The sequence below is a fragment of the Streptomyces carminius genome (assembly GCF_002794255.1).
GTDB classification, from domain to species: domain Bacteria; phylum Actinomycetota; class Actinomycetes; order Streptomycetales; family Streptomycetaceae; genus Streptomyces; species Streptomyces carminius.
Genome location: NZ_PGGW01000009.1, coordinates 1 through 57092, shown reverse-complemented (window position 1 = coordinate 57092; position 57092 = coordinate 1). Strand labels below are relative to the sequence as shown.

Sequence of the window (57092 nt, the reverse complement as noted above, 5' to 3'; positions counted from 1 at the left end):
ACCTACCGCCAGGCCATCACCGCCGCCGGCACCGGCTGCTCCGCCGCCCTGGACGCCGAACGCTACCTCGCCGCCCTGGTCGACGCCCCCGAGAAGCACGTCGCCGAACCGGAGAAGACCGACGAGGCAGCAGCAGCCGCCGCACTCTGAACCGTCTCCAACGATCGCCGTCCGTTCCCATCCACCGCAGAACACCAGAGAAGCAAGGAGATCACCATGGCCACCGTGACCGCCACTGACGCCGACTTCGAGGATGTCGTCCTCAAGAGCGACAAGCCCGTCCTGGTCGACTTCTGGGCGGCCTGGTGCGGTCCGTGCCGGCAGATCGCTCCCTCGCTGGAAGCGATCTCGGAGGAGCAGGCCGACAGGATCACTGTCGTCAAGCTCAACATCGACGAGAACCCGGCCACCGCCGCCAAGTACGGGATCATGTCCATCCCGACCATGAACATCTACAAGGGCGGCGAAGTCGTCAAGACCATCGTCGGGGCCAAGCCCAAGGCCGCCATCGAGCGCGACCTGGCCGACTTCATCGGCTGACGTTTCACGTGAAACAGGCCCGCCTCCACCCGGAGGCGGGCCTGTTGTCATGTCGTCGTGGCGGGCCGTATGCCCAACACGGAGACATGGCCCATGGAGACATGCTCAAGAAGACGGTTACAACGGCCTGAGCGCGGGCTCCTTGTGTACCGCTCCCAACAGCCGGTCGATCGCCAGCTCGACATCCTGCTTCCAGGACAGAGTCGTCCGCAGCTCCAGCCTCAGCCGGGGATGGGCATGGTGCGGTCGCACCGTCTTGAAGCCGACCGCGAGAAGATGATCCGCAGGGAGCACACATGCGGGTTCCTTCCAGCGCGCGTCTCCGAACGCCTCGATCGCCTTGAACCCTCGCCGCAGCACATCCTTCGCCACCGCCTGCACCATCACCCGGCCCAGCCCCTGTCCCTGGTAGCCCGGCATCAGCCAGGCAGTGATCAGTTGCACCGCGTCCGAGGACACCGGGCTGGTGGGGAAAGCCGCCGAGCGCGGCACATAGGCGGGTGGGGCGTACAGCACGAAGCCCACCGGCACATTGTCGACGTAGACCACCCGTCCGCAGGAGCCCCACTCCAGCAGCACCGCCGATATCCAGGCTTCCTTCTCCAGTTCCGGGCGTCCCGCCTGCACCGCGGCGTCACCGCTGACAGGATCGAGTTCCCAGAAGACACACCTGCGGCAGCGCTTGGGAAGATCCGGCAGGTTGTCCAGCGTGAGAGGAACGAGTCGGCGCCCCATGGAGACATCGTATCCATGGGGCGCCGCTTGTCCCTGTCTTGGATCTACTCGTCGCTGTCGTCGTCTCCCCGGGAGAGCTGCTGTTCCAGTAGTTGGTCCTCGCCGGGCGCGAACTGGCTCAGAATCCTCTCCAGATCCTCCATCGAGGCGAACTCGACGACGATCTTGCCCTTCCTCTGTCCCAGATCCACCTTCACTCTGGTTTCGAAACGGTCCGAGAGTCGAGTCGCCAAATGGTCGAGCGCGGGGGAGACCCGCTTACCGGCCCGCGGCTTGGGCTTGTTCCGGCTCTTGGGCTTCGTGTCCATCAGGGTCACGATCTCCTCGACCGCCCGCACCGACAGCCCCTCGGCCACGATGCGGTGCGCGAGCCGGTCCTGCTCCTCGGAGTCCTCCACCGACAGCAGCGCACGCGCATGCCCTGCGGACAGCACACCGGCCGCCACCCGTCGCTGCACCGATGGCGAGAGCTTCAGCAGCCGCAGTGTGTTCGACACCTGAGGACGCGAGCGGCCGATACGGTCGGCCAACTGGTCATGCGTGCAGTTGAAGTCCTTCAGCAGCTGGTCGTACGCCGCCGCCTCCTCCAGAGGATTCAACTGGGCCCGGTGAAGGTTCTCCAGCAGGGCGTCCAGCAGAAGCTTCTCGTCCTCCGTGGCCCGGATGATCGCCGGGATTCTCTCCAGCCCCGCCTCCCGGCAGGCCCGCCAGCGCCGCTCCCCCATGACGAGCTCATAGCGCTCCGGGCCCAGTCGGCGTACAACGACCGGCTGGAGCAGACCGACCTCCTGAATGGAGGTGACCAGTTCCGCCAGGGCGTCCTCGTCGAACACCTCCCGCGGCTGCCGAGGGTTGGGAGTGATGGCATCGATCGGCACCTCGGCGAAGTGGGCTCCCGCCGGTTCAGCGTCCACAGCGGACTCGGTTTCACGTGAAACGGCACTCCCGTACCGATCCTCGTTCTCCGCCGGCGAGGCCACCCTGGAAGTCGACAGCCCACGTCCGGGTGTCAGCACCGGGACCGCGGTCGGCGACAGCGCACCGTTCTCTCCCACCACCGGACTGATCTGGTCGTCCGCTCCCGTTGGCGCCGCGGGAATCAGCGCGCCGAGTCCTCGACCCAGCCCTCTACGTCGTTCCGTCACTGAGTCCCCTCCACCGTGTGCTGTCCCTGCTGCTTGCCCGCGCCGCGCAGCGCGATCTCCCGGGCTGCCTCCAGATAGGAGAGCGAACCACTGGAACCCGGGTCGTAAGTGAGAACCGTCTGCCCGTAACTGGGCGCCTCGGAGATGCGCACCGATCGCGGAATATTGGTCCGCAGGACCTCCTTGCCGAAGTGCCCGCGTACCTCCTCCGCCACCTGGGAGGCGAGCCGGGTCCGGCCGTCGTACATCGTCAGCAGAATCGTCGAGACATGAAGCTCGGGGTTGAGATGCCCCCTCACCAGTTCGACGTTCCGCAGCAGCTGTCCCAGCCCTTCCAAGGCGTAGTACTCACATTGGATCGGAATGACCACCTCGGCACCGGCGACCAGTGCATTGACGGTCAGCAGACCGAGCGAGGGCGGGCAGTCGATGAAGATGTAGTCCAGCGGCTGCTCATAGGCGACGATCGCCTTCTGCAGCCGGCTCTCCCGGGCCACCAGGGACACCAGCTCGATCTCGGCACCGGCGAGATCGATCGTGGCCGGAGCACAGAAGAGGCCCTCCACGTCCCGTACGGGTTGCACCACGTCCGACAGCGGCTTTCCGTCCACCAGGACGTTGTAGATCGAGGGCACCTCGGCATGGTGGTCTATCCCCAGGGCCGTGGACGCGTTCCCCTGCGGATCGAGGTCGATCACCAGCACCCGGGCCCCGTGCAGTGCCAGCGAAGCGGCCAGATTGACCGTGGTCGTGGTCTTGCCGACCCCGCCCTTCTGATTGGCGACCACCATCACCCGGGTCTCATCGGGCCTGGGAAGACCCTCACCGGTACGGTTCATCGCCTCGACCGCCTGTTGGGCAGCGCGGCCGACCGGCGCGGAGACATCCCCGTCATACCTGGGGGAAGCGTCCATCGGGGGCGGAGTCTCACTCATCGTTTCACGTGAAACATCCGCCGTTTCAGAACGGGGACCCGGGACCGGGTCGGTCATCGGTCCCGCAATATGGCCGTCGGACCGCAACGGTTCACTCTCCTCGACGTCAGGCTCGCGATGAGGAGAGCCTGCCATGTCACCGGGGTCGGGAACCAGCGAACCCCGCTCACCTGTGGATGAATCCACCTCCGAGCGGGGTTCTGATGAACGCGGTGTAGTCGAACGCCCACGATGGATGAAGCCGGACAGCAGAAAGCGACGTTTCACGTGAAGCACGATGCATCCATACGTACCGCCGGACACGGCGACACTCCGCAAGCAGCCTCTATGGCGGCTTTACGGAGTAACCGGCAACCCCGCTCGGGGAGTAGGCACGCGGGGAGTAGGCACGGTCAGCGCCTGCGCCGCGCTCCCCGGGGACGCCCGCTCCGTGCGGCCTTCGCTTTCTTCGCGGCGAAACGCACTCCGCCGGGGCTCTCCCCGACCTCGGCCCGCACCACGGTGGCCGACGGCTCCACCAGCCCCTGGCCAACCCGGAGCACTGAGGACTCCACCACCCCGAGCTTCTGGAGCGCGGCACGCGCACTCCTCAGCTCTTCCTCGGCGGTGTCGCCCTTGAGAGCGAGCATCTCGCCGTACGGCCGCAGCAGCGGGATGCCCCATCCGGCCAACCGGTCCAGAGGGGCCACCGCCCGGGCCGTCACCACGTGCACCGGCGGCAGCGAGCCGAGCACTTCCTCGGCCCGGCCCCGCACCACGGACACATGGTCCAGCCCCAGCGTCTCGACGACTTCCTGAAGGAAGTTCGTCCGCCGCAGCAGCGGCTCCAGCAGGGTGATCCGCAGATCGGGACGTACCAGCGCCAGCGGAACTCCCGGCAGCCCGGCTCCCGACCCCACATCGCAGACCGTCACGCCCTCGGGAACGACCTCCGAGAGCACCGCGCAGTTCAGCAGATGGCGCTCCCACAGCCGCGGCACCTCACGCGGTCCGATCAGTCCGCGTCTGACGCCCACCTCCGCCAGCAGCTCCGCATAGCGGACCGCGTCGGCGAAGCGAGCACCGAAAACCTCCCGCGCCACCTCGGGCGCGGGAGGAAGGACGGACGACGCGGGCTCCGTCACGGCAGTACGACCACGCAGCGCTGTGGTTCCTCGCCCTCGGACTCGCTGCGCAGGCCGGCCGCAGCCACCGCGTCGTGCACCACCTTGCGCTCGAAGGGCGTCATCGGCCTGAGCTTCACCGGCTCGCCGGTGCGCTTCACCTCTTCGGCCGTCCTGTCGCCCAGCTCGGTCAGCTCATCACGCTTGCGGGCCCGGTAGCCGGCGATGTCCAGCATCAGCCGGCTGCGGTCTCCGGTCTCCCGGTGCACCGCGAGCCGGGTCAGCTCCTGCAGTGCCTCCAGCACCTCGCCGTCCCGGCCGACCAGCTTCTGCAGATCACGGCTCTCGACATCGCTGACGATCGACACGGCTGCGCGGTCGGCCTCGACGTCCATGTCGATATCACCGTCGAGATCGGCGATGTCGAGGAGCCCCTCGAGATAGTCGGCCGCGATCTCACCCTCCTGCTCAAGGCGGGTCAGGGTGTCGGCGCCCTCTGCGGTCGTGTCCGTCACGAGTGGACTCCTTCTTTACTTCTTGGACGGGTGCTTGGGGCGCTGCGAGCCCTTGCGCTGTCCGGGCTTCTTCTTCGACTGTTGTCCGGTACGCGCCGGCCGCCCGCCCTCGGGGGTCTCCTTGGTCATCGACGGCTTCTGGCCGGCCGCCTTCTCCGTCTCGGCCCCGGCCTCGGTCCGCGCCTCGTTCGCCTCGGCCTCGGCCTCGGCCTGCTTCGCCTCGGCCTGTGCCGCGGCGGCCTGGCGCTGTGCCTTGGTCATACGCCTGGGCTGCTGCCGGTTGGCACGGGCGGTCTCGACGGCCTTCTTCGTCTCGACCTCCGCCGGGTCCTCCTTGAGCTTGCCCTTGGCACGCAGCTTCTCCTGGCGCTGCTTGTAGGCCAGCGAGCCCGGCGTCGGGTTGCGCTTGATGATGTACATCTGCTGGCCGAGGGTCCACACGTTGGTGGTCAGCCAGTAGACGAGGACACCGACGGGGAAGTTGATACCGAAGACGGCGAAGATGATCGGGAAGACGTACATCAGCATCTTCTGCTGCTGCATGAACGGTGTCTTCACCGTCAGGTCGACGTTCTTCGTCATCAGCTGGCGCTGCGTGTAGAACTGCGAGGCGGACATCAGCAGGATCATGATGACCGTGACCACGCGGACGTTGACCAGCGTGGCGCCCAGCGCCTCCACCTTGTCCGCGCTGTCCATGAACCGGGCGGCGATCGGAGCGCCGAAGATGTGCGCGTTACGGGCGCTGTCCACCAGTCCCTGGTCGAGGACACCGACCTCGCGGCCCATGGCGATCTTGTTCAGCACCTGGTAGAGCGCCAGGAAGAACGGTGACTGCGCCAGAATCGGAAGGCAGCTGGAGAGCGGGTTGGTACCCGTCTCCTTGTACAGCTTCATCATCTCTTCCGACTGGCGCTGCCGGTCGTTCTTGTAGCGCTCCTGGATCTTCTTCATCCTCGGCTGGAGCGCCTGCATGTTCCGCGTCGCCTTGATCTGCTTCACGAAGAGCGGGATCAGGGCGATACGGAGGACGATCACCAGCGAGACGATGGACAGACCCCAAGCCCAGCCGCTGTCCTCGTCGAACACGAGGCTGTACAGCTTGTGGAACTGGACGATGATCCAGGAAACAGCGGTATAGAGAGGACCGAAGATCGTGTCGATCGTGTCCACGAGTCAGGCTCCTTGGGCATTGGACTGGGTCCGGTGCTGCCAGCGGCTGCGCAGTCGCTGATGCCAGACCGGGTGCTTCCGGGCAGGAACGTGATCCACCCCACCGGGCGACCATGGGTTGCAGCGCAGAATGCGCCAGGCGGTCAGTGCCGTCCCTTTCACCGCGCCGTGCCGGTTGACGGCCTCATAGCCGTAGTGCGAACACGACGGGTAGTACCTGCACACCGGACCGAGCATGGGGCTGATGGTCCACTGGTACAGCTTGATCAACCACAGCAGCGGGTACTTCACGACGGCCCTCCAAGCAGCCGCTGCAGTGCGGTGTCCAGATCCCGGGCCAACTTCTCGTGGTCCGCCTCACCCGCACCGGGCAGCGCCCGTATGACCATCAGGCTACCGGGCGGCAGTTCGGTAATCCTCTCCCGGACCAGATGGCGAAGCCGCCGCTTCACACGGTTACGGACCACCGCGTTGCCGACGGCCTTGCTCACGACGAAACCCGCACGCGCCGGGAGAGCGCCTCCCTCGGCGGCGTGCGGGTCCGAATGTCCCCCGGCACCGGAGTGGGGGGACCCCCTGCGCAGATGGACGACGAGAAGCGGACGCCCGGCCCGGCGTCCCCGTCGTACCGCGGCCGCGAAGTCCTCGCGCCGCCTCAGCCGGTTCTCGGTGGGCAGCACGACACGGACCCGCGGGCTGAACTGGTCAGGCCGACAGACGGGCGCGGCCCTTGCCGCGGCGGGCCGCGACGATCGCACGGCCCGCACGGGTCCGCATACGCAGCCGGAAACCGTGGGTCTTCGCGCGGCGGCGGTTGTTCGGCTGGAAGGTGCGCTTGCTCACTCGAGGGCTCCAGGGATGTTCGTGTCTCGAAGAGACGTGTGGGGTGCCTGCTGGCTGTCACCGTGCGCCCACGAGTAGCTCGCAACGCCCGAGTGCACCGCTTCTGTGATCGCCAGGATCTTGCCCATCGGAGGCAGGCGGCAGCAGCCATCGACAACTCGACCTGGTTACGGTACGCGCGCCCGAGCCGTCCGGTCAAACCAGGGCCGGCCGGGGGGTTCTGTACACAGCCTGTGGACAACGACTTGAACCGCGCACACCGCGCTGACTACCGTGGCCGAACTTCCGTTTCCTCCCAGCCGTCCCGAGAAGCACACCCGGGCGGAACCGGACCACCGACGCGGACCGGCCGCCCGACCGGTCCCGCACCCCCCGAAAACGCCCCCCAGCGAGTGAGAGAGCGTGTCCTGTGGCCGACCTGCCTGCCGATCTTGCCGCAGTGTGGCCACGCGTGCTGGAACAGCTCCTCGCCGACGGCCAGGGCGTCGAGGCCAAGGACCAGCGGTGGCTCAGAGACTGCCAGCCCCTGGTACTGGTGTCCGGCACCGCGCTGCTCGGCGTGCCCAACGAGTACGCCAAAGGTGTACTGGAGGGGCGGCTCTCCCCGCTGATCACCGACACGCTCAGCCGTGAGTGCCAGCAGCCCATCCGTCTGGCGATCACCGTCACCGGCCCGGTGCCCGATCCCTCCCCGCCGGCCCCGCCGCCCCCCGCGCCCGCGGCCCCGGAGCCTCCGCAGCACCACCAGTCCCCTCCGCACCAGCAGTCTCTCCGCTTCGACGAGCCGCGCTACGACGCGCACCACCGGCAGCACGGCGACCGGCACGGTTCCCAGCACGGTGCGCGCCATGACGAACGGCCCGAGCTGCCGAACGCACGCCCCGCGTACCCGGACTACCCGCACAGCCAGCAGCACCAGCAGCACCAGCAGCCGGGCGCCTGGCCCCGGCCGCAGGAGCCCGAGGCCTGGCAGCCGTCCCGCGATCCGTACCCGCCGCAGGCCCCGCCGTACGAGCCCCCCTCCTACGACCGGCGCCGGGCCTCCCCCTACGACCAGCCCCCGAGGCCGCGCTACGACGGCCCCGGCGCCATGGGACGGGGCGACTCCCCGCAGCTGCCGGCGCCCAGCGGCGCGCCCGGCCCGCTCGCCGCACAGCCGGCGCCCGCGACCGGTCCCGGCGAGCCGACGGCCCGGCTGAACCCGAAGTACCTCTTCGACACCTTCGTCATCGGCGCCTCCAACCGCTTCGCGCACGCCGCCGCGGTCGCCGTCGCCGAGGCGCCGGCCAAGGCATACAACCCGCTGTTCATCTACGGCGAGTCCGGGCTGGGCAAGACGCACCTGCTGCACGCCATCGGCCACTACGCCCGCAGCCTCTACCCGGGCACCCGGGTGCGGTACGTGAGCTCGGAGGAGTTCACCAACGAGTTCATCAACTCCATCCGCGACGGCAAGGCGGACGCGTTCCGCAAGCGCTACCGCGACATGGACATCCTGCTGGTCGACGACATCCAGTTCCTGGCGAGCAAGGAGTCGACGCAGGAGGAGTTCTTCCACACCTTCAACACACTCCACAACGCCAACAAGCAGATCGTGCTCTCCTCCGACCGGCCGCCCAAGCAGCTGGTCACCCTGGAGGACCGGCTGCGCAACCGCTTCGAGTGGGGGCTGATCACCGACGTCCAGCCGCCCGAGCTGGAGACGCGCATCGCGATCCTGCGGAAGAAGGCGGTGCAGGAGCAGCTGAACGCGCCTCCGGAGGTGCTGGAGTTCATCGCCTCGCGGATCTCGCGCAACATCCGCGAGCTGGAGGGGGCGCTGATCCGGGTCACCGCCTTCGCCAGCCTCAACCGGCAGCCCGTCGACCTGGGCCTGACGGAGATCGTCCTGAAGGACCTCATCCCCGGCGGCGAGAACGCCGCCCCGGAGATCACCGCGGCCAACATCATGGCGTCCACGGCCGACTACTTCGGGCTGACGGTGGACGACCTGTGCGGCTCCTCGCGCAGCCGGGTCCTGGTCACCGCGCGGCAGATCGCCATGTACCTGTGCCGGGAGCTGACCGATCTGTCGCTGCCGAAGATCGGCGCCCAGTTCGGCGGCCGGGACCACACCACCGTGATGCACGCCGATCGCAAGATCCGCGCGCTGATGGCCGAGCGCCGGTCCATCTACAACCAGGTCACCGAGCTGACCAACCGCATCAAGAACGCCTGACGGGCGACGGACGGCTCCGGGAGGGCGGACGGAGCCCGTCCGCCCTCCCGGAGCCGTCTCCTCACCCCGCCCGCATCACGCCGCCCGCATCACGCCGCCCGCCTCACGCCGCCCGCCTCACCGCGCGGCCGCGCACACGCGTCCACACGCACTCACGCCGAGCCCCCGGGACCTCCGGGGGGCTTCTCGCTGTTCGATTCCACGGGCCGGAACGGTGCCCGGTCCACAGCTGTGCCGCCTCCCCGCCGTCCACACGCTGGGGACCGCCGAGTTTTCCCGAGTGTGTCCACAGGAACGCCCGGCTGTGATCGGATGGAGCAGGTCAGGACCCTGGGGATCTGTTGTCAACAGTTGTCCACAGGGTGTGGACGACCGATGGGGCCGCGGCGGACGAGTCGAGTTGTCCACCGCCCGCCCACAGGCGGAGCCGTGTTGTGCACAGCTTCTCCACAGCGTTGTCCACTGTTCGGCAACGTGACGCGCCATGTCACCGATCCGTGTGAAAGGCGTCACACCGGCAGGCCCGGTTGGCCTGTTGAGAAGTCGGGTAAAACTGTGGGCGACCCTGGGGAGAACTCCGGGATCCCTGTGCATCGGGTGTGCAGAACTTTCCGGTGTCCACAGCCACCCCCTCTCCGTCCACCGCTCCGCCCACAGGGCCGGTGGACAAAATATCCGCCGTGACCTGCGTGAACCGGGTTATCCACGGTTTCCACAGGCCCTACTACTACGACCACGGATATAAAGCGGGAACTTCGCTCGGAAACGGGCCCTGTGCACAACTCGGCCCGGACGCCGCGCACGCCGCTCCGCCCGACTTGACCCCGACCCGCCCCGGCTGTCAGCCGGGTGCGTCAGACTGGTCTCCGGCGACAAGCCGACAACGAAGATCAGCAGGGCGAGCAGCCAGCAACAGCAGGAGGCGGCTGAAGTGAAGATCCGGGTGGAGCGCGATGTCCTCGCGGAGGCGGTGGCCTGGGCGGCCCGCAGCCTCCCGGCCCGGCCCCCGGTGCCGGTCCTCGCGGGGCTGCTGCTGAAGGCCGAGGAGGGCTCACTGAGCCTGTCCGGCTTCGACTACGAGGTCTCGGCACGGGTCTCGGTGGAGGCCGATGTGGAGGAGAGCGGGACGGTCCTCGTCTCCGGCCGCCTCCTGGCGGACATCTCCCGCGCGCTCCCCAACCGTCCCGTGGAGATCTCCACAGACGGTGTACGGGTGACCGTCGTCTGCGGCTCCTCGCGGTTCACACTCCACACACTGCCTGTGGAGGAGTACCCGGCGCTGCCCCAGATGCCGAGCGCGACCGGCACGGTCCCGGGCGAGGTCTTCGCCGCCGCCGCCGCCCAGGTCGCCATCGCCGCCGGCCGCGACGACACACTGCCGGTGCTCACCGGTGTGCGCATCGAGATCGAGGGCGACACGGTCACCCTGGCGTCCACCGACCGCTACCGCTTCGCGGTCCGGGAGTTCCTGTGGAAGCCGGAGACACCGGACGCCTCCGCGGTGGCCCTGGTGCCCGCCAAGACGCTGCTGGACACCGCCAAGTCGCTCAACGGCGGGGACGACGTGACGCTGGCGCTGTCGGGCTCGGGCGCGGGCGAGGGCCTGATCGGCTTCGAGGGCAACGGCCGGCGGACCACGACGCGTCTGCTGGAGGGCGATCTGCCGAAGTACCGGACGCTCTTCCCGACGGAGTTCAACTCGGTGGCGGTGATCGAGACGGCGCCCTTCGTGGAGGCGGTCAAGCGCGTGTCGCTGGTGGCCGAGCGGAACACCCCGGTACGGCTCACCTTCGAGCAGGGCGTGCTGATCCTGGAGGCGGGCTCCAGCGACGACGCACAGGCTGTGGAGCGGGTGGACGCGCAGCTGGAGGGCGACGACATCTCGATCGCCTTCAACCCCGGCTTCCTGCTGGAGGGCCTGAGCGCCATCGACTCCCCGGTGGCCCAGCTGTCCTTCACCACCTCCACCAAGCCGGCGCTGCTGAGCGGCAGGCCCGCGGTGGACGCGGAGGCGGACGAGTCGTACAAGTACCTGATCATGCCGGTGCGGCTGTCGGGCTGAGCCGGGGCACGGGCGGTCCGGCGCGGGCGGGAGCGCGAGGGTCGTCCCTCGCACGGACCGCAGCATGCCGGTGCGGCTGTCGGGCTGAGCCGGGACGCGGGCCCTGCCGGGCCCCTCGGTCCGGTGTGGCCCGCCGGGGCGGCCGGGTCCGCCGCGCATTCGAGCGGGGTGTGCCCACAGCTGTGCGTCACCTCCCCGGCGTAGGCTCGTCACCGGGTACGAACGCTGGAAAACCGAAGGAAAGGCCTCTGATGGAGCTCGGTCTCGTCGGTCTCGGCAAGATGGGCGGCAACATGCGCGAGCGCATCCGCCGCGCCGGCCACACCGTCGTCGGATACGACCGCAACCCGGACCTCGCCGACGTCCACAGCCTTGAGGAGCTCGTGGACTCGCTGAAGGCCCCGCGGGTGGTGTGGGTCATGGTCCCGGCCGGCGGCCCGACGCAGGCGACCGTCGACGCGCTGGCCGAGCTGCTCTCCCCCGGCGACGTGGTCGTGGACGGCGGCAACTCCCGCTGGACCGACGACGAGAAGCACGCCGAGCAGCTGGCCGCCCGGGGCATCGGCTTCGTGGACTGCGGCGTCTCCGGCGGCGTGTGGGGTCTGGAGAACGGCTACGCGCTGATGTACGGCGGCGAGGCCGAGCACGTCGCGAAGGTGCAGCCGGTCTTCGACGCGCTCAAGCCGGAGGGCGAGTTCGGCTCCGTGCACGCCGGGAAGGTGGGCGCGGGCCACTTCGCGAAGATGGTCCACAACGGCATCGAGTACGCGATGATGCAGGCCTTCGCCGAGGGCTGGGAGCTGCTGGAGGCTGCCGAGGCGGTCACCGACGTCCGCGAGATCTTCCGCTCCTGGCGCGAGGGCACGGTCATCCGCTCCTGGCTGCTGGACCTGGCCGTCCGCGCGCTGGACGACGACGAGCACCTGGGGGCGCTGCGCGGCTACGCGGCCGACTCCGGCGAGGGCCGCTGGACGGTGGAGGCGGCGATCGACCACGCGGTGCCGCTGCCCGCGATCACCGCGTCGCTGTTCGCCCGGTTCTCCTCCCGGCAGGACGACTCCCCGCAGATGAAGATGATCGCCGCGCTGCGCAACCAGTTCGGCGGCCACGCGGTGACCGCCGCGGCCGGCGGCGAGAAGGGCGCCGACGCGCCGGGCGCGGACGTCACCCCGCCGGCCGGCGGCTGACCGGTCGCGGCGGATCGGGTCCGATGCACGTCACGCATCTGTCGCTCGCCGACTTCCGGTCGTATACCCGGGTCGAGGTCCCGCTCGATCCGGGCGTCACCGCCTTCGTCGGACCGAACGGCCAGGGCAAGACGAACCTGGTGGAGGCCGTCGGCTATCTGGCGACGCTGGGCAGCCACCGGGTGGCCTCCGACGCCCCGCTGGTGCGCTCGGGCGCCGACCGGGCGGTGATACGCGCGGCGGTGCGGCAGGGGGACCGGCAGCAGCTGGTGGAGCTCGAGCTGAATCCGGGCCGGGCCAACCGCGCCCGGATCAACCGCTCCTCGCAGGTCAGGCCGAGGGACGTGCTGGGCATCGTGCGCACGGTGCTGTTCGCGCCGGAGGACCTGGCGCTGGTGAAGGGCGATCCGGGGGAGCGGCGGCGCTTCCTGGACGAGCTGGTCACCGCGCGCGCGCCGCGGATGGCAGGGGTGCGGGCGGACTACGAGCGGGTGCTCAAGCAGCGCAACACCCTGCTGAAGACGGCGGCGATGGCCCGCCGCCACGGCTCCGGTTCCGGTGGCGGTTCCGGTGGCTCAGGCTCCGGCGGGGGCGGGGCGCTGTCCACCCTGGACGTGTGGGACCAGCATCTGGCCCGGGCCGGCGCGGAGCTCCTGGCCCAGCGGATGGCGCTGGTGGCCGCGCTGGGCCCGCTGACGGACAAGGCGTACGAGCGGCTGGCGCCCGGCGGGGGCCCGGTGGTGCTGGAGTACCGCTCGCCGGTGGCGGCCGGCAGCCGGGAGGAACTGCACCAGCGGCTGCTGGCGGAGCTGGCCGCCGCGCGCCGCCAGGAGATCGAGCGGGGCGTGACGCTGGTGGGTCCGCACCGGGACGATCTGGTGCTGCGGCTGGGGGAGTTGCCCGCGAAGGGGTACGCGAGCCACGGCGAGTCCTGGTCGTACGCCCTGGCGCTGCGGCTGGCCTCGTACGACCTGCTGCGGAGCGAGGGCAACGAGCCGGTGCTGGTGCTCGACGACGTCTTCGCCGAGCTGGACGTGCGGCGGCGGGAGCGGCTGGCCGAGCTGGTGGCACCCGGTGAGCAGGTGCTGGTGACGGCGGCGGTCGAGGAGGACGTGCCGAAGGCGCTGGCGGGGACGCGGTACACGGTCGGCGGCGGGGAGGTGACCCGGCTGTGAGCGGGGGGCGGAACGCGAAGCCGGGCGCCGGGCCGGACAGGGAACGGGACCTCGGCGGCGTCCCCGGGCCGGCCCCGGGAGAGGGCGCGGGGGAGGGCGCCGAGGTGCGGATCCCGGCTCCTTCGGCGGAACCGACGGGGGTGGACCTGGCGCGGGTGGCGCTGCGGGCGGCCCGGGAGCAGGCGCGGGCCCGCGGTGCGCTGACGCGGCAGAAGCGCCGTTCCCGGACCACGGGGACGCTGTCGGGCGCGCGGCGGGACGGCCGTGATCCGCTGCCGCTGGGTGCGGCGATCGAGCGGCTGAAGACCGAGCGCGGCTGGGAGATGCCGATGGCGGTGGGCGGCGTGATGGGCCGCTGGCCGGAGTTGGTGGGTCCGGACCTGGCGCGGCACTGCGTACCGGGGTCGTACGACGAGCAGGAGCGGGTGCTGTCGGTGCGGTGCGACTCCACCGCGTGGGCGACGCAGGTACGGCTGCTGGCGCCGCAGCTGGTGGCGCGGCTGAACGCGGACCTGGGGCAGGGGACGGTGAAGGTGATCAGGGTCCGCGGGCCGGAGGCGCCGGACACCCGGCACGGCCGGCTGCGCGCCCCGGGGAGCCGGGGCCCGGGGGACACCTACGGGTGACGTCCCGGGCCTCGCGGCCCGGCTCCCGGCACCGCCCCGGGCCCCGCCGAGAGCACTGCCGGAAGCCCCGCCGGAAGCCCGGGGCGAAGGGCCCGGGGAAGGCCCGGGGAGGCGATGTGGACCTTCTCATTCCGTATGAGCGCTCACAGTGATGAGGCCTTGACATCCCGAAGCGCTGAGTGCCCTTGTGAGCGCCCTGAGGGCCCGGGCCGCATATGGGGAGTCGGATGAGGCCGGTTCAGGGCGGCACATGCGGTCTCAGGTACCGGCAAACCCCCATCGTTGTCAGTGATGCCGGTAGACTGGAGCCACATCCGCCTCACTGCGGAAAAAGTCGAACGACGCAGCCGCTCCTGCCCGCCCGGACGGGGTTCTCCATCCGATCGCAGGGGAAGGCTTGTGCTGTGCCAGAAAGGGCGCTTCGTGGCCGATTCCGGCAACTCCAACGAAACCTTCCCTGCCACCGGCGGGGAGTCCCCCGAGCCGTCCGCGACCCCGCCCGCTCCGGGTGCCGGCGTCGGCGAGCCGTCGTACGACGCCAGTGCGATCACGGTCCTGGAGGGACTGGACGCGGTCCGCAAGCGGCCCGGCATGTACATCGGCTCCACCGGTGAGCGCGGCCTCCACCACCTCGTGCAGGAAGTGGTGGACAACTCCGTCGACGAGGCGCTGGCCGGCCACGCGGACACCATCGACGTGACGCTGCTGGCCGACGGCGGTGTCCGGGTCGTCGACAACGGCCGCGGCATCCCGGTCGGCATCGTGCCCTCGGAGGGCAGGCCCGCGGTCGAGGTCGTGCTGACGGTGCTGCACGCGGGCGGCAAGTTCGGCGGGGGCGGCTACGCCGTCTCCGGCGGTCTGCACGGTGTGGGCGTCTCGGTGGTCAACGCGCTGTCGACCAAGGTCTCGGTCGAGGTCAAGCGGGACGGCTACCGCTGGACGCAGGAGTACAAGATGGGTGCGCCCACCGCGCCCCTCCAGCGCAACGAGGCCACCGACGAGACCGGTACGACGGTCACCTTCTGGGCCGACGGCGACATCTTCGACACGACCGACTACTCCTTCGAGACGCTCTCGCGCCGCTTCCAGGAGATGGCGTTCCTCAACCGCGGTCTGACGATCACTCTGACCGACGAGCGGGAGGCGGCCAAGCAGACGGCGGGCGCCGACACCACGGACACGGCGGAGGACGACAAGCCGCGTTTCGTGCGCTACCACTACGAGGGCGGCATCTCGGACTTCGTCCGCCACCTCAACTCCCGCAAGGGCGAGCCCGTCCACCCCTCGGTGATCGACATCGAGGCGGAGGACAAGGAGCGGAAGATCTCGGTGGAGATCGCGATGCAGTGGAACACCCAGTACACCGAGGGTGTCTACAGCTTCGCCAACACCATCCACACCCACGAGGGCGGCACCCACGAGGAGGGTTTCCGGGCGGCGCTGACCGGTCTGGTCAACCGCTACGCCCGGGACAAGAAGCTGCTGCGGGAGAAGGACGACAACCTCACGGGCGAGGACATCCGCGAGGGCCTGACGGCGATCATCTCGGTGAAGCTGGGCGAGCCGCAGTTCGAGGGCCAGACGAAGACGAAGCTGGGCAACACCGAGGCGAAGACCTTCGTCCAGAAGATCGTGCACGAGCACCTCGGCGACTGGCTGGACCGCAACCCCAACGAGGCCGCCGACATCATCCGCAAGGGCATCCAGGCGGCCACCGCGCGCGTGGCGGCCCGCAAGGCGCGGGACCTGACCCGGCGCAAGGGTCTGCTGGAGACGGCCTCGCTGCCGGGCAAGCTGAGCGACTGCCAGTCCAACGACCCGGTCAAGTGCGAGATCTTCATCGTCGAGGGCGACTCCGCGGGCGGCAGCGCCAAGTCCGGCCGCAACCCGCAGTACCAGGCCATCCTGCCGATCCGCGGCAAGATCCTGAACGTGGAGAAGGCACGGATCGACAAGGTCCTGCAGAACCAGGAGGTCCAGGCGCTGATCTCGGCGTTCGGCACCGGGATCCACGAGGACTTCGACATCGCCAGGCTCCGCTATCACAAGATCATCCTGATGGCGGACGCCGACGTCGACGGCCAGCACATCAACACCCTGCTGCTGACGCTGCTGTTCCGCTTCATGCGGCCGCTGGTGGAGGCCGGTCACGTCTTCCTGTCCCAGCCGCCGCTCTACAAGATCAAGTGGTCGCGGGACGAGTTCGAGTACGCGTACTCCGACCGGGAGCGCGACAGCCTGATCCGGCTCGGCCGCGAGCAGGGCAAGCGGATCAGGGACGACTCGGTGCAGCGCTTCAAGGGTCTGGGCGAGATGAACGCCGAGGAGCTGCGCATCACCACCATGGACCCGGCCCACCGGGTGCTGCGCCAGGTGACGCTGGACGACGCGGCCGCCGCCGACGACCTGTTCTCGATCCTGATGGGCGAGGACGTCGAGGCGCGGCGCTCCTTCATCCAGCGCAACGCCAAGGACGTCCGCTTCCTCGACATCTGACCGGAGTCGGCCGTACGCCGCACGCCGCACGACGACGACCACAAGGACTGACCACACCCATGGCCGACGAGATTTCCCCCACCCCCATCGAGGGGGGCGCCCCCGGGCCCCTCTCCCCCGCCCCGGGCATCCCCGTGGTGGACGAGAGCGCCGGGAACCGCGTGGAACCGGTGAGCCTCGAGACCGAGATGCAGCGCTCGTACCTCGACTACGCGATGAGCGTGATCGTCTCGCGTGCGCTGCCCGACGTCCGCGACGGGCTCAAGCCGGTGCACCGCCGGGTGCTGTACGCGATGTACGACGGCGGCTACCGGCCCGAGAAGGGCTTCTACAAGTGCGCCCGCGTCGTCGGCGACGTGATGGGCACCTACCACCCGCACGGTGACACCTCCATCTACGACGCCCTGGTCCGCCTCGCCCAGCCGTGGTCGATGCGGATGCCGCTGGTGGACTCCAACGGGAACTTCGGCTCGCCGGGCAACGACCCGGCGGCGGCCATGCGGTACACCGAGTGCAAGATGGCGCCGCTGGCCATGGAGATGCTCCGGGACATCGACGAGGAGACCGTCGACTTCCAGGACAACTACGACGGCCGCAACCAGGAGCCGACGGTCCTGCCGTCGCGCATCCCCAACCTGCTGGTCAACGGCTCGGCGGGCATCGCGGTCGGTATGGCCACCAACATCCCGCCGCACAACCTGCGCGAGGTGGCCGCCGGCGCCCGCTGGTACCTGGAGCACCCGGAGGCGTCCAACGAGGAGCTGCTGGACGCGCTGCTGGAGCGGATCAAGGGCCCCGACTTCCCCTCCGGCGCGCTGGTGGTGGGCCGCAAGGGCATCGAGGAGGCGTACCGCACCGGCCGCGGCTCGATCACCATGCGCGCGGTGGTGGCGGTGGAGGAGATCCAGGGGCGGCAGTGCCTGGTCGTCACCGAGCTGCCGTACCAGGTGAACCCGGACAACCTGGCGCTGAAGATCGCCGAGCTGGTCAAGGACGGCCGGGTCGCCGGCATCGCGGACGTCCGCGACGAGACCTCCTCGCGCACCGGGCAGCGGCTGGTGATCGTCCTCAAGCGGGACGCGGTCGCCAAGGTCGTGCTCAACAACCTCTACAAGCACACCGATCTGCAGACCAACTTCGGCGCCAACATGCTGGCCCTGGTGGACGGGGTGCCCCGGACGCTGTCGCTGGACGCGTTCATCCGCAACTGGGTCACCCACCAGGTGGACGTCATCGTCCGCCGTACCCGCTACCGGCTGCGCAAGGCCGAGGAGCGCGCCCACATCCTGCGCGGCCTGCTCAAGGCACTGGACGCGATCGACGAGGTCATCGCGCTGATCCGGCGCAGCAACACCGTGGAGGTGGCGCGCGGCGGCCTGATGGAGCTGCTCGCCATCGACGAGATCCAGGCGAACGCGATCCTGGAGATGCAGCTGCGGCGGCTGGCGGCCCTGGAGCGGCAGAAGATCACCGCCGAGCACGACGAACTCCAGACGAAGATCGACGAGTACAACGCGATCCTGGCCTCGCCCGAGCGGCAGCGGCAGATCATCGACGAGGAGCTGGCCGCGATCGTCGACAAGTACGGCGACGACCGGCGCAGCAAACTGGTGCCCTTCGACGGCGACATGTCCATCGAGGACCTCATCGCCGAGGAGGACATCGTCGTCACCATCACACGCGGCGGCTACGTCAAGCGCACGAAGACCGACGACTACCGCTCCCAGAAGCGCGGCGGCAAGGGCGTGCGCGGCACGAAGCTCAAGGAAGACGACATCGTCGACCACTTCTTCGTCACCACCACGCACAACTGGCTGCTGTTCTTCACCAACAAGGGCCGGGTGTACCGGGCCAAGGCGTACGAGCTGCCGGACGCCGGCCGGGACGCGCGCGGCCAGCACGTGGCGAACCTGCTGGCCTTCCAGCCGGACGAGAAGATCGCCCGGATCCTGGCCGTCCGGGACTACGCGGCCGCACCGTACCTGGTACTGGCCACCAAGTCGGGCCTGGTGAAGAAGACCCCGCTGAAGGACTACGACTCGCCGCGCTCCGGCGGTGTCATCGCCGTCAACCTCCGCGAGCTGGAGGGCGGCGGCGAGGACGAGCTGATCGGTGCCGAGCTGGTCTCGCCGGACGACGACCTGCTGCTGATCAGCCGCAAGGCGCAGTCGATCCGGTTCACCGCCACCGACGACTCGCTGCGTCCGATGGGCCGCGCCACCTCGGGTGTGAAGGGCATGAGCTTCCGGGAGGGAGACGAACTGCTCTCGATGAACGTCGTACGGGCCGGTACGTTCGTTTTCACCGCCACCGATGGTGGGTACGCGAAGCGCACGGCCGTGGACGAGTACCGTGTGCAGGGCCGTGGCGGTCTGGGCATCAAGGCGGCCAAGATCGTGGAGGATCGCGGTTCGCTGGTGGGGGCCCTGGTGGTGGAGGAGACCGACGAGATCCTCGCCATCACCCTCGGCGGCGGCGTGATCCGCACCCGGGTCGACGAGGTCAGGGAGACGGGCCGTGACACGATGGGCGTCCAACTGATCAACCTCGGCAAGCGCGACGCCGTGGTCGGCATCGCGCGCAACGCCGAGGCCGGCCGGGAGGCCGAGGAGGTCGAGGCCGAGGGCGACGGCACCGAGACGGCCCCGGACGCGTCTTTCCCGGAGGCGGCCGTCTCCGCGGCCGCCGAGACGGCTTCGGACGACGAGGAGTAGACAGATCGTGAGTGGAACCGCGGGCGCCGCCAGAGGCGACAAAGACGATGGCGGCGCCCGTGGGCCTGCCGCTGACGACACTCGCCGCAAGGGCGAGTCCCACAGTGGGGGAACAACCGTGACCAGTGCCCACCCGCAGCCGCAGCCGCAACCGCCGGCCCAGCCCCAGGCCGGTGCGCCGCAGCCGCACCAGCCGCCGCAGGCCTACCCGTCCCCGCCGGGCGGCACCCCGCCGCCGCACTCCGGCCGGCCGCACCAGCCGGGAGCGGACCAGCAGGCGGTCCCGCAGCCCGGCCACCAGCAGCAGGACATGGACGTCATACGCAGGTCGCGTACGGGCGCCCGTACGGTGCCCAGGACCCGCAAGGCGCGGCTGCGGGTGGCCAAGACCGACCCGTGGTCGGTGATGAAGGTCAGCTTCCTGCTGTCGATCGCGCTGGGCGTCTGCACGATCGCCGCGGTGGCGGTGCTGTGGATGGTGATGGACGCCATGGGCGTGTTCGCCGCGGTCGGCGGGACGGTCAGCGAGGCGACCTCCACGGACGACGGCGGCGGCTTCGACCTGGAGGGCTTCCTGTCCCTGTCGCGGGTGCTGGCGTTCACCTCGATAGTCGCGGTGATCGACGTGGTGCTGATGACGGCCCTGGCCACGCTGGGGGCGTTCATCTACAACCTCTCGGCCGGAATCGTCGGCGGTGTCGAGGTGACGCTCGCGGAGGACGAGTGACGGTCAGGTGTCCCCGGAACGCTCCCGGCGGCCTTCCCGGCACCGGGCGGCATGCCGGGATACGGATTTGGGACGGCGACTGAAGTGCGCTAATCTTTCCGTGCGGCACGGGGCTATAGCTCAGACGGTTAGAGCGCTTCCCTGATAAGGAAGAGGCCACAGGTTCAAGTCCTGTTAGCCCCACAGCGCGGAGCACGGAACCGCAGAAAGGAAGCCCGGAATCCCCCAGGGATTCCGGGCTTCCGGCGTCACCGGGGCGGTGGAGCGGCCGCCCCGGGTCGATCACCGGACGGCCGGTGCCGCCCGGGTATCATCGGCGCCAGTAGGTCCCAACGTCTATGAAGGACGAGGTAGCGCGGTGAAGAAGCTTCTCCTGATCGCACTGGCCGCCGTGGGCGGGCTCCTCGTGTACCGCCAGATCCAGGCGGACCGCGCCGAGCAGGATCTGTGGACGGAGGCGACCGACTCCGTGTCCGCGGGTTCCGGCGTCTGAGAGCGGAACTCCAGTACTTTCGGTGTACTTTCGGTACGAAGCCCCGGCCGTCGGCCGGGGCTTCGCCGTTGCCACCGGTGGACACCGGCCCGGAGGGCCCGCGTCCGGAGAACCCGCCGCGCCCTCCCGCCGCGCCCCTCTTGAGGTGCGGGCCGGTGCGTTCATACGGTGCTTGCCCGGTGCTTGCCCGGTGCTTGCCCGGTGCTTGTCCGGTGCCTGTCCGTTGTCTGTCGGGGGCGCCCGGATCCGTGCGCCAGGAGTGGCGGGCGGTGCGAGGGTGCCTGTGGCGCCGCACGGTGCCCGTGATGCAGCACGGCGCCGTACCGCGGCGGGGGTGCGGCGGTGCAGGATGGTCCGGCGTACGGCCGCCGCCGGCGCGGGGGACGGGCCGCCGGGCACCCGGGGGCGGGGCAGCGGCACGACCGAGACGACGAGGAGTGGCGCGTGGGGATGGGGCGCACGGGGCGCACGGCGCTGAGAGGGCTGGCCGCCGTGGCGGCACTGTGCGCGGTCGCCGCACTGCCGGGAGCGGTGGCGGCGGGCCCGGACGAGCCGCCCGGCTACCGGACGGCCCCGGACGCCGAGCCCGTCCGGGGCGCGACGAGCGGCGCGGAGGCCCCGGAACTCGCACCGGGCATCTACACCGACCGCATCGGCCCGGGCGAGGAGCGGCTCTACGCGGTCGAGCTGGACGCCGCCTCGACCGCCTACCTCTCCGCGATGGCCGCCCCCGGACCCGGTACCGCCGTGGCCGTCCGCGGCGACGGCCTGGCGCTGCGGCTGACCACCGCCGAGGGCAAGGAGTGCGACACCGCCAGGGTGACCTTCGCCGGGAACGGGACGGCCTACCCCATCGGCGACCACACGACCCGCCGCACGGGCGGGAGGGTGGACGCCCGGTGCCGGAAGGCCGGGCGGTACCTGTTCTCGGTCGGCCGCGTGGGCGGGGAGGCCGGCGGTGAGTGGCCGGTCGAGATCCGCCACATGTCCGAGCCCGGCCTGACGGGCGCGGCTCCGCAGCCGCCCGCCGGGGACGCCGGAGGCACCGAGCCGCCCGAACCGTCCGCGCCGCCCGGCGGTGAGGTGCGGCAGGCCGACGGCGGCAGCGGCCCCAACGACGCCGCCGCGATCCGCACCGGGGCGTGGCGGGACCGGCTGCGACCGGGCGAGACCCGTTTCTACCGGGTGCCGCTGGAGTGGGGGCAGCGGCTGTCCGCCGCGGCCGAACTGCCCGCGGCACGGGGGACGTACGCGTTCGTCCCGGGCGCGCTCGGCCTGCAGTTGTACAACCCGGCGAGGGGCTCCGTCGTCGGCGGGAACTTCAAGCCCTACGACGGCGGGCTGACCACGGCCTCGCTGGGCACTCCCCCGGTGGACTACGGCAACCGCTACGGCACCGGTGCCGACGAGGCGAGCGTGCCGGGCTGGTACTACCTGGAGCTGACCCTCCACCGGGACCTGGAGCGGTTCTTCCCCGACGGCGCCGACGTCACCCTGCGGGTGAACGTCGAGGGTGAGGCCGCCGAGGGACCCGAGTACGACGGCGACCTCCGGGCCGCGGGCTTCGGCACCGCCGAGGACGGGCAGGCGCCGCTGGGGCGGGGGAGACCGGAGCAGGGGAGGCCCGCGGCCGACGCGCGGCGTGACGGACACATGCTGATCCTCGCCTGGGCCGGGATCGGGACCGGCAGCGCGCTGCTCCTCGGCCTCGGACTGTGGACGGCCGTCGCCCGCCGCGGCGGGACGGGAACGACCGGTGGCGGGAGGCACGCGGCCCCCTCCCGGTGAGGCCGCTCCCGGGCGGGCTCCGCCCGGGAGGGAGCACGTCAGGTCTGCGTCAGGTCTGCGTCAGGTCTGCGTCAGGTCTGGGACAGCGCCCAGAGACCGACGGCGAGGCAGAGCAGGGCGAGCACCAGGACCGGGACCGCCACCCTGGGCGGCGGGCCGGGACGCCGTGCGCGGGCGGGTGGAGCCGGGTCCTGTGGTGCCGGTGGTGCCGGTGGTACGTGGTGGGACGCCTCGGAGGCCGGAGCGGGCCGGTAGCCCTCGGTGTAGGGCCCCGTCGGGGGTGTCCCGGTGTGGGGCCGGGCCCCGGTGTGGGGGTGCGCCGGGTACGGATACCCGTACGCCGGTGGCTGTGGCTGTGGTTGCGGCTGCGGAGGGGAGTACGGCTGCGGAGGCCGGTCGGGGGCGGCCGGAGCCGTCGGCGGAGTGGCCGGCCACTGCGGGTCCGGCGGCCGTACGGACTGCCCGGTGGACGGCTCCGGCCGCCGGGGCAGCGGCACTCCCCCCGTCGGGGGCGCCAGATGGAAGCTGCCGGTGTCCGAGGGCGAGAGCGGTGCGTGCCCGCCCGCCGCCGCGCCCCGGCCGTCCACCGGTCCCACCGGTCCCTCCGGCCCGAATCCCGGCGGCAGCGGCCCGATGTGGTCGAAGACCTCCACCGCCTCGTGCTCCGCCCCGGTCTCCTCCGGAAGCAGTTCCACGGCGGCCGCCAGCGCCCTGCGCACCCCCGTCGCCGTCCGGAAGCGGCTGTCCGGATCGGGGTTCAGCAGGTTGCCGAGCACCTCCCACAGCGGCTCCGGTACGCCCTCGGGCGCCGGCGGCGTCCCGTCCAGGTACGCCTCCACCAGCCCTTCGGAGTCCGGTTTCCGGCCGGTGAGCAGGTACACCGCCACCAGACCGGCCGCGTACAGGTCGGCCGGGAAGTCCGGTTCGGCGCCCAGTAGCTGTTCGGGTGCGAAGTAACCCGGGGTGCCGACGACGTAGTCCGCCTCGGTCAGCCGTGGTTCGCCCTTGCGCATCGCGACCCCGAAGTCCGACAGCCGCAGATGGGGCCGGCGGGTGCCGGTCGCGTCCAGCAGGATGTTGGCGGGTTTGACGTCGCGGTGCACCACGTCCTCGGCGTGTACCGCCGCCAGCCCGGACAGCAACTGGTCGAGCAGGACGCACACATAGCCGGGCGGCAGCGGACCGTAGTCACCGATGAGATGGGCGAGTGAGCCGCCGCGGACCAGGTCCATGGTGAACAGGACCTTGTCGTCGTCGGCGGCCCAGCTCGTCGGGGCCAGGACGTGGGGGTGGTCGATGCGCAGTGCCTGTTCGCGGACGAACCGCAGCAGGGTGTGCGCGTCGCGCTGCTGGAGGACCTTCGCGGCCACGTAGCGCCTGCGCCGGTGGTCCCAGGTGCGCCAGACCGCGCCCACCCCGCCGCGTCCGATCGGGTCGACCAGCTCGTACCGGCCGCCGAAGATCTCACCCATCGCGCCGCGCCCGCTCCCGTCCCCGCGTCCCCGTGTCCGCCCTGTCCCTCACGCGCCCGTTCCGGTCAGGCCTGGTGAGCCTCGTAGTGCCGGACCGCGTCGGAGGTCTTCCCGGCCCCGTACACCCGCAGGAACTCGGCCAGTTCCGGGTGGCTGGGCGCCAGGGTGCCCGCCGCGTCGATGATGTCGGCCGCGTCCGCGACCGAGCGCAGCAGGGCCTGGATCTCGCGCACCACCCGCTTGACGGTCGTCGCCTGGCCGCTGGAGGAGGTGCCGTGGTTGGTGGTGTTCAGCACGTTCCCCCCGGCGGTGCGGCGGATCTCCTCCATCCGCCGGGTGGCCTCGGCGGCGGTGACGGTGCCCCTGCTGACCTCGCCGGCCAGTTCCTGCAGGGCCTGCACCCGCTGGACGACGGCGGGGTTGCCGATCTTCGCGCGCTGACCGCTCATCAGCTGGGAGAGCATGGGCGCGGACAGACCGAGGACAGTCGCCAGTCTCGCCTGGTTGAGGCCCAGATCGTCGATGAGCCGCCGGAAGAGGGTGCCCAGGGGCTCGCCGTACCACTGACTCTGCAGTTCCCTTGCCCTCGCGGTCGCCTCCTGCTGTGTTGCGTCCATTGCTCTCTCCATGTCTCCCCGTGTCCGCTTCGCTGGAGCGAACTTGCGGAGCATCCTACGGAGACGGCGGACAGGGGGCGATACCCGGTCGGAAGCAACCCGGGACATTGGGTACTCTGGTCGTCGGCGGGGCTTTAGCTCAGTTGGTAGAGCGCTGTCTTTGCATGGCAGATGTCAGGGGTTCGACTCCCCTAAGCTCCACGCCGCACAGGCCCGGTGCCGGCGGACCTCCTGGGTCCGCGGCACCGGGCCTGTTCCTGTTTCCTCCCCGCCGCGCCGACACGTGCCGATGCACGCCGGTGAGGAGGGAAGTGAAGGTCGCGAGGGCGCGGAGGACGGGCGCCGGGCGCCGTCAGCGTTCCTCGTCCGAACGGGACTCCGACCGTGACTCCGACCGCGGAGCGGCCTCGGACGAGACGCCCTGGGTGTCGGTCTCGGCGGACTCCGGCCCGGCCTTCGCGGAGGCCGGGGAGGAACCGTTCGTGGCGGCCTCGGAGACGGTGGCGCCGCTGCCGACCTCGGTGGCGTCCGGGGGCTCGACCAGCCAGTCGGGGTTGGACTGCCGCTCCCACCACTTGAAGACGGCCGTCGCGCCGCCGGCCAGCAGGCCGAACACCAGCATGCCCTTGACGGCCCGGCCGGTACGGGCCCGGCGGGCCTTGCGCCGTGCGAGGCGTCGGATGTCGTCCGCGGTCAGTTCGCCGCGCAGGGCGGCGACGGCGGCGGCGGACCGGGCCAGCGCGGCCTCCCGGGCCGGACCGGCCGCGGCGCGGGCCGCCTCGACCCGGGGACCGGCGAACTCGTTCGCCGTCCGGGCCGCCTCACGGGTGCGCTGGGCCGCCCGGACGGCTGCCGTGTCGACCGCCGGGGGGATCACCTCGCGCACCTGCTCCAGCCGCGGCGCGACGTGCGAGACGTACTGCCCCCGCACGGTGGACCGGGCCTGGTCGGCCGCGAGGGCCACCTTCGGCGCCACCACCTCCGCGGCGTGGCGCACGCTGTCCCTCGCGTTGTCTGTGGCGCTGCGCACGCTTTTCATGCGGGTCACGGGATCTCCTCCTCGTCGGTGGTGTGTTTCTTCCGCCTTCCACTCATGGTCGAGATCATGCCTGTCCGGCGGTGTCGGGGCATGCTCCCGCGGGCATCCGGGCTACGGGGAGCGTGTCGGCGGACCGCGGCGCGCTCCGGTGGGAGGCGCCGTGGCGCGGAGTGCGCCCCGGACGGTGCCGCGCACCGGGTGCCGGACACCGCGGCTGTGCGAGGATCGGGGGGTCCGAACAGACAGATGGAAGGTAGATCGTGGCCGAGCAGCTCCACGCCACCCTGAGGACCAACCACGGCGACATCGTCATCCGGCTCTTCCCGGACCACGCGCCGAAGACGGTCAAGAACTTCGTCGAGCTCGCCGAGGGCAAGCGGGAGTGGACCCACCCCGCCACCGGCAAGAAGTCGACCGACAGGCTGTACGACGGCACGGTCTTCCACCGGGTGATCAGCGGCTTCATGATCCAGGGCGGCGACCCCCTGGGGAACGGCACCGGCGGCCCGGGCTACGAGTTCGCCGACGAGTTCCACCCGGACCTGGCGTTCAACCGGCCGTACCTGCTGGCGATGGCCAACGCCGGCCCGGGCACCAACGGGTCGCAGTTCTTCATCACCGTCTCCCCGACCGCCTGGCTGACCGGCAAGCACACCATCTTCGGCGAGGTCGCCGACCCGGCGAGCCAGAAGGTCGTGGACGCCGTCGCGGCGGTCCGGACCAATCAGCGCACCGACCGTCCGCTGGAGGACGTCGTGATCGAGTCGGTCGTCGTCGAGCGCCGCTGATCCGCCGGTCCGCCGGTCCGCCGGTTCCGCGGCGCCCGGAGCGCGGACCGCCGGATCACGGGACCGGGGAACCCACCGTCCCGCCTGGCCGTAGGACAGGTGGGACGGTGTCCGCCACGCGTGGACCGCACCGGCGGTCCACGCGGTACGCCGGGTCGTCCGGCAGCAGGATCCGAGGGGCGTTGAGGGGTGGCGATGGAGGACGAGCAGGGCCGGCGGCCCGCGCCGGCGTGCTGCTACCGGCATCCGGACCGGGAGACGGGCATCTCCTGCGTCCGCTGTGACCGGCCGATCTGCCCCGACTGCATGATCCCGGCGTCCGTGGGCTTCCAGTGTCCCGAATGCGTCCGCGGCGGCTCCGGCAAGGACGGCCCCGGCGGGGGCGGCGCACCGGGTGCCGTGCGACCGCGCACCCTGGCGGGCGGCGCCGTCGTCGCCGACACCCGGCTGGTCACCAAGGTGCTCCTCGGGCTCAACCTGGTGATGTTCCTCGCGGTGCTCACGTCCGGCGACCGGCTGGTCGAGGCGCTGTCGATGGTGGGCTACGCCTACGACCCGGAGATCTCCCAGTGGGTCGGGGTGGCGGCCGGCGAGTGGTACCGGATGCTGAGTTCCGCCTTCCTCCATCAGGAGGTCTGGCACATCGGCTTCAACATGCTGGCGCTGTGGTGGCTCGGTCCGCAGCTGGAGGCCGCGCTGGGCCGCTGGCGGTATCTGGCCCTGTACCTGCTGTCCGCGCTGGGCGGCAGCGCGCTGACGTACCTGGTCGCCGCGCAGAACCAGGGGTCGCTGGGCGCCTCGGGGGCGATCTACGGGCTGTTCGGGGCGACGGCCGTACTGGCCCGGCGCATGAACTACGACATGCGCCCGATCCTGGTGCTGCTGGCGATCAACCTGTTCATCACCTTCAGGCTCCCCAACATCTCCTGGGAGGCCCACATCGGCGGACTGGTCACGGGCGTGGTCATCGCCTACGCGCTGGTCCACGCCCCCCGCGCACGGCGGGCGGCGGTGCAGTACGGGACCCTCGCGGCCATGCTGCTGGTGATCCTCGTCATCTGCGCGGTCCGTACCGCCGAACTCCTCGGCTGATCCACTGGCCGCGGAACCGGCCGTGGCACCGGCCGTGGCACCGGCCGCGGAGACGGTCGGAGACAGTCACAGAGACAGCCGCAGAGCTGTGGCCATAGGTTATCCACAGCAGGTGACGGATCTTGTGCATGGCGTCGGCGGGGAGGCGGACGGTTGTGCGAAAACCGCGTTTTCCCTGTCCAGCGGGGGCGAAGAGGTTCGCCTACCGCGAGTCACCAGTCATAACGACAGATGGACCGATGAAGTTATCCACAGACCTTCTGAGGTTTTCCCAGGGCTGTGGAAGACCTGTGGATAACTCGGCCGACCGGTTACTTCCACTGGGTGGAGACGACGAACCCCGCCGCGATGAAGCCGAAGCCCACCACGATGTTCCAGTTGCCCAGGGACTCGACCGGCAGGTCGCCCGTCGTCACGTAGAAGACGACGATCCAGGCGAGGCCGACCAGGAACAGCGCCAGCATCAGCGGGGCGACCCAGTTCCGCCCCGAGCCGAACTTGATGTCCGTGGTCTGCTTCTTCGCCGGCGGCGTGAACTGGTCCTTCTTGCGGATCCGTGACTTCGGCACGAGGGACTCTCCTGTCGATGCGCTGCGTGACCGCGCTGGCCCGCCTGTGAGGTCCTCCCCGGCGGCTCCGGGCGGAGGCCCGGGAAGGAGACGCTGCTTGGTTCCGCTAGCGTAGTACCTCGACGCGCCGGAGGGAGACGTGGGTAAGGTGAGAATTTCCCGTTTCCGGCCCGTGCGGCTCGCCACCGGGGGCATCTTCGCCCTGGCGGGGTTCCTCTTCTGGGTGAGCTTCAATACCGCCCAGGGCGCCGATCTGCGCAGCGACGACTCGATGCTGCGGCTGTCCGACCTCATCCAGGAGCGCAGCCACGGCAACCAGGAACTGGAGTCCTCCGTGAGCCGGCTCCGCGGCGAGGTCGAGGATCTCGCCCGGCGCGACAGCGGCGACACCGAGGCCGAGAAGCGCGCCTTCGAGGAACTGGCGAGGACGGCGGGCACCCGGCCGCTGACCGGCTCCGGCCTCACCGTCACCCTCGACGACGCCCCGCCGGACGCCACCGCCAGGATGCCCGGCCTGCCCGAGCCGCAGCCCAACGACCTGGTCGTCCACCAGCAGGACCTCCAGGCCGTCGTCAACGCCCTGTGGGCGGGCGGCGCCCGGGGGATAAAGGTCATGGACCAGCGGCTGATCTCCACCAGCGCGGTGCGCTGCGTCGGCAACACCCTGATCCTCCAGGGCCGGCTGTACTCCCCGCCCTACACGATCACCGCCGTCGGCGACACCGGTGAGCTGCGCGAGGCGCTGGACGCGGCGCCCGCCGTGCGGAACTACCGCGAGTACGTCGACGCCTACGGCCTCGGCTGGTCGGTGGACGAGCGCGACAGGGTGACCCTGCCCGGCTACACCGGCTCGGTGGACCTGCGCCACTCCGGGCCGGTGGAGGACTGAGCGGGACGGCCCGGCGCTCCCCGGCTGCCTCCCGCCCGGTCCCCGTGTGGTCTCCGAACGATCTCCGAATGATCTCCGCCCGGTCTCCGAGTGGTCTCGGACGCATTGGGCCGCTTGGGGCCCCCGGCGGGCCCGCGTACCCGTACCCTGGGGTCCGCAGGAACAGAAGGGACGGCAACACGGCATGTACGGCTGGATCTGGCGGCACCTGCCGGGCAACACGCTGGTACGCGCGCTGCTCTCACTCATGCTGGTGCTCGCGGTTGTCTACACGCTCTTCGAGTACGTCTTCCCCTGGGCCGAGCCGCTCCTGCCGTTCGGCGACGTGACGGTCGACGAGGGGCGGGCGGGACAGCCGGAGCAGACGGGACAGGACCGATGAGCGCACGCATCCTCGTCGTCGACAACTACGACAGCTTCGTCTTCAACCTCGTCCAGTACCTCTACCAGCTCGGCGCCGAGTGCGAGATGGTCCGCAACGACGAGATCCGCCCCGAGCACGTGCCGGGAGCCTCCGGGACGGAGCGGGGAGGGTTCGACGGGGTGCTGCTCTCCCCCGGCCCCGGTACGCCCGAGGAGGCCGGGGTCTGCGTCGACATGGTCCGGCACTGTGCCTCGACCGGACTGCCGGTCTTCGGGGTCTGCCTGGGGATGCAGTCGATGGCCGTCGCCTACGGCGGGGTGGTGGGCCGGGCGCCGGAACTACTGCACGGCAAGACCTCGACCGTCCACCACGAGGGCACGGGCGTCTTCGCCGGGCTGCCCTCCCCCTTCACCGCGACCCGCTACCACTCGCTCGCCGTCGAGCCCGGCACGGTGCCCGCGGAGCTGGAGGTCACCGCGTGGACGGAGACGGATGTCGTGATGGGGCTGCGCCACCGTGAACTGCCGGTGGAGGGCGTGCAGTTCCACCCCGAGTCGGTACTCACCGAGTGGGGCCACCGGATGCTCGCCAACTGGCTCGTCCGGTGCGGCGACGCCGAAGCCGTGGCGCGCTCCAGTGGGTTGGCCCCGGTGGTCGGGGCGTGACGGCGCTGCGTCCGGAGGGCACCCACGGGGAGCGCCCGCCCACCGGGCGCCACCGTGCCGCCGCGGACCCGTACGCCGGGCGGGACGTGTTCGAGGCCGCGGTGGGACGGCTCGCCGACCCGCTGAGCGACCCCCTGCCGGACTCCCCGGCCGATTCCCCGGCCCTCCTCCCGGACGACCCGCCGCCCGTACCGCCGAGCGGTCCGCCGGCCGGGCTGACGACCGGCCTGGCCGCCGGGCCCGTGGCGGGGTCGGGGGGACGGCGGAGGGCGGCTGGCATGCCGCGGCCACCCCGGGCACCCCAGGCACCCCAGGCACCCCAGGCACCCCAGGGTCGGCACGGACGGCCGCGCACGGCCCCCGCCGCACCGGCCCCGGGCGCCGGCGTCCCCGGCGGTGCACTGGACGACGAGACGGTGGCCCTGCGCCAGGTGACGCTGCCGGCGGATCCGCCGCCGGCCGGCCCGCCCGCCGAGCCGCCGTCGGACGAGACGATGACGCTGCGGCAGGTGCGGGACGTCCCCCCGGTGCGCCCCGGCCCGGCCGCCGACGGCGCGCCGTCCGCCGCCGAGCCCACTGCCGAGCCCACTGCCGAGCCCACCGCCGAGCCCGCCGTCGCACCGTCGGACGGCGGCCGCGCCGCGCGGCGCCGGGCCCAGCGGGCGCGGCAGGAGAGCCCGATGGTGGTGGCCAGCCGGGTCCTCGGCGAGCTGTTCATCACCCTCGGCGTGGTGATGCTGCTGTTCGTGTCGTACCAGTTGTGGTGGACGAACGTGATAGCCGACCGCCAGGCGGGCAGCGAGACGAAGAAGCTCGAACAGCAGTGGCAGGACGGGGAGAAGAGCGACGAACGCGACCCCGGCGCCTTCTCCGCGGGCCAGGGCTTCGCGATCATGCACATTCCCAAGCTGGACGTGAAGGTGCCCATCGCCGAGGGCACCGAGGAGGACGGTGTCCTGGACCGCGGCATGGTCGGCCACTACTCCGACGAGCCGCTGAAGACCGCGATGCCCTGGGACGAGCAGGGCAACTTCGCGGTGGCCGGGCACCGCAACACCCACGGCGAGCCGTTCCGCTACATCAACAAGCTCGACAAGGGCGACCCGATCGTGGTGGAGACCCAGGACACCTACTACATCTACGAGATGGCCAGTCGGCTGGACTCGACCCCGCCGTCGAACGTCGGTGTCATCGGCCCGGTCCCGCCCGGGTCGGGCTTCACCGAGCCGGGCCGGTACATCACCCTGACCACCTGCACCCCCGAGTTCACCTCGAAGTACCGGATGATCGTCTGGGGCAGAATGGTCGAGGAACGTCCCCGGAGCGAGGGAAAGCCGGACGCGCTCGTCCGATAGCCTGCGCTCCGTGGCCAGTTGAGGAGAGCGGGCGGTGCGTCGGATGTCGGTGGTCGACCAGGGAGATGACGCGCGGACGGCTTCGGCCCCCGGGCCCGGACACCGGCGCGGCCGCCGCGGCCGGATCGCCGCGGTCGTCAGCGTACTGGGCGAGCTGCTGATCACCACCGGTGTGCTGCTGGGCCTCTTCGTCGTCTACTCGCTGTGGTGGACGAACGTGCTCGCCAACCGCGAGGCCGAGCGCGACAGCGCCGAGGTGCGGGAGAACTGGGCGCAGGACGGCCCGGGCGGCGCGGCGGAGGACCGGACGTACGACGCCGGGGAGGGCGTCGGCTTCCTGCACGTCCCGTCGATGGGCGGGGAGGTGCTGATCAAGAAGGGCACCGACACCGACGAGCTGAACAAGGGCGTCGCGGGCTACTACACCGAGCCGGTGAAGGCCGTGCCGCCCTGGAAGGGCGAGGGCAACTTCTCGCTGGCCGCGCACCGCGACGGGCACGGCGCCAAGTTCCACGACATCCACCGGATGGAGAAGGGCGATCCGGTCGTCGTGGAGACCGAGGACACCTGGTACGTCTACAAGGTCTACGAGATCCTGCCGAAGACCTCCAAGTACAACGTCGAGGTGCTGGCCGGCGTCCCGGAGGTCTCGGGCCGGGACGAGCCGGGCCGGTACATCACCCTGACCACCTGCACCCCCATCCTCACCTCCGACTACCGCTACATCGTCTGGGGCGAACTGGTGCGCACCGAGAAGGTGGACGCCGAGCGCACCCCGCCCGCGGAGATCCGCTAGCGCCGCGCCGGCGGGGCCGTACCGCCGCCCGCCGCGTCCGCCGGCGGCACGCCCCCCGTACACGCCGAGAGGGCCCGACCGGCCGGTGCCGGTCGGGCCCTCTCGGCGCGGGCTCCCCGCGGACGGAGAACGCACCGGGCAGGAACGGGACGTCAGTCGAAGTCGAAGAACCCGCCCGGTTCGCCGTTCCCCCCGTTGCCGCCCGGACCGCCGTTGCCGCCCGGACCGCCGGCGGAGAAGGTGAACACGGTGACCGTGTCGCCCTTCTTGCCCTGGGTGCCCGCTCCCGGGTCGGTCCTGAGGACCCTGGCGTTCTCGTCCTGGGGCCCCTGCACCTGGACCTGGAAGCCGGCGCCCTGCAGCGCCTGCTGGGCCTCCCCGAGCCGCTGCCCCTGGACGTTCGGCACGGTGGCCGGCTCCGCCTCGGGCTGCTCGGGCGCCTTGGCGACGGTCAGGGTGATCGTCGAGTTGGGCGCGGCCTTGGTGTTGGGCGTGATGCTCTGCGAGATGACCGTGTCCGGCTCCCTGGAGGTGTCCTCCTGGTCGGTCCGGACGACGGTGAAGCCCAGCTCCTCCAGTTGGTTCTTGGCCGCCTCGAAGTTCTGGTCGACCACGTTCGGCACGGTCGGCCGCTCGTCCTCCTCGGCGACGGTCAGGGTGATCTCGGTGCCGGGCTTGGCCTTGCCGCCGCCCGCCGGGTCCTGCTCGATGACCGTGCCGGCCGGCTGCTCGGAGACTTCCGTCTCGCGCTTGACCTCGAAGTTCGCGTTCTCCAGCTCCTGCCGGGCCTCGTCGAACTCCTCACCGACCACATCGGGGACCTCGACCTCGGCGGGGCCCTTGGACATGATCAGCGTGATCGTGCTGCCCTCCGGGACCTCCTCGCCCTCCGCCGGGTCGGTCTTGCAGACCGTGCCCTTCTCCTGTGCGCAGAACTCCTCCGGTCCCTTGCTGACCTTGAGCCTGGCGTTGGCGGCCGTCTGCTCGGCCTCGCTGAAGGTGCGTCCGGCCAGGTTGGGCACGGTCGGGTCGCTGTCGCTGGGACTGAAGATCACCTTGCCGATGAAGACGGCGCCGACCAGCACCAGGATGCCGCCGAGCACCAGCAGGACGGTGGACAGGTGGTTCTTCTGGCTCTGGCGCCGCCGGTCGGGCCGCTCGTCGTAGCCGTAGCCGCCGTCGTCCTCGCGCATCGGCGGCAGCATGGACGTCCGGTCGGACGGCGGGGCCGCCGCGCGCAGGGCGGTGGTGGGCTGGTCGTCGGGGTGGTAGCCGCCGTTGTACGCCGCCGCACCGCCCATGCCCATCGCCGCCGCGGCGCCCACCGGCTGGCCGTCGAGGGCCGCCTCGATGTCGGCGCGCATCTCGTCGGCGGACTGGTAGCGGTAGTCCGGGTCCTTCTCCAGCGCCTTGAGGACGATGGCGTCCATCTCGGGCGTGATCTCGGGATCGTAGATGCTCGGCGGCTGCGGTTCCTCCCGTACGTGCTGGTAGGCGACCGCGACGGGGGAGTCGCCCACGAAGGGCGGCCGCACGGTCAGCAGCTCGTACAGCAGGCAGCCGGTGGAGTACAGGTCGGAGCGGGCGTCCACCGTCTCGCCCTTGGCCTGCTCCGGGGAGAGGTACTGGGCGGTGCCGATGACGGCCGCGGTCTGGGTCATGGTCATGCCGGAGTCGCCCATGGCGCGGGCGATGCCGAAGTCCATCACCTTGACCTGGCCGGTGCGCGTCAGCATGACGTTCGCCGGCTTGATGTCGCGGTGGACGATGCCGTTGCGGTGCGAGTACTCCAGGGCCTGGAGGATGCCCACGCACATCTCCAGGGTGCGCTCGGGCAGCAGCTTGCGCCCGGAGTGCAGCAGCTCGCGCAGGGTCGAGCCGTCGACGTACTCCATGACGATGTACGGGATGGAGATCCCGTCGACGTAGTCCTCGCCGGTGTCGTAGACGGCGACGATCGCCGGGTGGTTGAGCGAGGCGGCGGACTGGGCCTCGCGGCGGAAGCGGGCCTGGAACGTGGGGTCCCGGGCGAGGTCCACCCGGAGCGTCTTCACCGCGACGGTGCGTCCCAGCCGGGTGTCGTGGGCGAGGTAGACCTCGGCCATGCCACCCCGGCCGAGCACCGAGCCCAGCTCGTACCGGCCGCCGAGGCGACGCGGCTCTTCCATAGTCCAGCCCTCTCCGTTCGTCCCGGCCGTCTTCCTCGCGGCCCGGCGGTGCTGCTCGCCATACGGTACCCGGACCGTGCGGGAGGCCGGGACGTGACTGCGGATGCGACCGGCGTCCGCCGGTCACCTCCCCCCTTCGAGCGCGGCCTCCATCATGGCCTTCGCCACCGGGGCGGCCAGCCTGCTGCCCGCGATGTCGTCGCGGAGGACGTCGGCGCTCTCGACGACGACCGCGACCGCGACCGGCGAGGAGCCGTCGTCGGCCTTGGCGTAGGAGATGAACCAGGCGTACGGGTTCTTCTCGTTGTTCTCGCCGTGCTGCGCGGTGCCGGTCTTGCCGCCGACGGTGACGCCGTCGATCTGCGCGGTGGTTCCGGTGCCCTTCTCGACGACCGTCTCCATCATCTCCTGGAGCTTCTGGGCGTTCTCCGCGGAGACCGCCTCGCCCAGTTCCTTGGGCTTGCGCTCCTCGACGACGTTGAGGCCCGGCGCGACGAGCCGGTCCATCATGTACGGCTCCATCAGCTTGCCGTCGTTGGCGACGGCGGCGGCGACCATGGCCATCTGGAGCGGGGTGGCGCGGTTGGAGGCCTGGCCGATGCCGGCCATGGCGTTCTGCGGCCGGTTGTCCTCGGGGTAGACCGACTCCGCGGCGCGGACCGGGACGAAGTGCTCCTCGTTGTAGCCGAACTTCTCGGAGTACTCGATCATCTCCTCGTTGCCGACCTCGTCGCTGATCTTGGCGAAGACGGTGTTGCAGGACCACTGCAGGGCCACCCGCAGCGAGGCGTCCTCACAGGGGTGGTTGCCGTCGTTGGGCAGGTCGGTGGTGGACTGCGGCAGCCGGTACGGGTCCGGGCTGTCGGTCTTCTCGTCGATGTCGTCGTACAGGCCGCTCTCCAGGGCCGCGGCGGCCGTGACGACCTTGTACGTCGAGCCGGGCGGGTAGGTCTGCCGCAGCGCCCGGTTGAGCATCGGCTCGTCCTCGTTGTTCTCCTTCTGCAGGGCCCCCCAGGCCTTCTCGTCCTTGGCGGAGTTCCCGGCGAAGGCGGACGGGTCGTAGGAGGGCTTGCTGATCAGGCCGAGGATGGCGCCGGTCTCCGGGTCGATCGCCACGGCCGCGCCCTTCTTGTCGCCCATGGCCTCGAAGCCGGCCTTCTGGACCTCGGCGTTCAGCGTCGTGACGACGTTGCCGCCCTTCTGGTCCTCGCCGGTGAGCATGTCGATGGTGCGGTTGAAGAACAGCCGGTCGTCGTCGCCGGTGAGGATGCCGTCGTAGATGTGTTCCAGCTGGGTGGCGCCGTACGCCTGGGAGGCGTAGCCGGTGACCGGCGCCCACATCTCGCCGTTCTTGTAGGTCCGCTTGTACTTGAAGTCGGTGCCCTCGGTCTCGGTGGAGCCGGTGATGGCCTTGCCGTCGACGATGATGTTGCCGCGCGGCTGGCCGTAGCGCTCGATGGCCACCCGGCGGTTCTTCGGGTCGTTCTTCAGCTCCTCGCCCTGGGCGAACTGGACCCAGTTGCCCCGGACCATCAGGGCGACCATCAGCAGTCCGCAGAAGATGGCGATACGGCGCAGGGGCTTGTTCATGATCGGACCACCTGGGTCATCTCGGCATCGGGGGAGGGCGCGGGGGCGGGTGCGGGCCGCCGGGCGGTGTCGCTGATCTTCAGCAGGATCGCGACGAGTGCCCAGTTGGCGATGACGGACGAACCGCCCTGCGCGATGAAGGGCATGGTCATACCGGTCAGCGGGATGAGGGCCATGACACCGCCCGCCACCACGAAGACCTGGATGGCGAAGGCCGCCGACAGGCCGACGGCCAGCAGCTTGCCGAACGGGTCGCGGGCGGCCAGCGCGGTGCGGATGCCCCGCTCGACGAGCAGGCCGTACAGCAGGATGATCGCCATGACCCCGGTCAGGCCCAGCTCCTCGCCGACGGTGGCGAAGATGTAGTCGCTCTTGGCGGCGAAGCCGATCAGGTCGGAGTGGCCCTGGCCCAGCCCGGCCCCGAGCATGCCGCCGGAGCCGAAGGCCCACAGGGCGGCCGCGGGCTGGTTGACGTTGCCGGTCTCGCGGACGACGTGGAAGGGGTCCAGCCAGTCCTGGACCCGGCTCTGCACGTGCGGCTCGAAGCTGGCCACGGCCACCGCGCCCACGGCGGCCAGGGTGAGGCCGAACAGGATCCAGCTGGTCCGCTCGGTGGCCACGTACAGCATGACGACGAAGAGGCCGAAGAACAGCAGCGAGGTGCCCAGGTCGGTCTCGAAGACGAGGATGAGGACGCTCAGGCCCCAGATCGCCAGGATCGGTCCGAGGTCGCGGCCGCGCGGCAGGTACACGCCCATGAAGCGGCGGCTGGCCAGGGCCAGGGCGTCCCTCTTGACCATCAGGTAGCCGGCGAAGAACACCGCGATGATGATCTTCGCGAACTCGCCGGGCTGGAGGGACATGCCGCCGATGCTGATCCAGATCTTGGCGCCGTTCCTGGCCGGGAAGAACATCGGCAGGATCAGCAGGACCAGCGCGACGACCATGGAGATGTAGGTGTAGCGCTGCAGGATGCGGTGGTCCTTGAGGAAGATCAGCACCCCCAGGAAGAGCGCTATCCCCAGCGCGGACCACATCAGCTGGTTGGGCGCGGCGGCCCCCTCGCCGCGCAGGGCGAGTCTCTCGGACTGGTCGAGCCGCCAGATGAGGACCAGGCCCAGTCCGTTGAGGAGGGTCGCGATGGGCAGCATCAGCGGGTCGGCGTACGGCGCGAACCTGCGCACCACCAGGTGGGCGACGGCCGCGAGCAGCCCGATGCCGAGACCGTAGCCGAGCATCCCGGCGGGCATCTCGCCGTCGATGGCCAGGCCCACGTTGGCGTAGGCGAACACCGGGATGAGCACGGCGAAGACGAGCATCACCAGCTCGGTGTTGCGGCGGCTGGGCAGCCCTCCGGGGGAGATGGTCGTGTTGCTGCCGGTGGTGTGACTGGTGCTCATGGAGTGCGGCCCCCTATGGCGTGGTGCACTGCTTGGCGAGCTTCTGCTGTTCCTCCGGAAGGCTGGGGCCGGGAGTCGGAGCGGTGGAGCTCTGGGTGCTGTCGCTGGCGTGGATGACATGACCGGTGCGGCCGGTACGGGCGGTGCCGCCGGCCGGGGTGCCGGGGGACCCGGCGGCGGGGGACTCGACGGCGGAGGGCTGAACGGCGGCGGAGGACGGGGAGTTCCCGGCCTCCTCGCCCGCTCCGGCGCCGCCCTCCCGGACGGAGCCGTCCCGCCCGGTGTCCCCCGGTGCGGCGTCCTGGGACTCCTCGGCGCGTTCCCGCTCCTGCCGCTGCCGGGCGACGAGCTCGCAGACCTCGGCCTGCTCCGCCAGCCTCGCCAGCCGGGCCTCGGCCTGTTCGAGGCTGTCCATGGAGATCCCGGTCCGCACCTCGTTGCGCTGGTAGGCCGGGAGGTACCTGAGCTCGACCGGGGAACGCTCCTCGACCTCGCTCAGCTCGATCCAGCCGAGCTTCTGGCTGATGCCGCGGTAGATCGCGACCCGGTCGCCCTCGGCCCCGACGTAGTACTGCGTCTGGACCCAGCGCCAGCCGCCGTACAGGCCGCCGCCGATCAGGCCGAGCACCAGCACGAGGTACAGGGACCGTCTGAACCATCTCCAGCCCCCGCGGGGCTTGCTGAGGTCGCCCCCGGCGTACGCGTCGAAGGACCCCTCCTGCGGCGTGTTCCCGTGGCCACCGCTGCCGGGCGGGCCGAACCCCCCGGCGGAGCCCTCGGGCGACTGCTGCTGGGGCACTTGTCCGTGGTCGCCCCGGCCGCCGCGGCCGAGTTCGGCCGCGCGGGCGGCCGGGGTCTGGAGGGTGCCGGGGTCGCCGAGCTGGTGCTGGTTCTCGGCGACGGCGCCCACGATGACCGGGGTGTCGTTGAGCTGCCCGGCGAGGGTGTCGCCGCCCTCGACGTCGAGGACGTCGGCGACGATGCAGGTGATGTTGTCCGGCCCGCCGCCGCGCAGGGCGAGCTGGATCAGCTCCTGCACCGTCTCCTGCGGCCCCTGGTAGCCGGCGAGGGTCTCCTCCATCGTCTGGTGGCTGACGACACCGGACAGGCCGTCGGAGCACAGCAGGTAGCGGTCCCCGGCCCGCACCTCGCGGATGGACAGGTCGGGCTCGACGCGGTCGCCGCTGCCCAGCGCGCGCATCAGCAGGGAGCGCTGCGGGTGGGTGGTGGCCTCCTCCTCGGTGATCCGGCCCTCGTCCACCAGGCGCTGCACCCAGGTGTGGTCCTGGGTGATCTGGCTGAGCCGGCCGTCGCGCAGCAGGTACGCGCGGGAGTCGCCGACGTGCACCAGACCGAGCCGCCGGCCGGTCCACAGCAGGGCGGTGAGGGTGGTGCCCATGCCCTCGAGCTGGGAGTCCTCCTCGACCATGACGCGCAACTGCTCGTTGGCGCGCTGCACGGCGGTGCCCAGCGAGGTGAGGAGGTCGGAGCCGGGGACGTCGTCGTCGAGCTGGACGAGGATGGAGATCACCTCGGAGCTGGCGACCTCGCCGGCGGCCTGGCCGCCCATGCCGTCGGCGACGGCCAGCAGCCGGGGACCGGCGTAACCGGAGTCCTCGTTGCCCTCGCGGATCATGCCTTTGTGCGATCCGGCGGCGAAGCGCAGTGCCAGACTCATGCGCACCTCGCCCGTCGGCTCCGGGTACATCCGCACGGTGCCCACCCTCCGGTCGTCATGGTCGCGTTCACTACTTCCGCAGCTCGATGACCGTCTTGCCGATGCGGATCGGCGCGCCGGGCGGGATCGGCGTCGGTGTGGTCAGCCGGGTCCGGTCGAGGTACGTGCCGTTGGTGGAGCCGAGGTCCTCGACGATCCACTGGCCGTCGCGGTCCGGGTAGATCCGGGCGTGGCGGCTGGAGGCGTAGTCGTCGTCCAGCACGATCGTCGAGTCGTGGGCCCGGCCGAGGGTGATGGTCTGCCCCTGCAGGGCCACGGTGGTGCCGGTGAGCGAGCCCTCGGACACCACGAGTTTGGTCGGGGCGCCCCGGCGCCGGCCGCCGCCGCGGGCGGCCGGCTGCGGCGCCTGGCGCGGCTGGGGCGGGCGCTGGGCCTCGTTGCGCCGGGCCGCGCGCTGGGTCACCCGGGTACCGAAGAGGTCGCTCCTGATGACCTGCACGGTCACGATGACGAACAGCCACAGTACGGCGAGAAAACCCAGCCGCATGACCGTCAGGGTCAGCTCTGACATTGCCCCCGCTTCACCCTTCGGCTTGCCGGTAAATGATCGTGGTGCTGCCCACGACGATGCGTGAGCCGTCGCGGAGCGTAGCGCGCGTGGTGTGCTGTCCGTCCACCACGATGCCGTTGGTGGAGCCCAGATCCTGGACCGTGGGCGGGTTTCCGGGCCGGATCTCGCAGTGCCGCCGGGAGACGCCCGGGTCGTCGATCCGCACGTCGGTCTCGGTGGAGCGGCCCAGCACCATGGTGGGACGGGAGATCTGGTGGCGGGTGCCGTTGATCTCGATCCACTGGCGGGCGCGGCCGGCCGGCGGCGGAGCGGCACCGGCCGGGGCGCCGGGCGCCCCCGGGGGCGGCGCGGGCGGCATGGGGGGCACACCGCCGGGACGCTGGGGCGGATATCCGTAGCCGCCGGGGGCAGCGCCGGGGGAGCCGCCGTACGGGGGCTGCTGGGCCGGCGGCTGGTGCTGGGGCTGGTGCTGGGACTGGGAGGTACTGGCGGCCAGGGTGCGGCTGCGGACCCGGTACAGGCCGGTGTCGAGGTCACCCGCCTGCTCCAGATGGACCTTGACCGACCCCATGAAGGTGTAGCGCTGCTGTTTGGCGTACTCGCGCACCATGCCGGCCAGCTCGTCGCCGAGCTGGCCGGAGTAGGGGCTGAGGCGCTCGAAGTCCGGGGTGCTGAGCTCGACGATGAAGTCGTTGGGCACGACGGTGCGCTCACGGTTCCAGATGGTCGCGTTGTTGTCGCACTCCCGCTGGAGGGCGCCCGCGATCTCCACGGGCTGCACCTCGGACTTGAACACCTTGGCGAAGGTGCCGTTGACGAGACCCTCGAGACGCTGCTCGAAGCGCTTCATTACTCCCACGGTGCACCTCCTTCCCCGATGCCCTCGGCTCTAGCGTGCTGGGCGCACACGGCGTGTCGCCTCCGATACTGCTTACTGATCGTATCCACGCGCGAGGAAAACGGCTGGTTCCCCACCTGGGTCCGACGCGTGTGGTGTCACCCCTCACACGGATCGTAGAGGTGCCTGGGGACCAGTGTCCCAAACCGCGGGGGGTCGATACGGGTGTGAGACCACCCCGGGCAGCGTGCTAATCTTCAGATGTCGCCAGGCGCTCCCGGCGGCCCGGACGGAAGCCGTCCGGGGAGTGTGGGAGAATCGAAGCGGCAACACCCATGCGCGGGTGGCGGAATAGGCAGACGCGCTGGATTCAGGTTCCAGTGCCCGAAAGGGCGTGGGGGTTCAACTCCCCCCTCGCGCACAGAGGGAACGCCGGGCGGGTCTCTCGCGGTGATGAAGATCACTGCGAGAGACCCGCCCGGCTTTGTGCTGTCCGTCCGGTCCACCCGGTCCACCCGGTCCGCGCGGGGCGCGGGTTCACCTGTGGGGGGCGGCGCGGATGTGACGCGGTCGCCACGCGGGGGCCTGACGCGCACAGCGGTAGGCGGGTACCTTCCTGTGGTGATCCGCCGGCCGCTGCCGGGCGCGGGGACAGTACACAGGGGGTGGGTGCCGTGGCCGAGCGGCTGCCGAGGGTGCCGGGCTTCGCGGACCGGTGGAGCGAGGTGTCGCCCAAGGCGGCGGGCCGGGCCCGGCGGGAGGCGGTGCCCAGGCGGGCGCACGCGGACTTCGCCGAGGCGCCGGACCGGCCGGACGCGGTGGCCGCCGTCGAGGAGTCCAACCGGGGCCGGATCGGCGAGCTGGTCCCGATCCGGGTCGGGCGGATGGCCGCCACCCCCTTCGCCTTCCTGCGCGGCTCGGCCGGGCTGATGGCGTACGACCTGGCGCACGGCACGCCCGCCACCGGGATCGGCGCGCAGCTCTGCGGGGACGCGCACGCCGCGAACTTCGGCCTCTACGGCGACGCCCGCGGCGGGCTGATCATCGACCTCAACGACTTCGACGAGACCGCGCACGGCCCCTGGGAGTGGGACCTCAAACGGCTGGCGGCCTCCCTGGTACTGGCCGGCCGCCTGACCGGGGCGGCCGAGGACGTCTGCCGGGCGGCGGCGTACGACGCGGCCGGGGCGTACCGGCGCACCGTGCGGCTGCTGGCGGGGATGTCCGCGGCGGACGCCTGGAACGCCGTCGCCGACGAGGAGCTCGTCTCGCACGCCGACGCCCACGACCTGCTGGGCACCCTGCGGCGGGTCTCCGACAAGGCGCGGCGCAACACCAGCGCCCGCTTCGCGGCCAGGTCCACCCGGGAGACCGGGGACGGCGGCCGGGCCTTCGTGGACGCCCCGCCGGTGCTGCGCCGGGCGACCGACGCGGAGGCGGCGGCCGTGGCCGCCTCGCTGGCCCAGTACCTGGACACCCTGCCCGAGGACCGCCGTCCGCTGCTGGCCCGGTACGCGATCCACGACGTGGCGTTCCGCGTCGTGGGCACCGGCAGTGTGGGCACCCGCTCGTACGTGGTGCTGCTCCTGGACCACCGGGGCAAGCCCCTGGTCCTCCAGGTGAAGGAGGCCCGGCCCTCGGTGCTGCGCCCGCACGCGGCTGCGGCCGGGTTCGCCGAGCCGGAACCGGCGCACGAGGGGCGCCGGGTGGTGCTGGGGCAGCTGCGGATGCAGGTGGTCTCCGACACCCTGCTGGGCTGGACGACCGTCGAGGGGCGGCCCTACCAGGTGCGGCAGTTCCGCAACCGCAAGGGCAGCGTGGACCCGGCGGCGCTGGCCCCCGACGAACTCGACGACTACGGGCGGATGACCGGCGCCCTGCTGGCCCGCGCGCACGCGCACAGCGCCGATCCGCGCGTCCTGGCGGGCTACTGCGGCAAGTCGGAGGAGCTGGAGGAGGCGGTGGCCGCCTTCGCCGTGGCGTACGCGGACCGTACCGAGAAGGACCACGCGGAGCTGGTGGCCGCGGTGCGCGCCGGGCGGCTGGCGGCCGAGCACGGCGTGTGAGGCGCGGGGCCGGGCGCCGTGGCCGGGTGCGGAGCCGGGGGTGACGGCACCGGGTTCCGGCGCCGTAGGGTGGCGGGGTGAAGCGCGCCTTCCGGATGCCTCCCGCAGCGGGCGTCCGCGGGGCGCCCGCCGTACCGGAGCCCCGGCCGGGGCGCGGTGGACCGGCGCGTACGCGTCAACCAGAGGCCGCGAGGAAGCCCGTGAAACCGGAAGCCCAGCAGACCCAGGATGCCCAGGACGAGGGTGTCGAACGTCTTGAGCGCGCCGTCCGCTCGGCCGAGACCGCGCTGATCGAGTTCGAGATCGCCGTGGAGACCTTCCGGGTGGAGGTGGAGAACTTCTCCCGGCTGCACGAGCAGCGGCTCGGCCCGCTGTACGGCCGGATCGAGGAACTGGACGTCCTGATCGCGGAGGCGGAGGCCGCGCGCACCGGCGACCCCGAGGACGCGCGCCGGGCGCGGGAGGCGCGGGCCGCCCTCCTGCCGATGCCCGCCGTGGAGGAGCTGTACCAGGGCTGGATGGACTCCGGCGGGCTGCCCCCGGAGGCCACCGCCATGCTCACCGGGCAGCGGGTGCGGCCGCCGGAGCGGGTGCGGCCCAGCGAGCGGGTCCGGCGCCTGTACCGCGACCTGGTCCGCACCGCGCACCCCGACCTGACGCGGGACGAGGCCGAGCGCGAGCGGCGCGAGGAGTTCCTGGTCCGGGTCAACCGCGCGTACGCCGACGGGGACGAGAAGCTGCTCGAAGAGCTGGCCGCGGAGTGGGCCGCGGGCCCGCCCGACCCGGCGGAGCGGGCGGTGCTGCGCGGCGAGGAGCTGTACGCGCGGCTGGAGTGGCTGGCGCGCCGCAAGGAGCTGCTGGCCCGCCACGCCGCGGAGCTGGAGGAGAGCGCGATAGGCAACATGCTCAGGCTGGCCCACGACGACCCGGACGGGCTGCTGGCGGAGATCGCCGAGGGGCTGCGTGCGAGGATCGCCGAGCGGGAGGCCCGGCTCGCGGAGCTGACCGGACAGCCGGACGGGGCAGGCGAGGCAGACGGGCCGGACGGAAGCGACGCCGGGGAGCGGACGGCGGGAAGCGGCGAGCGCGAGTGAACGTGAGTGAACGCGAGTGAACGCGAACGAAGGGGTGTGACCCGATGCCGTACGGCCGGATTCCGGAGGTGGACGTCGCGGCGGTGCCGTCCGACGGGCTGCTGCTCGACGTCCGGGAGGACGACGAGTGGGCGGCCGGGCACGCGGAGGGCGCCGTACACGTCCCGATGAGCGCCTTCGTGGCGCGGTTCGGCGAGGTGGCGGAGCTGGCCGCGGACCGGAAGGTGTACGTGGTCTGCCGGGTCGGTGGCCGGTCCGCGCAGGTCACCCAGTACCTGCTGGGGCAGGGGATCGACGCGGTGAACGTCGACGGCGGCATGCTGGCCTGGGCGGCGGCCGGACGGCCGCTGGTGACCGACGGGCGGGAACCGGCCCAGGTGGTGTGACGCCCCCGGCGCGGCGTGCGGTGCGCGCCGGGCCGCCGCCCGGCTGTGGCGGGCCCGACCGGCCCCGGGGCCCGGAGGGCCCGGGTTCTCGGGTGTTCGCCAGGCCCGCGGTCCGCCCTGGTCCGCGCCGTCCCGGGCTTTCCACGGCGGCCGCGGAGTGCCCGCCGGGTGTGTCCCCGTCCCGCTCGCCGGGACGTGCAGGCCGTGCGCGGGGCCGGCCCGTGCGGACACCGGGGCGTCCGGTGTCCGCCGGGGGCGCGGCCGCCGTCGGCCGGGTGTGCCGAGCTTCCGCCCGGCTGTGGCGGGCCCCGGGAGGGCGTGGGCCCTCGGGCCGCTGCCGGGGCTGTGATCCGCCCTGGGCTTCCCGGGGTGGTCCGGTTGCCCGCCGGGACGGGCGGGCCGCTCGCGGACCGGCCCGCCCGGGGCCGGGCGTGGCTCCCGGCCTCGGCCGGGCGCGTGGCCGGCGTGGGCCGACAACGTCCGGCGACGGCCCGGACGCTCCTCAGGAGTCGAAGTCCACCTCGACGGCCCCGGTCACCGGGTGCGACTGGCAGGTCAGCACGTAACCGGCCGAGACCTCCCCCGCTTCCAGGGCGAAGTGGCGGTCCATCCGCACCTCACCGGAGACCAGCCTCGCCCGGCAGGTGCCGCACACCCCGCCCCGGCAGGCGTACGGGGCGTCGGGACGGTGGCGCAGCACGGTCTCCAGGAGCGTCTCGCCCGCCCCGGCGGTCCAGCTCCCCCGCCGGCCGCCGAGCACCGCGGTGAGCTCCGTGCCGCCGGGCGCGGGGGCGGGGGCGGGGGCGGGAACAGCCTGCCGGACGGCCGTGTCCGCGGCACCCGTGCCGTCCGTGCCGTCCGCCGGCTCGTCCACGTGGAAGATCTCCTGGTGGACCGCGGCGGCGGGCACCCCGAGCGCGGCCAGGGCGCGCTCGGCGGCGCGCACCAGCCCGTGCGGCCCGCACAGGAACCAGCCGCCCACGTCCGCCACCGGCAGCAGGGCGGGCAGCAGCGCCGTCAGCCGGCCGGTGTCGGGCCGCCCGGTGGGCGGGCCCGTCCGCCGCTCCTCGCGGGAGAGGAGGTGCACGAGCTGGAAGCGGTCCGGGTGGCGGTCCTTCAGCTCGGCGGCCTCGTCCAGGAACATCGCCGAGGCCGCCGTGCGGTCGCAGCGCACCAGGTGGAACCGGGCGTCCGGTCGCTCGGCGAGCAGGGTGGCGGCCATGGACAGCACCGGGGTGATCCCGCTGCCGCCGACGACCGCCGCGAAGCGTCCGGGGCGCGGGCGCAGGGTGAAGCGCCCGGTGGGCGGCGACACCTCCACGGTGTCCCCGGCGGCCAGCTCCTTGACCGCGTAGGCGGAGAACACGCCGCCCGCCACCAGCCGGACGCCGATCCGCAGCACCGGCGCGGCGGGCGGTGCCACGGCCGGGGCGCAGACCGAGTACGTACGGCGCACCTCCGTACCGCCCGTACCGCCCGTACCGCCCGTGCCGTCGGCGGCGGCGCGCCGCAGGGTGACGTGCTGGCCGGGCGTGTGGCGGAAGACCCCGTACAGCCCGGGCGGCACCTCGAAGGTCACGGCCACCGCGTCCTCCGCCACCGGTTCGACCGCGCGGACCCGGAGCGGATGGAACCTCACGTCAGCTCCTTGAAGTGGTCGAACGGCTCCCGGCAGGCGGCGCAGCGGCGCAGCGCCTTGCATGCGGTGGAGGAGAAGCGGCTGAGCAGGACGGTGTCGGTGGAGCCGCACTGCGGGCAGCGGACGGCCAGGTCCACCGCGACCGGGCCGCACACCGTGCCCGGCCGGGGCGGGGCGATCCCGGCGGCGGCCAGCTTGCGGCGGCCCTCGGCGGTGATCGCGTCCGTCGTCCAGGGCGGTGCCAGGACGGTGCGGACGGTCACCTCGGCCACCCCGTGCGCGCGCAGTGCCCGCTCGATGTCGGCCGCCATGGCCTCCATCGCCGGGCAGCCGGTGTAGGTGGGGGTCAGCTCGACCTCCACCCGGCCCTCCCCCGTCACCCGCAGCGCGCGCAGCACCCCCAGCTCGGCCAGCGACACCACCGGCAGCTCCGGGTCCGGGACGGCGCCCGCGACCTCGTACAGCCCGGTCTCCCGCTCCCTGGGGCCCGCCGGGGCGTGCCCGGTCACCAGGAGGCTCCCGGGTGGCTGCGGTGCAGATGCTGCATCTCGGCGAGCATCCGGCCGAACGGCTCGGTGTGCACGCCCTGACGCCCGGCGCCCGCGGCCCAGGGCAGGCTCTGCGGGCCTTCGGGCGGGGCGAGCCCGGCGCGCTCCAGCACGGCGGTGACGCGCCGCGTCCACTGGGCGCGCAGCGCGTCCCGGTCCACCGTCAGACCGGGCACCGGCTGGAACAGCTCGCCGGTGTACCGCCACAGGGTGTCCAGCGCGCGGCGCATCCGCGCGCGGCTGAGCTCGGTGCCGTCGCCCAGGCGCAGCGTCCAGTGCTCGGCGTGGTCGCGGTGGTAGGCGGTCTCCTTGACCGCCTTGGCGGCCAGCGCGCCCAGTCCGTCCGGGGCGCCGGAGCCGTCGGCCAGCCGCTCGTACAGCAGCTCCTGCCAGACGGAGAAGTAGAGCTGGCGGGCGATGGTGTGCGCGAAGTCGCCGTTCGGCTGCTCCACCAGCTGGACGTTGGTGAACTCCCGCTCCTCGCGCAGGTACGCCAGCTCGTCCTCGGTGCGCTCCCCGCCACCCGCCAGCGACAGCAGGACACGGGCCTGGCCGAGCAGGTCCAGCGCGATGTTGGCGAGGGCCACCTCCTCCTCCAGCGCGGGCGCGTGCCCGGTCCACTCGGCGAGCCGGTGGGAGAGGACCAGGGCGTCGTCGCCGAGGGCCAGCGCGGCGGTGCGGAGATCCGTCCGGGGCGCGCTCACAGGTGCTCCACCCCCTCCGGGACCGTGTAGAAGGTGGGATGGCGGTACGGCTTGTCGGCGGCGGGGGCGAAGAACGGGTCCTTCTCGTCGGGTGAGGAGGCGGTGACCGCCGCCGAGGGCACCACCCAGATCGAGACGCCCTCCGAGCGCCTGGTGTACAGGTCGCGCGCGTTGCGCAGGGCCAGCTCGGCGTCGGGGGCGTGCAGGCTGCCGGCGTGGGTGTGGGACAGGCCGCGCCGGTCGCGGACGAAGACCTCCCACAGGGGCCACTCGGCGCCGCCCGTACCGCCGCCGCCCGTACCGCCGGTGCTCATGCCGTCCCGCCTTCCGCCGTACGGTCGCCGCCGCGGCCGCCCGCGTGCCTGCGGGCGTACGCCGCCGCGGCCTCGCGCACCCAGGCGCCCTCCTCGTGGGCCCGGCGCCGCCGCTCCAGCCGCTGCTCGTTGCAGGGGCCCTCGCCGCGCAGCACCCGGTGGAACTCGTCCCAGTCGACCGGGCCGAAGTCGTGGTGCCCGCGCTCCTCGTTCCAGCGCAGCTCCGGGTCGGGCAGGGTCAGGCCGAGGGAGGCGGCCTGGGGGACGCAGATGTCCACGAAGCGCTGGCGCAGCTCGTCGTTGGAGTGCCGCTTGATCCTCCAGGCCATGGAGCGCGCGGAGTGCGCGGACTCGCCGTCGGGCGGCCCGAACATCATCAGCGACGGCCACCACCAGCGGTCCACGGCGTCCTGGGCCATGGCGTGCTGGGCCGGTGTGCCGCGGCTGAGTGCGAGCAGCAGCTCGTACCCCTGGCGCTGGTGGAAGGACTCCTCCTTGCAGATCCGGACCATGGCGCGGGCGTACGGCCCGTAGGAGCAGCGGCACAGCGGCACCTGGTTGGTGATCGCGGCGCCGTCCACCAGCCAGCCGATGGCGCCGACGTCGGCCCAGGTGAGGGTGGGGTAGTTGAAGATCGAGGAGTACTTCTGGCGGCCGGAGTGCAGTTTGTCGAGCAGCTCCTCGCGGCTGACGCCGAGGGTCTCGGCGGCGCCGTAGAGATACAGCCCGTGCCCGGCCTCGTCCTGCACCTTGGCCAGCAGGATCGCCTTGCGGCGCAGGGAGGGCGCCCGGGTGATCCAGTTGGCCTCCGGCTGCATGCCGATGATCTCGGAGTGGGCGTGCTGGGCGATCTGGCGGATCAGCGTGGCGCGGTAGGCGTCGGGCATCCAGTCGCGCGGCTCGATCCGCTCCTCGGCGGCGACGGCCGCCTCGAAGGCCCGCTCGTACGCCGCGCCGTCCCCGTCGTCCCTGCCGCCTCCGCCGCCCCGTTCCGTCTCCGGCAGCAGCGTCGTCATGTCCGGCTCCCTCGTTCCGCGTGCTCTCCGTGCCCTGGACGAGAACCTACCGACCGATCGTTCGGTTCAATGGTGGTCGAGTGGTCCCCAAGGTGTCAAGGCTGTGGCTAGTCTCGTAGGGCCGTCCACGGGGGTGCGGCCGGCCGGTGCTGGGGCGCGGGGGCCGCGAACGGACAGATCACACGCGGGGCGCCGGACACGCGAGCACACGAACACGCAGGCCTGCGCACACGCGGACATCGGATCGGGGAGGGCATGGAGCCAGCAGCACAGCCGCGCCGGGGGGACCGGGAGCGCCCGGACGGCCGGGAGGACGCGGAGAGCCGGGAGGACGTGTCCCGGCAGGGGGTGATGGCGCTGCCGCCCCCGGCCAGGATCGCCGTCGCGATTGCGCTGGGGGCCGTCGGCGTGTTCGTCGCCGTCCATCTGGCGATGGTCTTCCTGCACATCGCGCCGTCGAACACGCTCAGCAGGCAGCACGGCGAGGTGGTGGAGGAGTACGTCTACCCGGAGTTCGAGCAGAACTGGAAACTGTTCGCGCCCAACCCCCTCCAGCAGAACGTCGCCGTCCACGCGCGGGCCGAGGTGCGCAAGCCGGACGGCGCCACCGAGACGACCGGCTGGGTGGACCTGACGGCCATGGACGTCGAGGAGATCCGCGGCAACCTCTTCCCCAGCCACACCGCCCAGAACGAACTCCGCCGGGCCTGGGACTTCTTCACCGGCTCGCACGACGACCGGCACCAGCCCAACGGGGTGCGCGGCGAGCTCTCCGAGGAGTACCTGAAGCGGATCGTGATGCTGCGGTTCGGGCCGGAGCTCAACGGCGGCGAGATCACCCGCGTCCAGGTGCGGTCGGCGACGACTCCGGTTGCGTCACCGCCCTGGAGCGACGAGAGCACCAGCACCGAGACCACCTACCAGGAGCTGCCCTGGTGGTCGGTCGACCGCACGGACGTCCCGGAGGGCGAGTGATGAAGTCCGAAACCGACCGGGACCCGGCCGGCCCGTCGCCCGCCGAGCCGTCCGCCGAGCCGCCCACCGAGGCATCCCCTGGTCCGTCCCCCGAGCCGTCCGCCGCTCCGCTCCGGGCCGTGCTGCGGCGGTCCGCCGAGGCCGCCGACCGGGCGATGGTCGGCGGCATCGTGAAGATCACCGCCCGGCCGCTGGGCCCGTACCAGAGTGCGGTCGTCCGCATCGGGTTCGCCCTCGCCTGGCTGCTCTACCTGCTGTTCGAGTGGCCGAACCGGCACGAGCTGTACGGCCCGGACGGCCCGTGGAGCTGGGAGCTGGGCCGTCGGCTGATCGAGACCAACAACGCCTTCACGGCGCTGATGTGGTCCGACAGCACCGTCTGGTTCGAGATCGTCTACGCCGTCGCCGTGCTCTCCGGCGCCGCCCTGCTGGTCGGCTGGCGCACCCGGACCATGTCGGTCCTGTTCATGCTCGGGGTGCTGTCGCTGCAGAACCGCAGCGTCTTCATGGGGGACGGCGGTGACAACGTCATCCATCTGATGGCGATCTACCTGGTGTTCACCCGCTGCGGCCGGGTCTGGTCCCTCGACGCCCGCCGCCGCGCCCGGCGGCCGGAGGCGGGGCCGGACGGTCCGGGCGGCGACCCGGTCGGTGTGGCGCTGTGGTCGGTCCTGGGCGCCGTCCTGCTGGGGATCACCGTGCGCGGCGATCTCGACTGGTTCGGCGGGACCGGACCGGTGCCCTTCCTCGGCTGGGCGACCGTGCTGTGGGGGCTGTGGCTGGCGCACGCGCTGTGGTGGGCCGTGCGGCCCCGGCCCGCCGAGGCCGCCGCGGCCCCGTCCGAAGCGGCGGACACCGGACCGGCGGACACCGCCGGCCCGGCACCGGAGGGCGAGGACCGCCCGGGCGGCCGGGACCGCCGGACGGACGCCCGCCGCTTCCTGGACGTCCTCACCAACGTGGTCCACAACGCCGCCCTGCTGGTGATCATGGTCGAGGTCTGCTTCATCTACGCGACCGCGGGCTGGTACAAGATCCAGGGCTCGCGCTGGCAGGACGGCACCGCCCTCCACTACCCCCTGAACCTGGACTACTTCACCCCCTGGCCCGCCCTCTCCGAGGCCCTGGGCTCCAACGGGGTGCTGGTCATGCTGATCACCTACGGCACGGTGATCGTCCAGGTCGCCTTCCCCTTCACCCTCTTCAACCGCCGGGTGAAGAACGTGCTGCTCGCCGTGATGATGCTGGAACACGCCTCCATCGCCGTCGTCCTGGGGCTGCCGTTCTTCTCGCTCGCCATGATCGCCGCCGACGCCGTCTTCCTGCCGACGGCCTTCCTGGTGTGGCTGGGTGCCCGGACGGCGCGGAACACCGGACGGCTGCGGCGGTTCGCCCGCCGCGGGGAGCGGGACGGGGCGGCCGGGGAGCCCGCCGGACCGGACGGCGGCACCGGGTCCGGCGCGGACTCCCCGCGTACTCTCGTGGGGTGAACGAGGGCGAGACACGGGACCCGGGACCGGAACCGGAACCGGAACCGGAAGCGTTGCAGTACGACGAGGGCCACGGCCTTCAGGTGGGGGTCGGTCCCCACCCGGGGCCGTGGCCGGACGACGAGCGGTACGACCCGGAGCTGCTGGCGGGCGGCGACCGGCGCAACGTCGTCGACCGCTACCGCTACTGGCGGCGCGAGGCGATCGTCGCCGATCTCGACACCCGGCGGCACGACTTCCACGTCGCGGTCGAGAACTGGACCCACGACTTCAACATCGGCAGCGTCGTCCGCACCGCCAACGCCTTCCTCGCCGCGAAGGTCCACATCGTCGGCAGGCGCCGCTGGAACCGGCGCGGGGCGATGGTCACCGACCGCTACCAGCACATCGTCCACCACCCGGACGTGGCCGCCCTCGCCGACTGGGCCCGCGCCGAGGGACTGCCGATCGTCGGCATCGACAATCTCCCCGGCGCCGTCCCGCTGGAGACCACCGAACTGCCGCGCCGCTGTGTGCTGCTCTTCGGGCAGGAGGGGCCGGGGCTGACCGGGGATGCCTGGAAGCACGCCGAACGGGTGTGCTCCATCGCCCAGTTCGGCTCCACCCGCTCCATCAACGCGGGCGCGGCGGCGGCCATCGCCATGCACACCTGGATACGCGCGCACGCCGGGGTCTAGGTGTGCCGCCCCGGGACGTCGGTGACCGGCACACCGTGCTCGCCCCGGACCCGGGCCGGGAAACCGGCCACCAGGCGCCCAGTGGCCGGGACTTCACCACACCCCGCCGCAGCCCGCGCTCGCCCGCAGCGTCGGCGGCTGCCGTACCCCGCCCTGCACCGTCCTCTCGGCCTCGGTCGCCGGACACCCTGTCCGCGCCGTTCCGCCCCGTACGGCCCCGCGGCACGGCCCGCACCGCGCGAGAGCCCGGTACCCTGTGCCCGGCGATGCCCGCGTCACCTCTCCACCCGGCGTCCTCCACCTCGGGTGTGCCGCGGCGCGGCAGCCGCCACGAGGGCCGGCCCGGTGTCACAGGGACGGACGGCGCAGTGCTGTCTCCGCGGTCGGTGTGCCGTGGCCGGCTTCGCGCCACCAGTGTCCGGGGTACTCGGGGAGGGACGCACGGACCAAGGAGGCCGATGTGGCGGATGAGCGGTTCGGACTGGGGGAGATCCTCGCGGCAGCGGAGGACGCCGCGCCGGTGGAGTCCATCGATGTGATCGCGCGCAACCTGCGCGACCGGTTCGGCGCGGTCGCCGTGTCGTTCTTGTTCCTGGACCTGGTGGGGCGGGAACTGGTGCGGCTGACGGAGGAAGGCGAGCCCCACGGCGGGCGCGGCGCCGACCGGATCGGGTTGCGCGACAGCGTCCACGACGAGGTGCTGCGCACCCAGCGGCTCATCGTGACCCCGGACGGCAGAGGCGGGCAGCAGGTGATCGCCCCGGTGACGAACCGCGGTGACACCATCGGCGTGCTGGAACTGACCCTGCCCCACGCCGGCGAGGACGTGCTGGAGCAGGTCGGCCAGGCCGCGCACGCGCTGGCATACATCATCGTCACCGACCGGCGCTTCACCGATCTCTACCTCTGGGGTCAGCGCACCACCGCCGTGAGCCTGGCCGCCGAGATCCAGCACCAGCTGCTGCCCACGGCCTCCTGCTGCGAAGCCGCCCAGTTCACCCTCGCCGGCGCCCTGGCGCCCGCCGAGGACATCGGCGGTGACACCTTCGACTACGCCCTGGACCGCGAAACCCTCCACCTGTCCGTCACCGACGCCATGGGCCACAACGTCGACTCCGCCCTGCTGGCCACCCTCCTGGTCAACGCCTCCCGCGGCGCCCGCCGCGCCGGTTGCGACCTGGCAGAACAGGCCCGCCAGACCCACCAGGCGCTCCTCGACCACGGCCGGGGCACCCTGGCCACCGGCCAGTTGCTGCGCGTGAGCCTGGACGGGACCGGCGCCCAGTTGGTCAACGCCGGCCACCCCTGGCCGCTGCTCCTGCGCGACGGAGCCGTGCGGGAGGTGCCCCTGGACGTCAACCTGCCCTTCGGTGTCCCCGCACCCCGCCCCCACCGCGTCCAGGACCTCGATCTGCGCCCCGGCGACCGGCTCATGCTCTACACCGACGGCGTACAGGAACGTGCGGCCGGAACCGTCGACCTGTCGGCTCTCCTCTCCAAGACCCGTTACCAGCACCCCCGCGAAACCGTCCGCGCGCTGGTCGGTGCCGTGATGGACGCCTGCCACGGCCAACTCGCCGACGATGCCACCGTTCTGTGCCTGGACTGGCACGGTCCCGGCCCCGGCGGTCGGCACACGCAAGCCGGAGCCGACACCGGTGACCCTCTCGCCATGGACACCCGCAGGCCCGCCGCCGGTGACAGGTAGCAGGCTGATCCGGTGGAGACGACCATGCTTCGCCACCCAGGACACCGTCACCCGGCTGATCACCGCCGTCCGTGCGGTGAGCCACGAGGTCCGCGGCGCCGGTGTCCGGCGGCGGTCTGCGGCAACCGGGCCGAGGGCCCCGGCACCCCACCCGCGTCCGGACGCGGTGCGTCAGGCCGGCCGGCGCACCTCCACCGTCCGGAAGCGGTCCGCCACGAAGGCGGCGTCGCACAGTGCCGCGCTGGCCGCCGGATTGCCGCCGGAGCCGTGCAGGTCGGAGAACGCCGCGGTCTGGTTGACGTACACCCCGCCGGTGAGGTTCAGCGAGAGCTGGGCGCACTCCTCCAGACAGGCCTCCGTCACCAGGCGCTCCACCTGCGGCGAGGTGGTGTACGCGCCGACCGTCATCGCGCCCCGCTCCCGCACGGTGCGGCGCAGCAGCTCCACCGCGCGGGCGGTGGAGTCCACGGCCACCGCGAAGGACACCGGGCCGAAGCACTCCTCCAGCAGCACCGGCTCCGACTCCGGCCGGTCGCCGTCCAGCTTCACGACCAGCGGGGTGCGGACGGTGGCCTCGGGGAACTCCGGGTGCGCGACCGCGCGGGAGACCAGCGCGAGCTCCCCCGGCCCGTCCGGCCCGGCGGCCGCCTCCAGCCGCTCCAGCACCCCCGGGTTGACGATCGCGCCCAGCAGCGCCACCGCCCGCCGGTCGTCGCCGAGCAGCTTGTCCACCGCGCCCGCCAGGTCGGAGACCACCTCGTCGTAGGACCTGTGGCCGGTGTCGGTGTCGATGCCGCCCCGGGGGATCAGCAGGTTCTGCGGGGTGGTGCACATCTGGCCGCTGTAGAGGGACAGTGAGAAGGCCAGGTTGCCGAGCATGCCGCGGTAGTCGTCGGTGGAGTCGACCAGCACCGTGTTGACCCCGGCCTTCTCGGTGAAGACCACCGCCTGCCGGGCGTTGGCCTCCAGCCAGTCGCCGAAGGCCGTGGAGCCGGTGTAGTCGACGATCCGGATCTCCGGGCGGACGGCCAGCTCCTTCGCGACACCCTCGCCGTCCCGCTCGGCGGCCAGCGCCACCAGGTCCGGGTCGAAGCCGGCCTCGGCGAGGACCTCCCGGGCGGTGCGCACGGTCAGCGCCAGCGGCAGCACGGCGCGCGGATGCGGCTTGACCAGCACCGGGTTTCCGGTGGCCAGCGAGGCGAACAGACCCGGGTAGCCGTTCCAGGTCGGGAAGGTGTTGCAGCCGACCAGCAGCGCGACGCCGCGCGGCACCGCCGTGAACTCCTTGCGCAGCCGCAGCGGGTCCCGCCTGCCCTGCGGCTTGGTCCACTCGGCTGCCCCCGGCAGGCGGGTCTGCTCGGCGTACGCGTACGCCACCGCCTCCAGACCGCGGTCCTGGGCGTGCGGGCCGCCGGCCTGGAGCGCCATCAGGTACGCCTGCCCGCTGGTGTGCATCACCGCGTGGGCGAACTCGTGGGTGCGCGCGTTGATCCGGGCCAGGATCTCCAGGCAGACCGCCGCCCGCACTCCGGGACCGGCGTCCCGCCAGGCGGGCAGCGCGGCGCGCATGGCGGGCAGCAGCACGTCCGGGTCGGCGTGCGGGTACTCGGTGCCCAGCCCGATGCCGTACGGCGAGACCTCGCCGGGCACCCAGCCGTCGGTGCCGGGCTGGTCCAGCTCGAAGCGGCGGCCGAGCAGCGCCTCGAAGGCGGCCTTCCCGGCGGCGGCGTCCGGGGAGCCGTGCTCGGTGCCGTACGCCTTCGGGTGCTCGGGGTACGGGGACCAGTACTCCCGGGTGCGGATCGCCTCCAGCGCCCGGTCCAGCACCGGGCGGTGCCTCTCCACGAGCTCTGCTGCGGTCAACGGAACCAACTCCTCGTCGGGCGGACGGGCCGGTACGGCGGGTATGACGGGTATGGCGGTATGGCGGTATGGCGGTATGGGGAGATACTGCAACCGAACGATCGGTCGGGGCAAGGGGAGCGGCGCGGCTGCGACTACCATCGGGGCCATGCCAGCCGAGGCCGTTCCCGCCGAGCCGGCCGCCAAGCGGTCCCCCCGCCCGTCCGGGCGCGACACCTACACGCCCGAGTCGCTCCTCGCGGTCGCCGTGGAGGTCTTCATCGAGCGCGGCTACGACGGCACCTCCATGGAGCACCTCTCCCGGGCCGCGGGGATATCGAAGTCGTCCATCTACCACCATGTGCGCGGCAAGGAGGAACTGCTGCGCCGGGCCACCGCCCGCGCCCTGGACGGCCTCTTCGCCGTCCTGGCCGAGCCGGCGGCCCGCCGCGGCCGGGCGGTCGAGCGGCTGGAGCACGTCATCCGCCGCACCGCCGAGGTGCTGCTGGCCGAGCTGCCCTACGTCACGCTGCTGCTGCGGGTGCGGGGCAACACCCGCACCGAGCGCTGGGCGCTGGAGCGCCGCCGCGAGTTCGACCGCCGGGTCGCGGCCCTGCTGCGGGAGGCCGTCGCCGAGGGCGACCTGCGGGCCGACCTCGACGCCCGGCTGGCCACCCGGCTGCTCTTCGGGATGATCAACTCCGTCGTGGAGTGGTACCGGCCCCAGCCGGACGTCCCCTCGGACGCCTCCTCCGGGTCCCCGGACGGCGAGCGGATCACCGAGACGGTCGTCCGGCTCGCCTTCGAGGGCCTGCGCCGGTAGCGGGGCCGCGCGCCACCGCGACGGTGGGCTCCACGGCAGCCGTGCCGTGGTCCGTTCCGGTGCAGTGGCCCCGGGCCAGGGGCATTGCATGTTTGGGGCTTGGGTGGGCTTGTCCCGCGAGGTCCGAGATCGCCCGGTGCGGAGGGCGGATGCAGGTGCAGGCACGACTTCGGTGATCATGTAGGTGTCGAATCCGCATGACCACAACCGAAGACCGTGCCTGCGTCCCTATCTTCTCCCATGCCTCGAGGGCTGGAGCAACTGGCCCGTACCCGCTCGCCGCAGCCGCTGCCCGACGCGGTCTGCCTGGCCCGTTTCCTGTCCGGACTGCCCGATCCGCGTGACCGCCGTGGCCGGCGTTTCCCGCTGGTCGCCCTCGTGTCGGCGGCTGCCGCCGGTGTGCTGGCCGGCGCCCGGTCCCTGACCGCGATCGCCGAGTGGATCGCGGACGCGCCCCGCTGGGTCCTCACCGCTGTCGGGTTCAGGACCGACCCGTTCAGCAAGACGATCCCGGTGCCCCACCCGACCACGGTGATGCGGCTGCTCAGCCGTCTCGACGGCGACGCCTTCGACGCCGCAGTCTGCGCGTTCCTCCGGTCCAGGGACGACTCTCGCCAGGCCGGGACACGGTGGCGGGCTGTGTCGGTGGACGGAAAGGTCCTGCGCGGATCCCGCCTCCCCGGCCGGAAGGCCGTGTGGCTGCTGGCCGCCATGGACCACTCCGGCACCGTCCTGGGGCAGCGACAGATCGCGGACAAGAGCAACGAGACCCCCTCGTTCATCCCGCTGATGACCGGCATCGATCTGGAGAACACCGTGGTCACGGCGGACGCGGCGCACACCCAGCACGCGAACGGCGCCTGGCTGCGCGAACAGAACGCGCACTACGTCGCCGTGGTGAAGGCCAACCACCCCGGTCTGCTGGACCGGCTGAAACAGCTGCCATGGAAGGACATCCGCCTCGACCACTACGACAAGGCGACACGGCACCACCGGGTCGAGATCCGGCGGCTCAAGACCGCGGCATTCCGGCACCTTGACTATCCCGACGCCCGCCAGGCCCTTCAGGTCGTCCGCTGGCGCAAGGACCTGACCAGCGGAAAGCTGTCGATCCAGCGTCTCTACTTCGTCACCAGCCTCCCCGCCGGCGCCGCCACCGGCACCGAGCTGGCCGGCTGGATCCGCGGCCACTGGAAGATCGAGAACCAGCTCCATCACGTCCGCGACGCCACGTTCGCCGAGGACGCCTCAAGGATCCGCAGCGGCAGCTTGCCCCGCGCCATGGCCACCTTGCGGAACCTCGCCATCAGCGTGTTCCGCCAGGACGGCCACACCAACATCGCCGCTGCCTGCCGCCACACCAGCCGTGACCCCCGACGAGCACTCACCACGCTCGGCATCACATGATCAATCAGACAGATCGACTACACGCAAAGACCCTGGG

General features: G+C 71.9%; 52 protein-coding genes, 3 tRNA genes and 1 pseudogene (1 of these 56 running past the window's edge). 31 read left to right on the top strand and 25 right to left on the bottom strand.

The window, feature by feature from the left end:
• On the top strand, positions 1–150 hold part of the coding region annotated (trxB, locus tag CUT44_RS02495) for a thioredoxin-disulfide reductase (protein ID WP_100200454.1) (this coding region is incomplete at its 5' end). 750 nt of the annotated region lie to the left of the window's left edge; 150 of 900 annotated nt are visible.
• A gap of 57 nt (positions 151–207) precedes the next feature.
• A pseudogene (gene trxA / locus CUT44_RS02490) lies at positions 208–540 on the top strand (thioredoxin); the annotation flags it as partial.
• Positions 541–657: 117 nt separating this feature from the next.
• On the opposite strand, the gene CUT44_RS02485 reads toward trxA, so the two are convergent.
• The 9 genes from CUT44_RS02485 to rpmH form a co-directional block, all read right to left on the bottom strand.
• Positions 658–1275 carry a GNAT family N-acetyltransferase gene (locus CUT44_RS02485; RefSeq protein ID WP_100200445.1) on the bottom strand — a complete coding sequence of 206 codons (618 nt, stop codon included), beginning with the start codon at positions 1273–1275 and terminating at the stop codon, positions 658–660.
• A gap of 44 nt (positions 1276–1319) precedes the next feature.
• Positions 1320–2420 carry a ParB/RepB/Spo0J family partition protein gene (locus CUT44_RS02480; protein ID WP_100200444.1) on the bottom strand — a complete coding sequence of 367 codons (1101 nt, stop codon included), beginning with the start codon at positions 2418–2420 and terminating at the stop codon, positions 1320–1322.
• Positions 2417–3490 carry a ParA family protein gene (locus tag CUT44_RS02475; RefSeq protein ID WP_100200443.1) on the bottom strand — a complete coding sequence of 358 codons (1074 nt, stop codon included), beginning with the start codon at positions 3488–3490 and terminating at the stop codon, positions 2417–2419. The genes CUT44_RS02480 and CUT44_RS02475 overlap by 4 nt, the downstream gene beginning before the upstream one ends.
• A gap of 257 nt (positions 3491–3747) precedes the next feature.
• The gene (gene rsmG / locus CUT44_RS02470) at positions 3748–4479 is read right to left on the bottom strand and encodes a 16S rRNA (guanine(527)-N(7))-methyltransferase RsmG (RefSeq protein ID WP_100200442.1); all 732 of its coding nucleotides are present in this window, start codon (positions 4477–4479) and stop codon (positions 3748–3750) included.
• Positions 4476–4973 carry a Jag family protein gene (locus tag CUT44_RS02465; RefSeq protein WP_100200441.1) on the bottom strand — a complete coding sequence of 166 codons (498 nt, stop codon included), beginning with the start codon at positions 4971–4973 and terminating at the stop codon, positions 4476–4478. The genes rsmG and CUT44_RS02465 overlap by 4 nt, the downstream gene beginning before the upstream one ends.
• A gap of 15 nt (positions 4974–4988) precedes the next feature.
• Positions 4989–6137, bottom strand: a complete 1149-nt coding sequence (gene yidC, locus CUT44_RS02460; protein WP_100200453.1) for a membrane protein insertase YidC — start codon at positions 6135–6137, stop codon at positions 4989–4991.
• 12 nt (positions 6138–6149) lie between these two features.
• Positions 6150–6437 carry a membrane protein insertion efficiency factor YidD gene (yidD, locus tag CUT44_RS02455; protein WP_100200440.1) on the bottom strand — a complete coding sequence of 96 codons (288 nt, stop codon included), beginning with the start codon at positions 6435–6437 and terminating at the stop codon, positions 6150–6152.
• Entirely contained in the window at positions 6434–6826 is a 393-nt protein-coding gene (gene rnpA, locus CUT44_RS02450) for a ribonuclease P protein component (RefSeq protein ID WP_100200439.1), read from the bottom strand. The genes yidD and rnpA overlap by 4 nt, the downstream gene beginning before the upstream one ends.
• Positions 6827–6851: 25 nt before the next feature.
• Positions 6852–6989 (bottom strand): 50S ribosomal protein L34, encoded by a 138-nt coding sequence (rpmH, locus tag CUT44_RS02445; protein WP_100200438.1) that lies wholly within the window; start codon positions 6987–6989, stop codon positions 6852–6854.
• Positions 6990–7398: 409 nt separating this feature from the next.
• Here rpmH and dnaA point away from each other — a divergent pair, with 409 nt between their 5' ends.
• From dnaA to CUT44_RS02395, 11 genes are all read left to right on the top strand, one after another.
• Positions 7399–9207, top strand: a complete 1809-nt coding sequence (gene dnaA, locus CUT44_RS02440; RefSeq protein WP_100200437.1) for a chromosomal replication initiator protein DnaA — start codon at positions 7399–7401, stop codon at positions 9205–9207.
• Between the two features lie 931 nt (positions 9208–10138).
• A complete protein-coding gene (gene dnaN, locus CUT44_RS02435; RefSeq protein ID WP_100200436.1) occupies positions 10139–11269 on the top strand; it encodes a DNA polymerase III subunit beta in 1131 nt (376 codons plus the stop codon).
• Between the two features lie 251 nt (positions 11270–11520).
• Positions 11521–12456, top strand: coding sequence for a phosphogluconate dehydrogenase (NAD(+)-dependent, decarboxylating) (gene gnd, locus CUT44_RS02430; RefSeq protein WP_100200435.1), 936 nt, complete (start codon positions 11521–11523; stop codon positions 12454–12456).
• A 23-nt stretch (positions 12457–12479) separates the two neighbouring features.
• Entirely contained in the window at positions 12480–13631 is a 1152-nt protein-coding gene (gene recF / locus CUT44_RS02425) for a DNA replication/repair protein RecF (RefSeq protein WP_100200434.1), read from the top strand.
• A gap of 104 nt (positions 13632–13735) precedes the next feature.
• Entirely contained in the window at positions 13736–14257 is a 522-nt protein-coding gene (locus CUT44_RS02420; RefSeq protein WP_233221156.1) for a DUF721 domain-containing protein, read from the top strand.
• Positions 14258–14656: 399 nt separating this feature from the next.
• Positions 14657–16753: a DNA topoisomerase (ATP-hydrolyzing) subunit B gene (gene gyrB, locus CUT44_RS02415; protein ID WP_100200432.1), complete on the top strand. Its 2097-nt coding sequence runs from the start codon at positions 14657–14659 to the stop codon at positions 16751–16753.
• Positions 16754–16812: 59 nt separating this feature from the next.
• The gene (gyrA, locus tag CUT44_RS02410; protein ID WP_100200431.1) at positions 16813–19467 is read left to right on the top strand and encodes a DNA gyrase subunit A; all 2655 of its coding nucleotides are present in this window, start codon (positions 16813–16815) and stop codon (positions 19465–19467) included.
• A 7-nt stretch (positions 19468–19474) separates the two neighbouring features.
• Entirely contained in the window at positions 19475–20194 is a 720-nt protein-coding gene (locus CUT44_RS02405) for a DUF3566 domain-containing protein (RefSeq protein ID WP_100200430.1), read from the top strand.
• Positions 20195–20303: 109 nt separating this feature from the next.
• Positions 20304–20377, top strand: a tRNA-Ile gene (locus CUT44_RS02400).
• Positions 20378–20552: 175 nt separating this feature from the next.
• Positions 20553–20687 carry a DLW-39 family protein gene (locus CUT44_RS33745; protein WP_233221147.1) on the top strand — a complete coding sequence of 45 codons (135 nt, stop codon included), beginning with the start codon at positions 20553–20555 and terminating at the stop codon, positions 20685–20687.
• A gap of 444 nt (positions 20688–21131) precedes the next feature.
• Positions 21132–22475, top strand: a complete 1344-nt coding sequence (locus CUT44_RS02395; protein WP_146252160.1) for a hypothetical protein — start codon at positions 21132–21134, stop codon at positions 22473–22475.
• Positions 22476–22546: 71 nt separating this feature from the next.
• On the opposite strand, the gene CUT44_RS02390 is transcribed toward CUT44_RS02395, so the two are convergent.
• On the bottom strand, positions 22547–23947 hold the full coding sequence (locus CUT44_RS02390) for a serine/threonine-protein kinase (protein WP_100200428.1): 1401 nt from the start codon (positions 23945–23947) through the stop codon (positions 22547–22549).
• A 65-nt stretch (positions 23948–24012) separates the two neighbouring features.
• A complete protein-coding gene (locus CUT44_RS02385) occupies positions 24013–24564 on the bottom strand; it encodes a helix-turn-helix domain-containing protein (protein ID WP_100200427.1) in 552 nt (183 codons plus the stop codon).
• A gap of 128 nt (positions 24565–24692) precedes the next feature.
• On the opposite strand from CUT44_RS02385, the gene CUT44_RS02380 reads away from it, so the two are divergent.
• A tRNA-Ala gene (locus CUT44_RS02380) sits at positions 24693–24765 on the top strand.
• Positions 24766–24916: 151 nt separating this feature from the next.
• Here the strand turns inward: CUT44_RS02380 and CUT44_RS02375 are convergent.
• Positions 24917–25603 (bottom strand): DUF5324 family protein, encoded by a 687-nt coding sequence (locus tag CUT44_RS02375; RefSeq protein WP_158239556.1) that lies wholly within the window; start codon positions 25601–25603, stop codon positions 24917–24919.
• A gap of 260 nt (positions 25604–25863) precedes the next feature.
• Here CUT44_RS02375 and CUT44_RS02370 point away from each other — a divergent pair, with 260 nt between their 5' ends.
• Positions 25864–26391, top strand: a complete 528-nt coding sequence (locus tag CUT44_RS02370; protein ID WP_100200426.1) for a peptidylprolyl isomerase — start codon at positions 25864–25866, stop codon at positions 26389–26391.
• A 195-nt stretch (positions 26392–26586) separates the two neighbouring features.
• A complete protein-coding gene (locus tag CUT44_RS02365; protein ID WP_100200425.1) occupies positions 26587–27483 on the top strand; it encodes a rhomboid family intramembrane serine protease in 897 nt (298 codons plus the stop codon).
• Between the two features lie 311 nt (positions 27484–27794).
• On the opposite strand, the gene crgA is transcribed toward CUT44_RS02365, so the two are convergent.
• Entirely contained in the window at positions 27795–28052 is a 258-nt protein-coding gene (gene crgA, locus CUT44_RS02360; RefSeq protein ID WP_100200424.1) for a cell division protein CrgA, read from the bottom strand.
• 148 nt (positions 28053–28200) lie between these two features.
• On the opposite strand from crgA, the gene CUT44_RS02355 reads away from it, so the two are divergent.
• From CUT44_RS02355 to CUT44_RS02335, 5 genes are all read left to right on the top strand, one after another.
• Positions 28201–28941: a DUF881 domain-containing protein gene (locus tag CUT44_RS02355; protein WP_233221145.1), complete on the top strand. Its 741-nt coding sequence runs from the start codon at positions 28201–28203 to the stop codon at positions 28939–28941.
• 184 nt (positions 28942–29125) lie between these two features.
• Complete coding sequence (locus CUT44_RS02350; RefSeq protein ID WP_100200422.1) at positions 29126–29323, top strand: hypothetical protein; 198 nt, start codon at positions 29126–29128, stop codon at positions 29321–29323.
• Entirely contained in the window at positions 29320–29970 is a 651-nt protein-coding gene (locus tag CUT44_RS02345) for an aminodeoxychorismate/anthranilate synthase component II (protein WP_100200421.1), read from the top strand. The genes CUT44_RS02350 and CUT44_RS02345 overlap by 4 nt, the downstream gene beginning before the upstream one ends.
• Positions 29967–31325 (top strand): class E sortase, encoded by a 1359-nt coding sequence (locus CUT44_RS02340; RefSeq protein WP_233221143.1) that lies wholly within the window; start codon positions 29967–29969, stop codon positions 31323–31325. Before CUT44_RS02345 ends, CUT44_RS02340 begins: the two co-directional genes overlap by 4 nt.
• 43 nt (positions 31326–31368) lie before the next feature.
• A complete protein-coding gene (locus CUT44_RS02335; RefSeq protein WP_100200420.1) occupies positions 31369–32121 on the top strand; it encodes a class E sortase in 753 nt (250 codons plus the stop codon).
• 152 nt (positions 32122–32273) lie between these two features.
• Here CUT44_RS02335 and pknB read toward each other — a convergent pair whose 3' ends face one another.
• The 6 genes from pknB to CUT44_RS02305 form a co-directional block, all read right to left on the bottom strand.
• A complete protein-coding gene (pknB, locus tag CUT44_RS02330; protein WP_100200419.1) occupies positions 32274–34289 on the bottom strand; it encodes a Stk1 family PASTA domain-containing Ser/Thr kinase in 2016 nt (671 codons plus the stop codon).
• A gap of 123 nt (positions 34290–34412) precedes the next feature.
• Complete coding sequence (locus tag CUT44_RS02325) at positions 34413–35879, bottom strand: penicillin-binding transpeptidase domain-containing protein (RefSeq protein WP_100200418.1); 1467 nt, start codon at positions 35877–35879, stop codon at positions 34413–34415.
• Positions 35876–37279 carry an FtsW/RodA/SpoVE family cell cycle protein gene (locus CUT44_RS02320; RefSeq protein ID WP_100200417.1) on the bottom strand — a complete coding sequence of 468 codons (1404 nt, stop codon included), beginning with the start codon at positions 37277–37279 and terminating at the stop codon, positions 35876–35878. Before CUT44_RS02320 ends, CUT44_RS02325 begins: the two co-directional genes overlap by 4 nt.
• 13 nt (positions 37280–37292) lie before the next feature.
• Positions 37293–38987, bottom strand: a complete 1695-nt coding sequence (locus CUT44_RS02315) for a Stp1/IreP family PP2C-type Ser/Thr phosphatase (RefSeq protein WP_408646701.1) — start codon at positions 38985–38987, stop codon at positions 37293–37295.
• A gap of 40 nt (positions 38988–39027) precedes the next feature.
• A complete protein-coding gene (locus CUT44_RS02310) occupies positions 39028–39528 on the bottom strand; it encodes an FHA domain-containing protein FhaB/FipA (protein ID WP_100200415.1) in 501 nt (166 codons plus the stop codon).
• Between the two features lie 10 nt (positions 39529–39538).
• Positions 39539–40387, bottom strand: coding sequence for an FhaA domain-containing protein (locus tag CUT44_RS02305; protein WP_100200414.1), 849 nt, complete (start codon positions 40385–40387; stop codon positions 39539–39541).
• A 316-nt stretch (positions 40388–40703) separates the two neighbouring features.
• On the opposite strand from CUT44_RS02305, the gene CUT44_RS02300 reads away from it, so the two are divergent.
• From CUT44_RS02300 to CUT44_RS02285, 4 genes are all read left to right on the top strand, one after another.
• Positions 40704–40787: transfer RNA gene (locus CUT44_RS02300), tRNA-Leu, on the top strand.
• Between the two features lie 244 nt (positions 40788–41031).
• Positions 41032–42432: a DUF2252 domain-containing protein gene (locus CUT44_RS02295; protein ID WP_100200413.1), complete on the top strand. Its 1401-nt coding sequence runs from the start codon at positions 41032–41034 to the stop codon at positions 42430–42432.
• Positions 42433–42632: 200 nt separating this feature from the next.
• Positions 42633–43526, top strand: a complete 894-nt coding sequence (locus CUT44_RS02290; protein WP_233221139.1) for a hypothetical protein — start codon at positions 42633–42635, stop codon at positions 43524–43526.
• A gap of 44 nt (positions 43527–43570) precedes the next feature.
• Positions 43571–43912, top strand: a complete 342-nt coding sequence (locus CUT44_RS02285) for a rhodanese-like domain-containing protein (protein ID WP_100200412.1) — start codon at positions 43571–43573, stop codon at positions 43910–43912.
• A gap of 502 nt (positions 43913–44414) precedes the next feature.
• On the opposite strand, the gene CUT44_RS02280 is transcribed toward CUT44_RS02285, so the two are convergent.
• From CUT44_RS02280 to paaA, 5 genes are read right to left on the bottom strand one after another with little or no spacing between them, the layout of a single operon-like run.
• A complete protein-coding gene (locus tag CUT44_RS02280) occupies positions 44415–45614 on the bottom strand; it encodes a 2Fe-2S iron-sulfur cluster-binding protein (protein ID WP_100200411.1) in 1200 nt (399 codons plus the stop codon).
• Positions 45548–46060 carry a 1,2-phenylacetyl-CoA epoxidase subunit PaaD gene (gene paaD / locus CUT44_RS02275; RefSeq protein ID WP_233221136.1) on the bottom strand — a complete coding sequence of 171 codons (513 nt, stop codon included), beginning with the start codon at positions 46058–46060 and terminating at the stop codon, positions 45548–45550. Before paaD ends, CUT44_RS02280 begins: the two co-directional genes overlap by 67 nt.
• Positions 46057–46803: a 1,2-phenylacetyl-CoA epoxidase subunit PaaC gene (paaC, locus tag CUT44_RS02270; RefSeq protein WP_100200410.1), complete on the bottom strand. Its 747-nt coding sequence runs from the start codon at positions 46801–46803 to the stop codon at positions 46057–46059. The genes paaD and paaC overlap by 4 nt, the downstream gene beginning before the upstream one ends.
• Positions 46800–47117 carry a 1,2-phenylacetyl-CoA epoxidase subunit PaaB gene (gene paaB, locus CUT44_RS02265; protein ID WP_100200409.1) on the bottom strand — a complete coding sequence of 106 codons (318 nt, stop codon included), beginning with the start codon at positions 47115–47117 and terminating at the stop codon, positions 46800–46802. The genes paaC and paaB overlap by 4 nt, the downstream gene beginning before the upstream one ends.
• Positions 47114–48133, bottom strand: coding sequence for a 1,2-phenylacetyl-CoA epoxidase subunit PaaA (paaA, locus tag CUT44_RS02260; RefSeq protein ID WP_233221133.1), 1020 nt, complete (start codon positions 48131–48133; stop codon positions 47114–47116). Before paaA ends, paaB begins: the two co-directional genes overlap by 4 nt.
• Positions 48134–48388: 255 nt before the next feature.
• On the opposite strand from paaA, the gene CUT44_RS02255 reads away from it, so the two are divergent.
• The 4 genes from CUT44_RS02255 (at position 48389) to CUT44_RS02240 (ending at position 52983) form a co-directional block, all read left to right on the top strand.
• Entirely contained in the window at positions 48389–49108 is a 720-nt protein-coding gene (locus tag CUT44_RS02255) for a DUF5819 family protein (protein ID WP_233221131.1), read from the top strand.
• Positions 49108–50598: an HTTM domain-containing protein gene (locus CUT44_RS33740; RefSeq protein ID WP_408646700.1), complete on the top strand. Its 1491-nt coding sequence runs from the start codon at positions 49108–49110 to the stop codon at positions 50596–50598. Before CUT44_RS02255 ends, CUT44_RS33740 begins: the two co-directional genes overlap by 1 nt.
• On the top strand, positions 50595–51275 hold the full coding sequence (locus tag CUT44_RS02245; RefSeq protein ID WP_100200448.1) for a TrmH family RNA methyltransferase: 681 nt from the start codon (positions 50595–50597) through the stop codon (positions 51273–51275). Before CUT44_RS33740 ends, CUT44_RS02245 begins: the two co-directional genes overlap by 4 nt.
• Positions 51276–51735: 460 nt before the next feature.
• Complete coding sequence (locus tag CUT44_RS02240; protein WP_100200408.1) at positions 51736–52983, top strand: PP2C family protein-serine/threonine phosphatase; 1248 nt, start codon at positions 51736–51738, stop codon at positions 52981–52983.
• A gap of 171 nt (positions 52984–53154) precedes the next feature.
• Here the strand turns inward: CUT44_RS02240 and paaN are convergent, their stop codons facing one another.
• A complete protein-coding gene (gene paaN, locus CUT44_RS02235) occupies positions 53155–54846 on the bottom strand; it encodes a phenylacetic acid degradation protein PaaN (protein ID WP_408646699.1) in 1692 nt (563 codons plus the stop codon).
• A 148-nt stretch (positions 54847–54994) separates the two neighbouring features.
• On the opposite strand from paaN, the gene CUT44_RS02230 reads away from it, so the two are divergent.
• Positions 54995–55648, top strand: coding sequence for a TetR/AcrR family transcriptional regulator (locus tag CUT44_RS02230; RefSeq protein WP_100200407.1), 654 nt, complete (start codon positions 54995–54997; stop codon positions 55646–55648).
• Between the two features lie 240 nt (positions 55649–55888).
• Complete coding sequence (locus CUT44_RS02225) at positions 55889–57055, top strand: ISAs1 family transposase (protein ID WP_100200406.1); 1167 nt, start codon at positions 55889–55891, stop codon at positions 57053–57055.
• Positions 57056–57092 lie beyond the last annotated feature (37 nt).

Excerpts from the sequence above, each read along its gene's own strand:
- CUT44_RS02485 (WP_100200445.1), bottom strand. The coding sequence starts at position 1,275 with ATGGGGCGCCGACTCGTTCCTCTCACGCTGGACAACCTGCCGGATCTT.
- CUT44_RS02375 (WP_158239556.1), bottom strand. The coding sequence starts at position 25,603 with ATGAAAAGCGTGCGCAGCGCCACAGACAACGCGAGGGACAGCGTGCGC.
- paaB (WP_100200409.1), bottom strand. The coding sequence starts at position 47,117 with ATGAGCACCGGCGGTACGGGCGGCGGCGGTACGGGCGGCGCCGAGTGG.
- CUT44_RS33740 (WP_408646700.1), top strand. The coding sequence starts at position 49,108 with ATGAAGTCCGAAACCGACCGGGACCCGGCCGGCCCGTCGCCCGCCGAG.
- CUT44_RS02315 (WP_408646701.1), bottom strand. The coding sequence starts at position 38,987 with ATGTACCCGGAGCCGACGGGCGAGGTGCGCATGAGTCTGGCACTGCGC.
- recF (WP_100200434.1), top strand. The coding sequence starts at position 12,480 with ATGCACGTCACGCATCTGTCGCTCGCCGACTTCCGGTCGTATACCCGG.
- CUT44_RS02320 (WP_100200417.1), bottom strand. The coding sequence starts at position 37,279 with ATGAGCACCAGTCACACCACCGGCAGCAACACGACCATCTCCCCCGGA.
- CUT44_RS02475 (WP_100200443.1), bottom strand. The coding sequence starts at position 3,490 with ATGGCAGGCTCTCCTCATCGCGAGCCTGACGTCGAGGAGAGTGAACCG.
- CUT44_RS02225 (WP_100200406.1), top strand. The coding sequence starts at position 55,889 with ATGCCTCGAGGGCTGGAGCAACTGGCCCGTACCCGCTCGCCGCAGCCG.
- pknB (WP_100200419.1), bottom strand. The coding sequence starts at position 34,289 with ATGGAAGAGCCGCGTCGCCTCGGCGGCCGGTACGAGCTGGGCTCGGTG.
- gyrA (WP_100200431.1), top strand. The coding sequence starts at position 16,813 with ATGGCCGACGAGATTTCCCCCACCCCCATCGAGGGGGGCGCCCCCGGG.
- CUT44_RS02310 (WP_100200415.1), bottom strand. The coding sequence starts at position 39,528 with ATGTCAGAGCTGACCCTGACGGTCATGCGGCTGGGTTTTCTCGCCGTA.
- CUT44_RS02280 (WP_100200411.1), bottom strand. The coding sequence starts at position 45,614 with ATGCAAGGCGCTGCGCCGCTGCGCCGCCTGCCGGGAGCCGTTCGACCA.
- CUT44_RS02345 (WP_100200421.1), top strand. The coding sequence starts at position 29,320 with ATGAGCGCACGCATCCTCGTCGTCGACAACTACGACAGCTTCGTCTTC.
- CUT44_RS02325 (WP_100200418.1), bottom strand. The coding sequence starts at position 35,879 with ATGAACAAGCCCCTGCGCCGTATCGCCATCTTCTGCGGACTGCTGATG.
- CUT44_RS02390 (WP_100200428.1), bottom strand. The coding sequence starts at position 23,947 with ATGGGTGAGATCTTCGGCGGCCGGTACGAGCTGGTCGACCCGATCGGA.
- CUT44_RS02350 (WP_100200422.1), top strand. The coding sequence starts at position 29,126 with ATGTACGGCTGGATCTGGCGGCACCTGCCGGGCAACACGCTGGTACGC.
- CUT44_RS02385 (WP_100200427.1), bottom strand. The coding sequence starts at position 24,564 with ATGGACGCAACACAGCAGGAGGCGACCGCGAGGGCAAGGGAACTGCAG.
- CUT44_RS02255 (WP_233221131.1), top strand. The coding sequence starts at position 48,389 with ATGGAGCCAGCAGCACAGCCGCGCCGGGGGGACCGGGAGCGCCCGGAC.
- CUT44_RS02335 (WP_100200420.1), top strand. The coding sequence starts at position 31,369 with ATGTCGGTGGTCGACCAGGGAGATGACGCGCGGACGGCTTCGGCCCCC.
- CUT44_RS02365 (WP_100200425.1), top strand. The coding sequence starts at position 26,587 with ATGGAGGACGAGCAGGGCCGGCGGCCCGCGCCGGCGTGCTGCTACCGG.
- CUT44_RS02230 (WP_100200407.1), top strand. The coding sequence starts at position 54,995 with ATGCCAGCCGAGGCCGTTCCCGCCGAGCCGGCCGCCAAGCGGTCCCCC.
- gnd (WP_100200435.1), top strand. The coding sequence starts at position 11,521 with ATGGAGCTCGGTCTCGTCGGTCTCGGCAAGATGGGCGGCAACATGCGC.
- paaA (WP_233221133.1), bottom strand. The coding sequence starts at position 48,133 with ATGACGACGCTGCTGCCGGAGACGGAACGGGGCGGCGGAGGCGGCAGG.
- CUT44_RS02285 (WP_100200412.1), top strand. The coding sequence starts at position 43,571 with ATGCCGTACGGCCGGATTCCGGAGGTGGACGTCGCGGCGGTGCCGTCC.